51 protein-coding genes (1 of these 51 running past the window's edge) are annotated in these 57,317 nt (G+C 74.6%); 19 read left to right on the top strand and 32 right to left on the bottom strand.

Annotation, left to right across the window (positions count from 1 at the left end; genetic code table 11):
* Together IE329_RS08505 and IE329_RS08500 are read right to left on the bottom strand one after the other, a co-directional pair.
* On the bottom strand, positions 1-59 hold the 5' portion of the coding sequence (locus IE329_RS08505; protein WP_373311113.1) for a SigB/SigF/SigG family RNA polymerase sigma factor. It extends 823 nt beyond the left edge of the window; the window shows 59 of its 882 coding nt (coding positions 1-59); its start codon is at positions 57-59; the stop codon falls past the left edge of the window.
* A gap of 373 nt (positions 60-432) precedes the next feature.
* A complete protein-coding gene (locus tag IE329_RS08500) occupies positions 433-885 on the bottom strand; it encodes an ATP-binding protein (protein ID WP_190210205.1) in 453 nt (150 codons plus the stop codon).
* Between the two features lie 402 nt (positions 886-1,287).
* On the opposite strand from IE329_RS08500, the gene IE329_RS08495 reads away from it, so the two are divergent.
* A complete protein-coding gene (locus IE329_RS08495; protein ID WP_190210204.1) occupies positions 1,288-2,241 on the top strand; it encodes an SMP-30/gluconolactonase/LRE family protein in 954 nt (317 codons plus the stop codon).
* Positions 2,242-2,410: 169 nt separating this feature from the next.
* On the opposite strand, the gene IE329_RS08490 is transcribed toward IE329_RS08495, so the two are convergent.
* The 3 genes from IE329_RS08490 to sigJ form a co-directional block, all read right to left on the bottom strand.
* Positions 2,411-2,926 carry a hypothetical protein gene (locus IE329_RS08490; RefSeq protein ID WP_229927270.1) on the bottom strand — a complete coding sequence of 172 codons (516 nt, stop codon included), beginning with the start codon at positions 2,924-2,926 and terminating at the stop codon, positions 2,411-2,413.
* Positions 2,927-3,217: 291 nt separating this feature from the next.
* Complete coding sequence (locus IE329_RS08485; RefSeq protein ID WP_190210324.1) at positions 3,218-3,763, bottom strand: GNAT family N-acetyltransferase; 546 nt, start codon at positions 3,761-3,763, stop codon at positions 3,218-3,220.
* Between the two features lie 140 nt (positions 3,764-3,903).
* Complete coding sequence (gene sigJ, locus IE329_RS08480; RefSeq protein ID WP_190210202.1) at positions 3,904-4,857, bottom strand: RNA polymerase sigma factor SigJ; 954 nt, start codon at positions 4,855-4,857, stop codon at positions 3,904-3,906.
* Positions 4,858-5,025: 168 nt separating this feature from the next.
* On the opposite strand from sigJ, the gene IE329_RS08475 reads away from it, so the two are divergent.
* A complete protein-coding gene (locus tag IE329_RS08475; RefSeq protein ID WP_229927269.1) occupies positions 5,026-5,490 on the top strand; it encodes a hypothetical protein in 465 nt (154 codons plus the stop codon).
* A 138-nt stretch (positions 5,491-5,628) separates the two neighbouring features.
* Here the strand turns inward: IE329_RS08475 and IE329_RS08470 are convergent, their stop codons facing one another.
* Positions 5,629-6,717, bottom strand: coding sequence for an ABC transporter substrate-binding protein (locus IE329_RS08470; RefSeq protein WP_190210323.1), 1,089 nt, complete (start codon positions 6,715-6,717; stop codon positions 5,629-5,631).
* A gap of 480 nt (positions 6,718-7,197) precedes the next feature.
* On the opposite strand from IE329_RS08470, the gene IE329_RS08465 reads away from it, so the two are divergent.
* The 3 genes from IE329_RS08465 to IE329_RS08455 all read left to right on the top strand — a co-directional run bounded on the left by IE329_RS08465 (position 7,198) and on the right by IE329_RS08455 (position 9,770).
* Positions 7,198-7,902, top strand: a complete 705-nt coding sequence (locus IE329_RS08465; RefSeq protein ID WP_190210201.1) for a VanZ family protein — start codon at positions 7,198-7,200, stop codon at positions 7,900-7,902.
* Between the two features lie 70 nt (positions 7,903-7,972).
* A complete protein-coding gene (locus IE329_RS08460; RefSeq protein ID WP_190210200.1) occupies positions 7,973-8,668 on the top strand; it encodes a response regulator transcription factor in 696 nt (231 codons plus the stop codon).
* The gene (locus IE329_RS08455) at positions 8,661-9,770 is read left to right on the top strand and encodes a sensor histidine kinase (protein ID WP_190210199.1); all 1,110 of its coding nucleotides are present in this window, start codon (positions 8,661-8,663) and stop codon (positions 9,768-9,770) included. Before IE329_RS08460 ends, IE329_RS08455 begins: the two co-directional genes overlap by 8 nt.
* 160 nt (positions 9,771-9,930) lie before the next feature.
* Here the strand turns inward: IE329_RS08455 and IE329_RS08450 are convergent, their stop codons facing one another.
* Positions 9,931-12,831, bottom strand: coding sequence for a glycosyl hydrolase family 95 catalytic domain-containing protein (locus IE329_RS08450; RefSeq protein ID WP_190210198.1), 2,901 nt, complete (start codon positions 12,829-12,831; stop codon positions 9,931-9,933).
* A gap of 491 nt (positions 12,832-13,322) precedes the next feature.
* On the opposite strand from IE329_RS08450, the gene IE329_RS08445 reads away from it, so the two are divergent.
* Both IE329_RS08445 and IE329_RS08440 read left to right on the top strand, forming a co-directional pair.
* Positions 13,323-14,294: a hypothetical protein gene (locus IE329_RS08445; protein WP_190210197.1), complete on the top strand. Its 972-nt coding sequence runs from the start codon at positions 13,323-13,325 to the stop codon at positions 14,292-14,294.
* Between the two features lie 20 nt (positions 14,295-14,314).
* Positions 14,315-15,292 carry a hypothetical protein gene (locus IE329_RS08440; protein ID WP_190210196.1) on the top strand — a complete coding sequence of 326 codons (978 nt, stop codon included), beginning with the start codon at positions 14,315-14,317 and terminating at the stop codon, positions 15,290-15,292.
* 66 nt (positions 15,293-15,358) lie between these two features.
* Here the strand turns inward: IE329_RS08440 and IE329_RS08435 are convergent, their stop codons facing one another.
* Both IE329_RS08435 and IE329_RS08430 read right to left on the bottom strand, forming a co-directional pair.
* A complete protein-coding gene (locus tag IE329_RS08435) occupies positions 15,359-16,723 on the bottom strand; it encodes a hypothetical protein (protein ID WP_190210195.1) in 1,365 nt (454 codons plus the stop codon).
* Positions 16,711-17,625, bottom strand: coding sequence for a hypothetical protein (locus tag IE329_RS08430; RefSeq protein WP_190210194.1), 915 nt, complete (start codon positions 17,623-17,625; stop codon positions 16,711-16,713). The genes IE329_RS08435 and IE329_RS08430 overlap by 13 nt, the downstream gene beginning before the upstream one ends.
* Before the next feature lie 278 nt (positions 17,626-17,903).
* On the opposite strand from IE329_RS08430, the gene IE329_RS08425 reads away from it, so the two are divergent.
* The 3 genes from IE329_RS08425 (at position 17,904) to IE329_RS08415 (ending at position 20,799) form a co-directional block, all read left to right on the top strand.
* Complete coding sequence (locus IE329_RS08425; protein ID WP_190210193.1) at positions 17,904-18,140, top strand: hypothetical protein; 237 nt, start codon at positions 17,904-17,906, stop codon at positions 18,138-18,140.
* A gap of 146 nt (positions 18,141-18,286) precedes the next feature.
* A complete protein-coding gene (locus tag IE329_RS08420) occupies positions 18,287-19,534 on the top strand; it encodes an RCC1 domain-containing protein (protein ID WP_190210192.1) in 1,248 nt (415 codons plus the stop codon).
* A 29-nt stretch (positions 19,535-19,563) separates the two neighbouring features.
* Positions 19,564-20,799: an RCC1 domain-containing protein gene (locus tag IE329_RS08415; RefSeq protein WP_229927268.1), complete on the top strand. Its 1,236-nt coding sequence runs from the start codon at positions 19,564-19,566 to the stop codon at positions 20,797-20,799.
* 231 nt (positions 20,800-21,030) lie between these two features.
* Here the strand turns inward: IE329_RS08415 and IE329_RS08410 are convergent, their stop codons facing one another.
* Complete coding sequence (locus IE329_RS08410) at positions 21,031-21,627, bottom strand: TetR/AcrR family transcriptional regulator (RefSeq protein ID WP_190210191.1); 597 nt, start codon at positions 21,625-21,627, stop codon at positions 21,031-21,033.
* A gap of 71 nt (positions 21,628-21,698) precedes the next feature.
* Here IE329_RS08410 and IE329_RS08405 point away from each other — a divergent pair, with 71 nt between their 5' ends.
* Positions 21,699-22,229, top strand: coding sequence for a GNAT family N-acetyltransferase (locus IE329_RS08405; protein WP_229927267.1), 531 nt, complete (start codon positions 21,699-21,701; stop codon positions 22,227-22,229).
* Between the two features lie 76 nt (positions 22,230-22,305).
* On the opposite strand, the gene IE329_RS08400 is transcribed toward IE329_RS08405, so the two are convergent.
* Positions 22,306-23,274, bottom strand: a complete 969-nt coding sequence (locus IE329_RS08400; protein ID WP_190210190.1) for an NADP-dependent oxidoreductase — start codon at positions 23,272-23,274, stop codon at positions 22,306-22,308.
* 132 nt (positions 23,275-23,406) lie between these two features.
* On the opposite strand from IE329_RS08400, the gene IE329_RS08395 reads away from it, so the two are divergent.
* Positions 23,407-24,483 carry a GlxA family transcriptional regulator gene (locus IE329_RS08395; RefSeq protein ID WP_190210189.1) on the top strand — a complete coding sequence of 359 codons (1,077 nt, stop codon included), beginning with the start codon at positions 23,407-23,409 and terminating at the stop codon, positions 24,481-24,483.
* A gap of 114 nt (positions 24,484-24,597) precedes the next feature.
* Here IE329_RS08395 and IE329_RS08390 read toward each other — a convergent pair whose 3' ends face one another.
* Positions 24,598-25,119, bottom strand: a complete 522-nt coding sequence (locus IE329_RS08390; RefSeq protein ID WP_190210188.1) for a hypothetical protein — start codon at positions 25,117-25,119, stop codon at positions 24,598-24,600.
* A gap of 233 nt (positions 25,120-25,352) precedes the next feature.
* Here IE329_RS08390 and IE329_RS08385 point away from each other — a divergent pair, with 233 nt between their 5' ends.
* The 5 genes from IE329_RS08385 to IE329_RS08365 all read left to right on the top strand — a co-directional run bounded on the left by IE329_RS08385 (position 25,353) and on the right by IE329_RS08365 (position 30,025).
* Positions 25,353-26,651 carry a helix-turn-helix domain-containing protein gene (locus IE329_RS08385; protein ID WP_229927266.1) on the top strand — a complete coding sequence of 433 codons (1,299 nt, stop codon included), beginning with the start codon at positions 25,353-25,355 and terminating at the stop codon, positions 26,649-26,651.
* 191 nt (positions 26,652-26,842) lie between these two features.
* A complete protein-coding gene (locus IE329_RS08380; RefSeq protein WP_190210186.1) occupies positions 26,843-27,466 on the top strand; it encodes a helix-turn-helix domain-containing protein in 624 nt (207 codons plus the stop codon).
* Between the two features lie 258 nt (positions 27,467-27,724).
* Entirely contained in the window at positions 27,725-28,213 is a 489-nt protein-coding gene (locus IE329_RS08375; protein ID WP_190210185.1) for a phosphatase domain-containing putative toxin, read from the top strand.
* A gap of 98 nt (positions 28,214-28,311) precedes the next feature.
* Positions 28,312-28,653 (top strand): DUF5713 family protein, encoded by a 342-nt coding sequence (locus IE329_RS08370; RefSeq protein ID WP_190210184.1) that lies wholly within the window; start codon positions 28,312-28,314, stop codon positions 28,651-28,653.
* A gap of 142 nt (positions 28,654-28,795) precedes the next feature.
* On the top strand, positions 28,796-30,025 hold the full coding sequence (locus IE329_RS08365; protein ID WP_190210183.1) for a serine hydrolase domain-containing protein: 1,230 nt from the start codon (positions 28,796-28,798) through the stop codon (positions 30,023-30,025).
* A gap of 109 nt (positions 30,026-30,134) precedes the next feature.
* Here IE329_RS08365 and IE329_RS08360 read toward each other — a convergent pair whose 3' ends face one another.
* The 8 genes from IE329_RS08360 to IE329_RS08325 all read right to left on the bottom strand — a co-directional run bounded on the left by IE329_RS08360 (position 30,135) and on the right by IE329_RS08325 (position 38,722).
* Entirely contained in the window at positions 30,135-30,956 is an 822-nt protein-coding gene (locus IE329_RS08360) for an RNA polymerase sigma factor (RefSeq protein WP_190210182.1), read from the bottom strand.
* Between the two features lie 513 nt (positions 30,957-31,469).
* Positions 31,470-31,952, bottom strand: a complete 483-nt coding sequence (locus tag IE329_RS08355; protein WP_190210181.1) for a hypothetical protein — start codon at positions 31,950-31,952, stop codon at positions 31,470-31,472.
* Entirely contained in the window at positions 31,949-32,977 is a 1,029-nt protein-coding gene (locus IE329_RS08350) for an SCO0930 family lipoprotein (RefSeq protein ID WP_229927265.1), read from the bottom strand. Before IE329_RS08350 ends, IE329_RS08355 begins: the two co-directional genes overlap by 4 nt.
* Positions 32,978-33,152: 175 nt before the next feature.
* Positions 33,153-34,589 carry an NADH-quinone oxidoreductase subunit NuoF family protein gene (locus IE329_RS08345; protein WP_190210180.1) on the bottom strand — a complete coding sequence of 479 codons (1,437 nt, stop codon included), beginning with the start codon at positions 34,587-34,589 and terminating at the stop codon, positions 33,153-33,155.
* On the bottom strand, positions 34,586-35,335 hold the full coding sequence (locus IE329_RS08340; RefSeq protein WP_229927264.1) for a hypothetical protein: 750 nt from the start codon (positions 35,333-35,335) through the stop codon (positions 34,586-34,588). Before IE329_RS08340 ends, IE329_RS08345 begins: the two co-directional genes overlap by 4 nt.
* Positions 35,336-35,546: 211 nt before the next feature.
* Complete coding sequence (locus tag IE329_RS08335) at positions 35,547-36,941, bottom strand: DUF1996 domain-containing protein (RefSeq protein WP_229927263.1); 1,395 nt, start codon at positions 36,939-36,941, stop codon at positions 35,547-35,549.
* Between the two features lie 65 nt (positions 36,942-37,006).
* Positions 37,007-37,630, bottom strand: coding sequence for a DUF4142 domain-containing protein (locus IE329_RS08330; protein WP_229927280.1), 624 nt, complete (start codon positions 37,628-37,630; stop codon positions 37,007-37,009).
* A gap of 315 nt (positions 37,631-37,945) precedes the next feature.
* Positions 37,946-38,722, bottom strand: coding sequence for a helix-turn-helix domain-containing protein (locus IE329_RS08325; RefSeq protein WP_190210177.1), 777 nt, complete (start codon positions 38,720-38,722; stop codon positions 37,946-37,948).
* A 484-nt stretch (positions 38,723-39,206) separates the two neighbouring features.
* Here IE329_RS08325 and IE329_RS08320 point away from each other — a divergent pair, with 484 nt between their 5' ends.
* Together IE329_RS08320 and IE329_RS08315 are read left to right on the top strand one after the other, a co-directional pair.
* On the top strand, positions 39,207-40,136 hold the full coding sequence (locus tag IE329_RS08320) for a LysR family transcriptional regulator (RefSeq protein ID WP_190210176.1): 930 nt from the start codon (positions 39,207-39,209) through the stop codon (positions 40,134-40,136).
* Between the two features lie 304 nt (positions 40,137-40,440).
* Positions 40,441-41,703 (top strand): glycoside hydrolase family 16 protein, encoded by a 1,263-nt coding sequence (locus IE329_RS08315; RefSeq protein WP_190210175.1) that lies wholly within the window; start codon positions 40,441-40,443, stop codon positions 41,701-41,703.
* Positions 41,704-42,078: 375 nt separating this feature from the next.
* Here the strand turns inward: IE329_RS08315 and IE329_RS08310 are convergent, their stop codons facing one another.
* The 12 genes from IE329_RS08310 to IE329_RS41430 form a co-directional block, all read right to left on the bottom strand.
* Positions 42,079-42,480 (bottom strand): Imm32 family immunity protein, encoded by a 402-nt coding sequence (locus IE329_RS08310; protein WP_190210174.1) that lies wholly within the window; start codon positions 42,478-42,480, stop codon positions 42,079-42,081.
* A gap of 111 nt (positions 42,481-42,591) precedes the next feature.
* Positions 42,592-43,878 (bottom strand): MFS transporter, encoded by a 1,287-nt coding sequence (locus tag IE329_RS08305; RefSeq protein WP_190210173.1) that lies wholly within the window; start codon positions 43,876-43,878, stop codon positions 42,592-42,594.
* Positions 43,879-43,904: 26 nt separating this feature from the next.
* A complete protein-coding gene (locus IE329_RS08300) occupies positions 43,905-44,489 on the bottom strand; it encodes a winged helix-turn-helix domain-containing protein (protein ID WP_190210172.1) in 585 nt (194 codons plus the stop codon).
* A gap of 148 nt (positions 44,490-44,637) precedes the next feature.
* On the bottom strand, positions 44,638-44,988 hold the full coding sequence (locus IE329_RS08295) for a VOC family protein (RefSeq protein ID WP_190210171.1): 351 nt from the start codon (positions 44,986-44,988) through the stop codon (positions 44,638-44,640).
* 258 nt (positions 44,989-45,246) lie between these two features.
* A complete protein-coding gene (locus IE329_RS08290; protein WP_229927262.1) occupies positions 45,247-45,987 on the bottom strand; it encodes a DUF4232 domain-containing protein in 741 nt (246 codons plus the stop codon).
* 390 nt (positions 45,988-46,377) lie between these two features.
* Entirely contained in the window at positions 46,378-46,977 is a 600-nt protein-coding gene (locus IE329_RS08285; protein ID WP_190210170.1) for an NADPH-dependent FMN reductase, read from the bottom strand.
* A 19-nt stretch (positions 46,978-46,996) separates the two neighbouring features.
* Positions 46,997-47,878 carry a 4'-phosphopantetheinyl transferase family protein gene (locus IE329_RS08280; protein WP_190210169.1) on the bottom strand — a complete coding sequence of 294 codons (882 nt, stop codon included), beginning with the start codon at positions 47,876-47,878 and terminating at the stop codon, positions 46,997-46,999.
* Positions 47,879-47,924: 46 nt separating this feature from the next.
* Positions 47,925-48,848 carry a thioesterase II family protein gene (locus IE329_RS08275; RefSeq protein ID WP_229927261.1) on the bottom strand — a complete coding sequence of 308 codons (924 nt, stop codon included), beginning with the start codon at positions 48,846-48,848 and terminating at the stop codon, positions 47,925-47,927.
* Positions 48,849-48,996: 148 nt separating this feature from the next.
* Entirely contained in the window at positions 48,997-49,596 is a 600-nt protein-coding gene (locus IE329_RS08270) for an NADPH-dependent FMN reductase (RefSeq protein ID WP_190210168.1), read from the bottom strand.
* A complete protein-coding gene (locus IE329_RS08265) occupies positions 49,593-51,197 on the bottom strand; it encodes an MFS transporter (RefSeq protein WP_229927260.1) in 1,605 nt (534 codons plus the stop codon). The genes IE329_RS08270 and IE329_RS08265 overlap by 4 nt, the downstream gene beginning before the upstream one ends.
* 75 nt (positions 51,198-51,272) lie before the next feature.
* On the bottom strand, positions 51,273-56,828 hold the full coding sequence (locus tag IE329_RS08260; RefSeq protein ID WP_190210167.1) for an SDR family oxidoreductase: 5,556 nt from the start codon (positions 56,826-56,828) through the stop codon (positions 51,273-51,275).
* Positions 56,829-56,852: 24 nt separating this feature from the next.
* On the bottom strand, positions 56,853-57,317 hold a 465-nt coding region (locus IE329_RS41430; RefSeq protein ID WP_308438356.1), incomplete at its 5' end, for an acyl carrier protein.

Here is a 57,317-nt window from a genome sequence, read left to right as displayed (position 1 = left end):
GCGGCCGTCGGGGCGGCCACGGGCCGCAGGGGTGTGCTGGGGACGGACACGGAGGTCATCTCCCTGGTTCGTCCCCGCGATGCCTCCGCGCAGAAAGGCGGGCAGGCGGGGATCGGGGTGGGAGGCCTTGGTGCCCGGCTTCTTCAGGCAGCGGCGTCCCGGTGTGATGGACGTGCCATCGGCCCGGCGGGTGCGCCGGGCGGGAGCGCGGGCTGTCGGCCCGAACGCTCCGCTCGTCCTCGTACCCCGCTGTCGCCCGGGTAACCCCCCTGGTCCACGGGTTGGCATCCCGTCCCACCGGCCGGACGCCTGACGGTGCGAGCCGGCGCGCCCCGGCAACGGACAGGCGGCCGGCCCTGCGCGGCCCCGGCAGCGTCCCGGGCAAGGCGGGGGTGCGGGGGACCGGCCCCGCGGAAGGCCATGCGGCCGGCACTACCCGCCGGACCCGGTGGCCTCCGCGTTCCGGTGGCCGGGGCGGCCGGGCGGGTGGAAGCAGGCGGTCACCGTCTTGCCGCGGTCACCGGTCCGGGTCTGCCAGTGGTCGGCGAGGGCGTCCACCAGCGCCATCCCGCGGCCGGAGACGGCGTCCGAGCCGGCCGTACGGGGGCGGGGCGCCTCCGACGAGGAGTCGTGGACGCTGACGTACAGGCAGGTGCCGTCCCAGGTCAGCACCAGGTCGGCGCTGCTGCCGGCGTGCACGTGAGCGTTGGTGACCAGCTCGGAGACGATCAGCACCACCGCGTCGGCGGTGTCGGGGGCCGACGACGTCCAGCCCAGCTCGTCGAGATGGCGCCGGGCCCACTGCCGCCCGGCCCGCACCCCACTGGCGATCGGCAGCGTCCGGGCCCAGCCCGTCGCCCTGATCGAATGACCCTGTCCGTCCACCCTCGCCACCTCCACCGTCGGTCCCTCCCCACGACTGCCCCCGTCCCGCCGAAGCACGCGTCCACGCCCACCGGCGGTCCGGACCGCCGGGCAACCCGGCCGCCGGCGCGCTCAGGAACGGCCTGCCCGGCGACCGGCCCGGCGAAGCCCCCGGCCCCGCTGAGCCCCCGCAGCGGCCGGCGACCCGCTCCGGCGGCAGCCCGGACTGCTCCGCCCCGGTGCCGTCCGCCCGGGCGAACCCGGGGCGCCGCCGCCCGGGCCCGCGCCGCCGTCCCACGGCACCGGCCGGGGCGTCCGCCGCGCTCCGCCCGCGCCGCCGGGCCGACCCGGCCCGCCGTGCTCTGCTGGAAGCACCGCCGGACCACACACCGTCAGCCGGCGCCCCCTCAACCAGGAGACCCCGTGCCCCGCACTCCCCGTCCGGCCGGCGCCGCAGGCATCGCGGCCGCCGTGCTGGCGCTGCTCGCCGCCTCGCCCGCCACCGCGGCCGCCCCGCCGCTGTCCGACGCCAGGATTCTGGTCCATCTGGATCTGGCGGCCGGTCAGATGCCGGAGAACAGCACGCCGGAGCCGGACGGCTCCCTGGACGTGACCTTCCTCTCGGCCCACCAGATCGCCCGGATCGCCCCCGACGGCGGAGTGCGGATCCTGGCGACCATGCCGGCCGAGGAGCACCCGAACACGCCACTGGTCGGCTTCGCGGCGGCCACCGGCATCGCCCGCGCCCACGACGGCACCCTCTACGCTACCTATGCCACCGGAACCGCACTCACCGGCGTCTACCGTCTCGACTGCGACGGCACGCTGCGGCGGATCGCCCAGCTGCCGCCGGAAGGCCTGCCCAACGGACTCGCCCTCGACGAGCAGGCCGGCGTCCTCTACTCCGCCGACTCCGTGCTGGGCGTGGTCCGGCGCATTCCGGTGGACGGCGGCGAGCCGACCGTCTGGGCCGGCGGATCCCCGCTGCAGCCGACCGGATTCCTCGGCGCCAACGGCATCAAGGTCCACCGGGGCGCGGTCTGGGTCAGCAACACCGACACCGGCGCCCTGCTGCGGATCCCGGTCCGCCAGGACGGCACCGCGGGCCCGGTCGGGACGCGGGCGGACGGGCTCGCCGGCATCGACGACTTCACCTTCACCGACGCTCACGAGGACACCGTCCTGGCCGCGCTGAACAGCGCCGACCAGGTGGTGCGGCTGGCCCCGGACGGCTCCCGGTCGGTCGTGCTGACCGCCGAGGACGGGCTGACCAGCCCCACCTCCGTGGCCGTCCACCGGCGCACCGTCCTCGTCACCAGCGCCGCCTTCGCCCCGCCGCCGGATCCCAACGTGCTGACCGCCCGTCTCCACCGCTGAGCCGGGCCGGCGGCCGGTCCCGTCGGAGCCCCGGCACGCGGGCGACCGACGGGACGGGGCGGCGGCCGACGCCGGGACGGTGCCGCTGTCGGACGTGCCCTCAGGCACCAGCCGTTCCCGCGGACGGCCGCCCGGGGAGCACGGGTGCAGGCCCGGCCACGGCGTCGGCTCAGCCGGATCCGGCGGCCGCCCTGCGGACCCGCGCCCGCCCCCACACCCAGGAGCCCGCACCCACCAGCAGCGCCGTGCCCAGCGCGTACACCGGCAGCCAGCGCGTCGTCGTCGCCGCGAGGCAGTCGACGACGACCTGGTGACCCTGCTCCTGCTGCGTGTGCGCCAGTGCCTCGGCGTCCTGCCCGGCCAGGTCCCCCAGGGCGGCCTGCGTCCGCAGGCTCTCGTACCGGCCCGACTCCACGCACCCCTGCCGGGTGGCCGGCATCGGGAACAGCCAGTCCCAGCGCTGCAGCGCGGGTGCCAGCGCCAGTGCCACGCAGAGACCGACCACCAGCGAGTACGCCGCGAGACTCCACCCGTAGGCGGTGCCCCGGCCCGGTGTCCGCGCCGGCACCCGGCCGAAGGACAGGATCACGGCGAGCAGCGTCAGCCCGAGATAGGTGGAGAACCACTCCCACGAGCCCTCGGCGAGCGAGAACGCCAGCACCACGGCCAGGGCCGTCCCCAGCACACCCGGATCCCCCGCCACCCGCGCGGCGTCCCCGTTACCGGGACCGGGAAGGGCACCCGTCCCAGGCCCGGTGCCGCCCAGCGCCGTGGGGTCCCGGGGATCTCGACGGCTGTGCCCGCTCACGCGCTCTCTCCTGCCTGCCTCCGGAGCACCAGCCTCCCGCCATCACCTCGCCGCCCTCCGGCACCACACCGGTGCGTCCCCGATCACCCCCTGACCCCACCCGCCCGGCCCAGCCACGGACCCACCGGCACCGCCCGGTCCGGCGGTCGGACCCGGCACCGGGAGGTTTCAGCCCGCCACCGGGCGGGGCGTCGGCAGCTCCCAGGCCTTCGGACGGGACCGGGCCTCCCGTTCGGGGCGCAGCAGGGAGAGCAGGGCCACGTCGTGGCGGCGCCCGTGGTGGAGGCAGACGGAGCGGCGGACGCCTTCGCGGGTGAAACGGGCGGCGGCGAGCGTGGCGAGGGCGGGCTCGTTGCCGGCGTGGGTGTCCGCCTGCAGGCGGTACAGGGGAAGCTCGCCGAACACGAGGTCGGTCAGGGCGTTCAGCGCGTCGAGGGCGAGGCCCCGGCCGCGGTGCCCGGGGGCGAGCAGCAGTTCGAGTTCGGCGGTGGCGTCGGCGAAGTCCTGGTTGAAGACCGCGGTATGCCCGACGGGGGTGCCGTCGGGCAGCAGGACGAGGAAGTCGTCGCGGTCGTTGTTCCCGATGTCGCGTTCGACGCGCTCACGCAGGGCGGTGAGCGGGCGCGGCCAGTTGCCCAGCGCGTGCGCGGCGACCGGGTCCGCCCGCCACTGCTGGAGGAGTTCGGCGTCGTCGACGTCCAGCGGGGCGAGCAGGACGCTCCGCCCTCGTCCGTCGTCGGTCGGATGCTACGAGGGCGGAGCCGCCCCGGCCGGCGGTTTTCCGCCGGTCCGGGCACGGACGGGACGCGGGCCGGCCCGGACGACCGACCGGCAGGAGCGGGGTGCCGGCCCGGTCAGTTCGGCCCGGCCCCGGTCCAGGGGCGGAGCTTCTCCGGGTTGCGGACCGCCCAGATGCGGGAGATCCGGCCGTCCGTCAGGTCGAAGGCCGCCACGGTCACGGTGACGCCCGTGTGCTGGGCCACCAGGCCCGGCCGGCCGTTCACCGTCCGCTCCAGGAGCGTCAGCCCGGGGGCCAGGTCGGCGATGTGGAGCAGGTACTGGGCGATGCGCTCGCTGCCCACGACCGGGCGCAGGACGGCGCCGACCAGTCCGCCGCCGTCGGCGACCATCGTCGCGTCCGGGTCCAGGAGGCCGACCAGGGCCCTGATGTCCCCCGCCTCCCAGGCCTCCTTGAAGTGCCGGACCAGACCGGCCTGCCCGGCCTTCGGAGCGGCCTGGGCCCGCGCGGCGCGGGTGCGCCGCCGGGCCGAGGACGCCAGCTGCCGGCAGGCCGCCGGTGACCGGCCGACGATCTCGGCGATCTCGGCGAAGGGGTACCGGAAGACGTCATGCAGGACGAACGCCACGCGCTCGGCCGGTGTCATCGACTCCAGGACGACGAGGAAGGCCATGTTCACCGACTCGTCCAGGGTGACCCGGTCCGCGGGGTCGGCCGGCGCCGCCCGGCCGCCGCCCGCCGGCCCGCCGATCCACTCCGTCCGGTCGGGCAGCGGCTCGGGTATCCACTCCCCGACGTAGCGTTCGCGCCGGGCCCGCGCCGAGCCGAGCAGGTCGAGGCAGATCCGGCTCGCCACCGTCGTCAGCCAGGCACCGGGCGACTCCACGGCCTGCTGCCGCTCCCGTGGCATCGCGTACCAGCGGGCGTAGGCCTCCTGGACGGCGTCCTCGGCCTCGGCCAGTGAACCGAGCAGCCGGTAGGCGATGTTGACCAGCCGGCGGCGCTCGTCGGTGATCGCGCCCGGGCCCGGCCCGGGACGGTCCTGACCTGCCGTCGGCGGGGTGTTCATGCTGGTGACCGCTCCCTGGTTCGTCTCGTCCGCCTCCGCCCCCGCCACCTCGGCGGGCACCGCACCGGACCGGCGATCGGCGACCCGCCTCACATTTCGCGGGCCTGCGTCGTCGATCGGTCGAGACACTACCGATCCACCGCCGCGAGGCAGAACAGGGGACCCACCATGGCCACCCGGACCACGTCAGAACCCAGCGGTCGCACCTTCCTGCGGATCGCGATCGCACTGCAGACCCTGGCCATCTTCTTCCAGGCGACCACCGCCGGGCTGCTGCTCTCCACCTCCTACGGCGAGGTGCTGCACAGCGTCGGGGCGCGCGTGATGTACGGCGCGACGATGCTGTACCTGCTGGCCGCGATCCTGGCCTGGCGGCCCGGCGGCGGCAGCCCCCGTCCCGTCCTGCACTCCACCGGGTTCCTGCTGCTCGCCTCGGTGCAGGTGGTGCTGGGCGTCGCGCACCGTCCGGCGCTCCACGTCCCGCTGGGTGTCCTGATGTTCGGCCTGAGCGTGCTGGCGCTCGGCCGGCTGCTGCCGGTCCGGACGCGGCCCGGCCGGGCACCGGCGGACCAGGGACGGACGGACCGGGGGCAGGCGGGCCTGCCGGCGGTGCCCTCGGGCGAGCGGTCGTAGCGGGCCCGGCGCGACCGGCCGTCGCACTCGCCACGGCCACCGCCCGACGACCGACCGGCGGTCCCCGGCGTTCCCCGGGGCTCCCCGGGGCCCGCGGGCGGGCGGGCGGGCGGTCGGGCGGTCGGCCGGTCAGGCCGGTCAGCCGGGCACGGCCGTGGGCCAGTTGGTCCGGACGGTCTCGTGCGCCTTGGCCAGTTGGGCCTCCGTCGGGAAGGCGGGTGTGCCCTCGACGGTCGGCAGCCGGGCCGCGAGCGTGGTGTCGAGGGTGCCGTTCTTCGCCATCGCGTCCATCAGCACCGGGCGGGCGAAGTCGACGAGCCGCAGGTTCTGGCCCTCCGGGCTCGCCAGGTACTCCTCCCAGAGGCGGGCCGCGGCGGGGTGCGGGGCGTACTTGTTGACGGCCTGCGCGTAGTACTGGGAGAAGCTGCCGTCGAACGGGATGGACACCTTCCACTGCACGCCCGCCCCCTTGAGCTCGTCGGCGTGCTGGAGGTTGAGGAAGTCCCACTCGATGGCGATCGGGGTCTGGCCGGCGGCGATCGCGGTCACCGAGGCGTTGGCACGGTTGTAGTTGCCGGCCTTGTCGAGCTGGGCGAAGTAGTCGATCCCCGGCTGGATGTCGTCGAACGATCCGCCGTTCGCGAGGGCCGCCGCGTACACGGCCGCGAAGGCCGAGCCGGCCGTCACCGGCTCGCCGGTCAGCGCGACCATGCCCTTGTACTCCGGCTTGAGCAGGTCGTTGAAGGAGACGGGGCAGGTCTTGACGCGGTTGGCGTCGCAGCCGATGGAGACGTAGCCGCCGTAACTGTTGACCCAGCGGGCCTTGCTGTCCTTCTGCACGGCGGGGATCTGGTCGTACCCGACGGTCCGGTACGGGGCCAGCAGGTCGTCCCGTGCCGCGGCCTGGGCGAAGGAGTCACCGAGGTCGAGCACGTCGGGTGCCTGCGGCTGCCCCCGGAAGCGCTTGATGTCGTCGATCTCCTGCTGGCTGGAGCCGTCCGGATTGTCGTTGACGACCTCGATGCCGTACTTCTTGGCGAACCCGTCCATCAGGGCCCCGTAGCTCGCCCAGTGCGGCAGCAGGGTGCTCGTGTTCAGTCGGCCCTCGGCCTGGGCCTGACGGACGAGCGCGTCCATCCCGCCGACGGCCTGGGCGGACGCGGCCTGGGCCGGAGCCGCCGGTTTCGCGGCGCTGTCCGAGCCGCAGCCGCCGAGCCCCAGGGCCATGGCGCAGAGACACGCGGCGAGGGCGTACGCCCCGCGCCGGCGGGAACAAGCCACGATGCCTGCCTTCGGACGGGTGCCTTCGGAAGGGTTCGGGAGCCTCTCGGAACGCTCCGCCCTTCCAGGCTGTGACGGAGGCGTCCCCGGTGGCCGCGGCGGCGCCGCGTGGCCCTGAGCGCCATGGGTCCGTCGTCACAGCGCGCGCGACCCTTGACGAACCGGCGCCTGCGTCGCCCGGGCGGGACGCCGGCCGGTCTCCGGACCCGGTCACGGTGAGTCCCAGCATACTCGGCCGACCTGCGCTTCTACCGCTCGACAGTCGCGGACCGTGACCCCCGGCGGTCACCGGCGGCCAGGTTCCCCTCCCGGCTCGCGCCCCTGTCCGGCCGCGGGCAGTCGCTTGAATCGCGTGAATCGCTTGTATCGCGGGCCTATCGAAAACCGCATACGCGGTCGCAACGGCCCGCCGTCTCCCATGGGGGTATGAACGACTACGCTTCCCGGCCGGCGGCGCCGCGCCGTACGCGCCGGACCTTGCTGCCCGGCCTCGCGGTCCTCGGCCTGGCGGGCGCCCTGTTCGCCGTGCGGCGGCCGCTGGCGATGTCCGCCCCGAGGTGCCTGGCCGGGCGGTGGCACGGCTGCTACGACACGTTCAACGGTGTGGTGCTCATGACCTTGGTCGCGCTGCCGTTGGCCCTGCTGGTGGTGTGGGCCCTGGCGCACCGCCGGCGTCGGGCCGGCGTCACACCGGCGTGGCGGCTGTCGCTGGCCGAGGTGGGCCTGGTGCACGGGACGGTGCCGTTCCTCTGGCTGACCATGATGCCGGGCGCCGCCCCCGGCACCGCGCCCGCCCGGGTGAGCCTGGTACCGCTGCGGGACCTGGTCACCATGGGGCCGCTCGGGATCGCCGGCAACCTGCTGGTCCTCGCCGCGCTCGGGTTCTTCGCCCCGATGCGGTTCACGGCCCTGGCGTCCGTGCCGCGGGTCCTGGCGCTGGGGGCGGGCTGCTCGGTCCTGGTCGAGACGGCCCAGTACGTCCTGCGGCTGGACCGGGTCTCCTCGGTGGACGACGTCCTGGTCAACACGGCCGGCGCGGTGCTGGCCGCGCTGGCCTCGCGCCGCTGGTGGCGCACCACCGGGAACCCGGCGTCGGACCTGCCTCGCCCCGTCCCGGCGCCGGCGGGCTGAGCCGCGTGCCCGGCGGGTACGGACGCCCCGGCAGGCTTCGGCGGCCGGTGGGGCTGCATAGGCTTCGGACATGCGTGTACTGATCGTGGAGGACGAGCCCTACCTGGCCGAGGCCGTGCGGGACGGTCTGCGGCTGGAGGCGATCGCCGCCGACATCGCCGGCGACGGCGACTCCGCCCTGGAACTGCTCAGCGTCAACTCCTACGACCTCGCGGTCCTGGACCGCGACATCCCCGGCCCCTCCGGCGACGAGGTGGCCCGGCGGATCGTCGCCTCCGGCAGCGGCATCCCGATCCTGATGCTCACCGCCGCCGACCGGATCGACGACAAGGCCTCCGGGTTCGGGCTCGGCGCGGACGACTACCTCACCAAGCCGTTCGACCTGCGGGAGCTCGTCCTGCGGCTGCGGGCGCTCGACCGCAGGCGGGGGCAGGCCCGCCCGCCGGTCCGGGAGATCGCCGGCCTGCGGCTCGACCCCTTCCGCCGGGAGGTCTTCCGCGACGGACGCTACGTCGCGCTCACCCGGAAGCAGTTCGCCGTGCTGGAGGTCCTGGTGGCCGCCGAGGGCGGGGTCGTCAGCGCCGAGGACCTGCTGGAACGGGCCTGGGACGCGAACGCCGACCCCCTCACCAACGCCGTCCGCATCACCGTCTCCGCGCTGCGCAAACGGCTCGGCGAACCGTGGGTCATCGCCACCGTGCCCGGCGTCGGCTACCGGATCGACGCACCGCCGCCGGCCGGGGCCGCAGGAGGGGAGCGTGGCTAGGGCACCCGGCTTGAGCATCCGCCTCAAGCTCACCCTCAGCTACGCCGGATTCCTCATGCTGGCCGGCGTGCTGCTGCTGGCGGCGGTCTGGGTCTTCCTGCTGCGGTACGTCCCCGATCGCGCGCTCATCGTCCCCGGCTCCACCGGCGGCCTCACCCCCGGTGTCTTTCCCATCCGGTCCAACCTCCTGCACGTCTTCGCGCCCAGGGCGGCCGCGGTGATGGCGTTCCTGCTGCTGCTCGGCCTGGTGGGCGGGTGGGTCCTCGCCGGCCGGATGCTCGCACCGCTCAGACAGATCACGGAGGCGGCCCGGACGGCCGCGACGGGCTCGCTGTCCCACCGGATCCGCATGACGGGCCGCCGGGACGAGTTCCGCGAACTCTCCGACGCGTTCGACTCGATGCTCCAGCAGCTCGATTCCCAGGTCGCCGAGCAGCAGCGGTTCGCCGCGAACGCCTCCCACGAGCTGCGCACCCCGCTGGCGATCTCGCGGGCGCTGCTCGACGTCGCCCGCAAGGACCCCGCCCGCGGCCGGGACGAACTCGTCGAGCGCCTGTACGTCGTCAACACGCGCGCGATCGACCTCACCGAGGCCCTCCTGCTGCTCGGCCGCGGCGACCGCGGCACCTTCACCCGCGGACCCGTCGACCTCTCCCTGCTCGCCGAGGAGGCCGCCGAGACGCTGCTCCCGCTCGCCGAACAGCGCGGCACGTCGCTCGACGTCACCGGCGGGCCGGCCCCGACCAGCGGCTCGGCGGAACTCCTGCTGCGGATGGTGACCAACCTCGTCCAGAACGCCGTCGTGCACAACCTCCCCGCAGGCGGCAGCGTGACGGTGCACACCGAGGCGGACGGCGGCACCAGCGTGCTGCGGGTCGGGAACACCGGCCGCCGGCTCCCGGCGGACCTGGTACCGACCCTCACCGAACCCTTCCGGCGCGGACGGGGAACGGAACGCGTACGGACGGACGAGCACGCCGGCGCCGGCCTCGGCCTGGCCATCGTGCACAGCATCGTCCGGGCCCACGACGGGACCCTCGACCTCGCGCCCCGCCCGGACGGCGGGCTCCTCGTCACCGTCCGGCTCCCCGGCCCGCCGTAGGCGCCGGGGCCCGGCGGGGACCAGGTCCGCCGGACGGTCCGCGCAGGTCAGGGCCCGGACGGCGGGCCGGGGGCGCGACGGCACCCGGCCGCGCCCGCCGCACCTCACCGGACAGGCCCCCCGCGCCGGCGCGGGACGCCCGCTCCCCGGTGGTCACCGGTCAGACGGCTTCGAGCTTCCACTCCTGACTCGTCGCGCTGCCCGCGGCCAGCTGCACGACCTGGGCCCCGTCGGCGGTGGACGCCCCGGCCACGTCGAGACACAGGCCGCTGGAGACGTTGGCCAGCCGGTAGTAGCCGGCGGTGGCGCTGGGGACGAGCTTCCACCACTGGTTGGGGGCCTTGGTGTCCGTCCACTGGTCCAGGGCCTGACCGGGGGTGGTGGAGGCACCGGGGTTGTCGAGGATCTTGCCGCTGTTGACGTTGGACAGGCGGAAGGAGCCGTCGTAGCCGGGCACCAGCTGCCACTTCTGGTTGGCGCCGGCGGTCCAGTACCACTGGATGACGGGGGCGCCGTCGGACTGCGAGGTCCCCGAGACGTCCAGGACCTTGCCGCTGTTGCGGTTGGTCAGGCGGTAGGTCCCGGCGAGCGTCTTCAGGGTGATGGTGGTGCGGGTGCCCGCGGTCAGGGCCACGTTCCTGGCGTGCGCGCCGAGCGGGGAGGGGGTGACGGTCGCCGCGGTGGTGACCGAGGTGATGCCGCGGCGGCAGATCAGCGAGACGGTCTGGGTGATGTCCGAGGTGAGGATGACGGTGGCGGTGCGGGCGGCGGTGTCCCAGGCGAGGCTCTCGATCCGGAGGCGGCCCCGGCCCTGCACGCCCTTGATGCTGCCCTTGGCGAGCTGGTCGGGCAGCGCGGGCAGGAGCTCCAGGACGCCCGGGCGGGTGTAGAGGAGGGCCTCGGCGAGGACGGCCGGCAGGGTGTTGGCGGCGTCGCAGTTGTAGATGTCCAGGTTGGGATTGTGGGAGGTCATCAGCGAGCGCCACACCATGTTGCTGCCGAGGATCTTGCGGACGTTGTCGTAGACGCCGGCGCCGTCCTTCAGCCGGGCCCGGGCCAGCGCCCGGTGCAGGCTGCCGTGGGCCGAGTAGTTCTCGTCGCCGCGCAGGTCCAGCGCCCGGCCGGCGGAGCGGACCAGGTCGGGCCGGTCCTCGGGGTTGATCTCGTGCAGGGGCCAGGCGCCGTACATGTGGTGGGCGTGGCGGTGGTTGTAGCGGTCGGTGAGGCCGGGCCAGGACCACTCGGCCAGTGCGCCGTCGCCGTTGACCGCGTAGTCGGGCAGCTGGGCGAGCAGGGCGGTCCAGCGGGCGACGCCCTGCCCGGCGCCCTGTTCGGTGTTGAGGGTGTTGGCGGCGTCGACGGCGGCCTGCAGGGCGTGCCGGCCGGCCATGATGTCGCCCGTGGCGTTGACCGAGAGCATCTGCCCGGTGCTGGAAGGGGAGTTCTCCATCGAGAAGGACGGGACGAAGGCCTTCTTCCCGGCGGCGTCGGTGCGGGTGAGGAAGTCCTCGTAGAAGAGCGCGAGCTCCATCAGGGCCGGGCCGAGCTTGTCCCGCAGGAAGGCGGCGTCGCCGGTGACCTGGTAGTACTCCAGCAGCGGGTAGAGCAGCCAGTCGGCGCCGCCGGTCCAGCACTGGCCGGGGAACGAGCCGTCGTTGAAGTGGAGCATGTGGCCGTGCTCGCCGTCGGTGCGGGTCGGGGCGAGGAAGCCACGGGCCCCGTAGATCTTGCCGGCGTTGTCGCGCCAGTCGGCGAGCTGGCCGAGGACCAGGTCGAAGTAGCCCTGCATGGCCGTGCCGTGGCTGAGGATGTTGCCGCCGGCGACCTGGAAGTTGACGTTGGCGTCGGTGGTGAAGTCGTCGGCCCACGCCCCGCCCCAGCTGCCGGACCAGATGCCCGTCAGGCGCGGCGGCAGGACCCCGCTGGAGCTCACGAACAGGTACCGGCCGGAGTCGTACATCCGCTCCAGCAGCGCCAGGTCGACCACCGACCGGTTGCCGTTCTGGCGCGCGGTCAGCTCGGCGGTGGACAGCTTGCGGTCGGCGGCGGAGACGTTGAGGTCCAGGCTGGAGCCGTCGAACATCGCCTGGTGCAGCGGCTTGTGCCGGCCGAGCAGGGTGGTGTAGTCCGGGCTCAGGGCCCCCAGCGCGCTCTGCAGCGGGTTGGCGCTCCACCCGCTGGAGGTGTCGTAGCGGTCCAGCTTGGTCAGCAGCAGCACCTTGGCGGCCTTGGCCACGACCAGGGTGGAGCCGCTGACGGTGACGGTGGCCTTGGTGCCGGTGGCGACGAGCCGGGTGAGGCCCTCGTAGCCGTAGGCGCCCTGTCCGGCGGGGTAGGTGCCGCGCAGGCTGAGGTAGCCTTCCCGGCCGCTCGCGGTGGCGGTGGTGGCGTAGGAGACGCTGCCCGGTACACCGTCGAGGGCGGTGTTGACGCTGAGCGTGGTGTCGACGGTGCGGCCGGTGGCGGGGAGCAGCTCGTGGACGACGACCCTGTCGGCCCGGGAGGTGAAGACCCTCCGCTTCCAGGTGCCGGCGCTGTCCGTCCAGGTGTGGGTGACCTCCCCGGTGCGGAAGTCGGTGATCCGGGCGTAGTTGTCGGCGGTGGTGGCGCCCGGGGTGCTGAGCTGCAGTTCGTAGCCGGGGTGGAAGGTCTGGGTCCACTGGAGCTCCCACCCGGCGGCGAAGGTGGCCGCCGCGCCGCCGTAGTCGCCGGCGAGGGCCATGCTCTGCGCCTGGGACAGCTGGGTGGAGGTCCTGGGCGGATCCATGTCGCGGGTGCCGTTGGGCATCACGAAGCGGTGGTGGTTGACGATCACCTTCTCCAGCGTCGGCGACCCGTGGTACACCGCGCCGTACTCGCCGTTGCCGGTGAGGAAGCCGTCGGTCCACGCCGGCGCGGCCGTGGTGTCGTAGATGCCGCGGGCGGGCAGGGTGACCTGCGGCGGCACGACCGCCGCGGCCCGGGAGGGGACGAGACAGCCGTTCAGCACGACGGCACCGGCGGTCAGAGCGGCCCCGCCGAGAAAGCGTCTGCGGCCCAGGGGCAGGTCGGGCATGGTCATGGCGTTGGCTCCGTTCGCCGGGAAATGTCGGGGCAGCGGTCCCGGGTGCGAGGCGTGGACCGGGCGGTGGGCGTGGCCACGGCGTCCCGGCCGGACCGGCTCACCACTGACGCGTCGTCACCCGAGGGACAGATGTTTGCGCTGCCATCGCCGCATAGTGCAGCATTCGAGCCAGAGAGTGTCAATATCTGTGGACAAAAGTAGGTATTTGTTTGCTGCCTCGCCGAATCGGGCCGGGAAGCCGCCCGCCGGTGCGGCCGGGCGGCCACGAGGGGGGCGATCCCACCCGGCGGAGCTGACGATTCATCGAATGGCGCACGATCACCGGCGGATGGTTCGCTCACGACTGGATCCTCGCCGAGGATGGGAGCGGGCCGGGGCGAACGTCCGTCGGACGCCCCCGTGACCGACGCGACGTCCGCCCGTGCCGGTCGGCCGGCCTTCCGCGGGGCCGGCCCGGAAGCACGTACCCACGAGTGAGGAGAGCGCCTGTGGCAGGTTCCGCATGCCCGCACGCCAGGAGGTGGGCCGCCCGGTTGGCCGTGGCGGCACCCGGGGCCGCACTGGCCGTCCTGGTGCCGTTCGCCGCACCGGGCGGCGCCGTCACGGACACCGGCCCGCCGCCCTTCCCGGTGGCGCAGGCCCTGGACGGGGCGCAGCCGCTGGCCTCCCCGGGGGAGGTCACCGGCCTGTGCGGCAAGGCCTCCGACTGCAGCTTCCGGATGTACGACCGGGCCCCGCGCGAGTTCGTGAGCGGCGTGCTGTCGGTCGGGAACGCGGCGATCAACTGCACGGACAGCGACATGGAGATCGACCGCACCGTCACCTTCGTGACCAGCAGTACGGACAACATCGGCGGCGAGATCTCCGGCCGGGCGGCGATCGAGGGCGGGGTGGACACCACGGTGACCGTCTCGGGGTCGGCCACCGCGACACCGGGCATCGTGAACGGCGTCACCCAGTACGGCCCGAACAAGGACAAGGGCCCCTCCACCAAGGACGACGCCAAGAACACCGCCGAGGTCACCGGCACGGTGGCGGGCTCGAACGCGCTGCACCTGGGCGCGAAGGCGAGCTTCGAGTCGGCGTTCCGGGCGTCCTTCTCCCGGCAGTGGCAGGCCGTGAACACCGAGTCGACCAGGGTGGTGTTCAAGGTGAGCGCCGGTGACGAGATCCAGTTCGGGATGGTGAACGCCATGTCCCGCACGGCCGGCGAGCTGAAGGTGAACAGCACCGGCAAGCTGATCAAGAACATCACCGTCGACAGCCCGTCGAGTGTCACGGTCAGCTCGATCGTCGCCCAGACCTTCGCCGTCCCGGGCAAGTGCCTGTCGCTGCGCCCGCCGGGCCGTTCCGGCGGCGGTGGCCTGATCGAGGTCGCCCCCGAGCGGGCCGAGAGCGCCCGGCGGACGCCGGACGCCGTGTACGTGCGCGGGACCGAGGGCACCTGGAGGCCGCGATGACCACCCGGAGGACACGGGCCGTGCCCCGCACGCTGCCGGCCGCCCTGACCGTGCTGGCACTGTGCGCCGGCCCGGCGGCACCCGCCTTCGCCGAGAACGGCGCCGCGCCCGCAGCCGAGGCGCCGGCACCGGCACCGGCACCGGCAGCAGCACCCGCCCCGGCCACGGGCCAGGCGGCACAGGCTCCGGGCGGTGACGCGCCGTCCGACGAGGCGGCGGCGATCGCGCACGGGTGCGGTCAGGCGTACGACTGCTCGTTCCGGATCATCCCCGGGATCTCGCGCGAACTCACCTCCGCGGTGGCCTCGGTGGGCAACGCGGCGGTCAACTGCACCAACAAGGACATCGACATCTTCCGCACGGTGGTGCTGGAGTCGAGCACGACGGACAACATCGGCGGTGAGATCTCCGGCCGGGCCACGCTGACGGGCACGATCGACAACACCACGGACGTCTCGGCCGGTGTCACCGGCAGCAACAAGACGGAGATCACCCACACCGACGTCACCGCGCCGAGCGACAAGGGCCCGAACGCGGAGATCTCCAACGGCGCCACCCTCGCCGTCGGCGGCACCGTGACGGGCGCCGCCCAGCTGAAGCTCAGCGCGACGGCCACCTTCGAGCTGGCGTTCAGGGCGACGTACTCGCACGAGTGGAAGCGGACCAACACCGAGACCACCCAGGTGAAGTTCACCGTGAAGGCCGGCGACGAGCTGCAGTTCGGCACGCTGAACGCGATGACGCGCACCGTGGGCGAGCTGCGGGTGGACGGCATCGGCAAGCTGATCAAGAACATCATCGTCGACAGCCCCTCCAGCGTGAACGTCAGCACGGTGGTGGCACAGACCTTCAGCGCCTCGGACCGCTGCCTGTCGATGCGCCCGCCCGGCCGCTCGCTCGACGGCGGGCTGGTCGAGGCCCCACCGCGGACGGACGGGGCGCGGCCGGCCGCCCGGTACCGGCTGGGCGCGGCCGGCGGCTGGACGCCGCTGGACTGACCGCCCGGTGACCTCGGCCGGCCGCCCTCCCGCTAGCCGGGAGGGCGGCCGACTCCGGTGCGGTGGCTACGGGTTGAGGAGCACGGACCGGGTGACGACCCCAGCGGGCGGGGCGTCGACGGTGATCAGACGCCGGTCCGGCCCGGCCCCGTTGTCCGGGGTGCCGGCGGTCGGCCGGGCGGAGCCGCAGCGCTGCAGCTCGGTCTCGGTGAGCGGGCCGGTGCGCTGGATCCAGCGGTCCGGGAGCGAGGTCGCGGGGACGTCGAAGGTGGCGTCCAGGCGGTACTTGTTGCGGGCGTTGGTGAAGCTGCCGACGACCCGCTCGCGGGCCGACTGGACCTCGATCCAACTCGTCTCGCCCGGCTGGATGGTGGGGTTGAGGGCCTTGCTGGTGGTCCGGGACCAGGTGAGCGGGTTGCTGGTGGAGACGGCCGCGGTGTTCCCCCCGGCCGCGCTGAAACCGGCGGCGGCCTGGGCGGCCAGGTTGGGGCGGCTCAGCGAGATGTCCGAGCGGCTGGGGATCAGCGGGGCACCCTTGAGCGCGTAGTACTGGGTGAGGTTGTCGTACGGGGGCTCGGTGGTCTCCGTCCGGTGGTCGTCGACCACCGGGTTGCGGGTGCAGTTGATGTAGACCTCGCCGACGATCCTGGTCTGGCCGTAGTACTGGTAGGAGTACCGCTTGTCCACGGTGAAGACGCAGTTGGTGGCCGAGCCCTCGCAGTCGTCGACGGCCACGCCGGGCTCCAGCCAGTCGTTGCCGCGATAGGCCTTGGGGCCGGGGAGCTGCTCCTTGCGGATCTTCTGGTCGACCGGGGCGGGCGTCTGCCGGGCGGTGACGTTGGTGATCAGCGGGCCGCAGGAGAGCGAATCGCGCTTCTCGGCGGAGTCGAAGGACACCATCGGGTTGTCCTCCGGCGCGGTGAACTCGAAGACCCGTCCGGTGGTCCAGTTGGCCGTGCCGACGCTGTCGGTGCCCTTGGTGGTGACCTGCGGGTCGACCGGGTCGCCGGGGGCGACCAGGGAGACGTTGTAGGTCTGGCCGTCCTTGAGCTGTTCGGCCTTGCAACGGCGGTCCACGCCCGGGCTGTCGTCCCAGTTCAAGGTCACCTGCGAGCCGGCCTTCACGCCCCACAGCCGGGTCCGCAGCGCGAGGGCGGCGTTGTTCCAGTTCAGCGCGGCGGCCTGGTGGCCGAGCGGGTGCTGGGCGAGGGCCTTGCCGAAGACCACGCCGGTGTTGTCCGGCGACCAGTCGGTGTGGCCGGCCATGGTGCCGTTGTCCGGTGCCACGGGCTGGGCGAAGGTGCCGTTGGGCACCTGGACGTCCACCGAGTCGGCGGCCCCGGCGGGCGGGGCGGCGGCGAGCGCCAGGCCCGCCGCCGCCACCGACGTTCCGATGCGGTGCAGCAGCCGGCGCCCCATCAGCAGAACCACCAGTCGCTCGGCGGGACGACCGCGTCACCGGGTTGCACCGCGGAGGTCAGCGCGTTCGGCAGGGTGCACAGGTCGCTCGCCGCGGTGTTCGGGTCCTGGTCGCGGGGGACCTTGCCGAAGTCCTCCACGGCCTGGGTCTCCTTGTCGATACCGGCGTTCTCCTTGTCCCCCTTGCCGGCCACGCCGGCGAGGCAGTCCCGGTCGGTGGGCGGGCACTTGGAGATCTGGTCCTTGCCGGCGGCGACGTCCTTGCACTGCGGGCTGCTCGCCCCGTCGCCCGCGCAGGGGTCGCTGGACGCCGAACTCTGCGGGGAGCCGAGCGGCGGGGCGGTCTGCTTGGCGGCCACGTTGGTGATCAGCGCGCCGCAGGAGGGCTTGTCGGTGTCCGCCGAGGTGAAGGTGACCTGCGGGGCGTCCTCGGCGGCGGTGAAGGAGTACGTCCGGCCGAGGAACCAGTTCGCCTTGCCGGTGGGGGTGTTGGTGGTGAAGCTGCCCGGCGTGTTGGTGTCGCCGGACACCGTCGTGGTGTACGCCCGTTTGGCGTTGCCCGACGTCACGCAGATGTCGGGGTTGTCGTCCCAGCTGAGGGTGACCGTGGCACCCTTGCGGACCCCGCGCAGCCGGGTGCTGAGCGAGATCCCCCCGCCGTTCCAGCCGAGCGTGGCGGCCTGGAAGCCCTGCGGGTGCGCGGCACGGGTCGTCGAGGCGACACCGCCGGTGCTGGTCCAGCCGTCCACGCCCGCGGAGAAGGTCTTCTCCGCGGGCACCGTCGGTGAGGAGAACGTCCCGTTCACCACCACCGCCGGCTCGGTGTCCTCCGCCCCCGCCGGTACGGGGGCCGCCACGGCGACGGCGCCGCCGAGGGCTGCGATGAGGAGTCTGGCTCGTTGTGTCCGTAGCACGGTCTCTCCCACTGAAGTCGCGGAAATGTCGGTCACTGGCGTCTCGGTCGACTGACGGTCGTTCAGACCCCAGGCGTCATGCTTCGGGCGTCGACTACGGACCGCAACCGGTGACAGACCGTTAGAGCGATGACGAACCATCGGACTGGGCCGTCGGCATGGAAAGTCCTCCGCATCCGCACGACCCGCCGCCCACTGGGCAAGGATCCATGTGATCCGATAATCACTTCCATCTGACCGCCTGGCACGGCCACGCGGCTTGGATCACCGAGGACGCCATGCCACCCCCTTCCGGACCGGCCCGACACCTTCGGGCCCGCACCGTTCTGCTCGCCCTCGCCCTCCCCCTGCTGGGCGCGACCCCGGCCGCGGCCGCCGATCTGCCCCGGACCGGCGCCCACGGCGACCCCGTCGTCACACCGTCGGACGGCCTCACCCGGGCCCGCCCCGCTCCCCGGCCGCACCCCTCGCTGCCCAGGGGTGGCCCCGTCCGCCGCCAGGCGCGGACCCTCTGACGAACCGTCCCCGGGGCCGGGCCCGGAAGACCGGCCCCGGCACCGCACCGGCTGACGACTCGGCCGGCGGCCCCCGGCACCCGCCGGGGCCCCGGCCACCGACCGTGCACCGAACCCCTCCCGCCCCCTTCGAACCCGAGGAAGAGATGCATCCGCTGCACCGCGAACTCCGCCGCCTGCCCGCGACCGCCGTACCCGCCCTGGTCGCGAGCCTGACCCTGATGGGCTCGCTGGCGCTGCCCACCTCCGCCGCCTCCGCCTACGACCTGCGGCTGCGCGCCTGGGGGCTGAACACCAGCGGTCAGCTGGGCGACGGCACCAAGACCCAGCGGCTCACCCCGACCTCCGTGGTGGGGCTGTCCGGGGCCGAGCTCAACGCCGTCGCGGCCGGTGGCACCGGCGGCTCCACCGGCTCCGGCTTCGGCCTCGCCCTGCTCGCCAACGGCACCGTCGAGGCGTGGGGCAAGAACGACAAGGGCCAGCTCGGCAACGGCGCCGTCAGCACCACCGACGAGTGGGCCGTGCCCGGCCTGGTCGCCGGGCTGGGCGGCATCGACGCGATCGCCGCGGGCGGCTCGCACGCCCTCGCCCTGCTCAAGGACGGCACCGTCAAGGCCTGGGGCCTCAACGACAAGGGCCAGCTCGGCGACGGCACCACGACCAACGCGACCCTCCCGGTGACGGTGGCGGGGCTGGAGGACGTCCGGGCGATCGCGGCCGGCGACACCTTCAGCATGGCCCTGCTGAAGGACGGCACGGTGAAGACCTGGGGCAACAACGACAAGGGCCAGCTCGGCATCACCCCGAAGCCCGCCAGCTCGGCCACCGCACCGCCCAAGCCCGCCCCCGCCACCCGCACCACCGCGGTCGCCGTGCCCGAACTGACCACCGTCAAGGGCATCACCGCCGGGGTCTCGCACGCGCTGGCGCTCCTGGCGGACGGCACGGTGATGTCCTGGGGCCTCAACGACAAGGGCCAGCTGGGCGACGACACCATCGTCGACAAGCCGTACCCGGTGCCGGTCCTGGAGCTGAGGAACGTCACCGACCTGTCCGCCGGCGCCTCGCACAGCATCGCCCTCCTCCAGGACCGCACCCTGCGCGGCTGGGGGCTGAACGACAAGGGCCAGGTCGGCGACGGCACCACCACCCAGCGGAACACCAGCGTGCCGGTCCCCGGTGTGAGCGGGGTGACCGGCATCGCCTCCGGCGCCGCCCACAACCTGGCGGTGCTCTCCGACGGCACGGTGCAGGCCTGGGGTCTGAACGACAAGGGCCAGCTGGGCGACGGCACCACCACCCAGCGGAACACCCCGGTGCAGGTCCTCGCCAAATCCGGCAGCGTCTCCATGGTCGCGGCTCCCTCCAACGGCAGCTTCAGCCTGGCGCGCTGACCCTCCCTCCCCGATCAGGAAGGCAGCACATGACGAATTCCCGCACCGCACCGCGAGGCCGGCTGCGGCCGGCCCTCGCCGCGACCGTGACCGCGCTGACCGTGCTCGGCCTGGCCTCGGTGCCCGTCGGCACGGCGCACGCCCAGGAGAAGCGCCTCAAGTCCTGGGGCAACAACCGGGCCGGCCAGCTCGGTGACGGCACCTGGACGGACTTCCGCACGACCGCCACCACGGTGCTCGGACTGACCAGCGCCGAGGTGGTGAAGATCGCCGCCGGCGGCGCCGGTCCGGCCAACGGCCACGGGCTGGCCCTGCTGACGGACCGTACGGTGCAGTCCTGGGGCTCCAACGGTTCGGGCCAGTTGGGCGACGGCTCGGTGTTCAGCCACAACGCACCCGGGCAGGTCGTGAACCTCTCCAACGCGACCGACGTCGCGGCCGGCGGTGCGCACAGCCTGGCCCTGCTCGCCGACCAGACGGTGGTCTCGTGGGGGCGCAACAACTACGGCCAGCTCGGCAACGGCACCAACGCCGACAGCAGCGTCCCGGTCCGGGTCGAGGGCCTCAACAAGGTGATCGCGATCGCCGCCGGTCTCAACCACAGCCTGGCGCTGCGTGAGGACGGCACCGTCTGGGCCTGGGGCTACAACATCAACGGCCAGCTCGGGGACGGCACTTCGGCCAGCCGTACGGTGCCCTCCCCGGTCAGCAACCTGACCGGCGTCACCCGGATCGCGGCCGGCTGCAACCACAACCTCGCGCTGGTCGGCCCGCCGAGCAGCGCCACCAAGCCCACCAGCGGCAACGCGGTGAAGGCCTGGGGCTACAACGCCACGGGCCAGCTCGGGGACAACAGCACGATCAGCCGCTACAGCCCGGTCGACACCCAGGGCATCTGGCTGGGCGGCGTCTCGCAGATCGCGGCGGGCTGCAACCACAGCCTCGCCGTCACCGACAGTGACAACAGGCTCAAGGCGTGGGGCCAGAACACCTCCGGCCAGGTCGGCGACGGCACCACCGACTACCGGATCACCCCTGTCCAGGTGCCGGGCCTGTCCGGCATCCAGCTGGTGTCCGGCGGCCGCGAGCACACCATCGCCCTGCTCGGTGACAACACCGTGCGCTCCTGGGGCAACAACGGCTCCGGGCAGCTCGGCAACGGCACCACCACCGACAGCAGCACCCCGGTGACCACGCTGACCGCGCTGACCGGTGTCGACAAGATCGCCGCCCCGGTGGGCGGTGACTTCAGCCTGGCCAACTGACCCCCGGCACCCTCCCCCGCCGGCCGGGGTGCGCCCGGCCCCGCCACCCGCGCGGGGCCGGCCGCACCCGTCCGGCCGCCACCGGCCGGCGGCGGGGACGGGCGAGGACCCGGCCGGCGGGGACGGGCGAGGACCCGGTCCGCGGGAGCGGCCCCGGCCGGGACCGCTCCCCGCCGGGACCGGAGGACCGGCCGGTCCCGGGCCGGTGCTCCGGGTGCACCGGGCCGCCGGTCAGGCGCCGTCCCGCCCGGCGCCGCGCAGCAGGGCCAGGTGCTGGTGGACGGCGGCGGTCACCCGGCCTTCGTCGTCGGTGGCGAGGAGGTCCAGGAGCGCGCCGCGCAGGGTCGCCAGCGTCAGGGTGCGGCGGACCGCGCCCGCCTCGGAGTCCCGTTCGGCCCGCGGCTGGCAGTCGGCGAGGACGCCGAGCCAGTCGTCCACGGTGTTCCTGGCGAATCCCGCCCAGGGGCCGTCCGGTTCGACGAGCGAGCGGGCGTAGGCCTCGGCCCACAGGCGCAGCAGCGGGCGGTGGCGCTCCGCGGCGAGCCAGGCCCACACCTGCTCGGCTGCGTCGGTCAGGCCGACGGGCTGCTCGGGCTCGCGGAGCCCGGCCAGGAGCACCAGTTCCTCGGCCCGGGCCCGCTCCAGCAGGGCCCGCACGAGGCCGTCCTTGTTGCCGAAGAGGAACATCAGGACCCGGGTGCTGGAGCCGACGGCCTCGGCCAGGGGGCGCAGCGACAGGTCGGTCAGGCCGTGGACGAGTACGTACTCGTAGGCGGCTTCCAGCAGCTCGGTCTGGCGTGCGGAGGGGTTTGCGGTTCTCGGCGGCATGGGCCTAGCCTAAGGCGACTGACACAGTCGTGTCAGTAACGGAAAGTCGTCGACACCTCGGAGCGTGCACCGTGCCGGAAGCAGCCCAGCAGCGGCAGGTCGTCCTCCGCCGCGCCGACCTGCCTGGTGACCTGGGCTGGATCGTGATGGCCCACGGCGAGCTGTACGACCGGCAGTTCGGCTGGAACACGGAGTTCGAGGCGCTGGTCGCCGGGATCGTCGCCGGGTACGCGGCCAGGCGCTCCCCGACGCCCGAGGCCGCCTGGATCGCCGAGGTCGACGGCGAGCGCGCGGGCTGCGTGATGCTGGCCGCCGGCGACCGGCCGGACGTCGCCAAGCTGCGTGTCCTGCTGGTCACCCCCGCGGCCCGTGGCCTGGGCCTGGGCAGCCGCCTGGTCGAAGAGGCGCTGGCCTTCGCCCGTACGGCCGGCTACCGGCGGGTGACGCTGTGGACCACGGACAACCTGGTGTCCGCCCGCAGGATCTACCAGCACTTCGGTTTCACCCTGGCCGAGGAGGAACCCCGTCGGGGCTTCGGCCATGACCTGGTCGGCCAGACCTGGACCCTCGACATCGGCGAGGGCGACGGCCCGGAGCACTGAGGGCGGACGCCGGTCGCCATGCCCCGCCCGGGGCCCGTGGGCGGAGCCCTGCCCACGGGCCCCGGGCGGGGGCGGGTCACGGGGTGACGGAGAGGACGATCTTTCCGGTGGTGCGGCCGCGCTCGCCCAGCCTGTGGGCCCGGGCGACGTCCGCGAGCGGGAAGACCGCCTCCACGATCACGCGCAGCCGGCCGTCCTCGACCAGGGCGGCGATCTCGCGCAGGGCCTGCCGGTCCGGCTCGACGAGCATGAACACCGCGCGCACGCGGGCCGCTTCGGCCGCCCCGGCGGGGAAGCTCTCGTCCAGCGGCAGGATCGACACCAGGGTGCCGCCGGGGCGCAGCGTCCGCACCGAACCCGCCCAGGTGGAGCCCCCGACCGCGTCGAGGACGACGTCGACGTCCCGGACCGCCCGCGCGAAGTCCCCGGTGCGGTGGTCGACGAGCTCGTCGGCGCCCAGGGAGCGGAGCAGGTCGTGCTTGCCGGCGCTCGCGGTGCCGATGACGTACGCGCCGCGTGCCTTGGCGATCTGGACGGCCAGGTGCCCGACGCCGCCGGCGGCGGCATGGACCAGGACCCGCTGGCCGGGCCGGACCTCGGCGGTGTCCACCAGGGCCTGCCAGGCGGTCAGCCCTGCCAGCGGCAGGGCGGCGGCCCGGATGTGGTCGATGCCCTTCGGGCGCGGGGCGAAGTGCCGGGCCGGGGCGGTGACGTACTCGGCGTAGGCGCCGCCCGGGTGCGGGAAGCGCGGCATGCCGAAGACCTCGTCGCCCGGCCGGAAGACCGTCACCCCGCGGCCGACCGCCTCGACCACTCCGGAGACGTCGTGGCCCAGGGTGAACGGCGGGCGGGTCCCGTCGGCGAACCGGCCGCGGGAGCGGGTCTTCCAGTCGGACGGGTTCACGCCGGCCGCGTGGACCCGCACCAGGATCTCGCCCGCGACGGGCTCCGGGCGCCCGGTCCGGACGAGTGCGAGGACCTCCGGGCCCCCGGCGGCGCTCTGGCTGACGGCGTGCATGGTCGGGCGGGTCTCGGCCTGGGTCATGGTGCTCTCTTCCGCGAAGGCGCGGCTCCCGCACGGTGTGCGGGAGCCGCTCGGCTGGGGACGTCCTCAGCCTGCCGGGGCCGGTCCGCTCCCCGTAGTGGCCTGATGGCCATGTCATGAAAGGATCGGGCCATGCAGCTTGTCGGCGTCCTTGCCCTGGACGGGGTCCTGCCCTTCGAACTCAGCATCCCCTCGCGGATCTTCGGCGCCGCCCGGGACGGCGCGGGCAACCCCCTCTACCGCGTGACGACCTGCAGCCTGGACGGCGGCCCGGTCCGCGCCGAGGGCGACTACGGCCTGACCGTCGCCCACGACGCCTCGTTGCTCGCCACCGTCGACATGGTCGTCGTCCCGCCGTCCAACGCGCTCGGCCCCGTCCGGGAGGAGGGCCGGCTGCCCGAGGCCCTGCGCGCCGCCCTGGCCGGCATCCGCCCCGGGACCCGGATCGTCGGGCTCTGCACCGGCGCCTGGGTGCTGGCCGCGGCCGGCCTCCTCGCCGGGCGCCCGGCCACCACGCACTGGGCCGAAGCCGACCGCCTGCAACGGATGTTCACGAACGTCCGGGTCGATCCCGACGTCCTCTTCGTCGACGACGGCGACATCCTCACCTCGGCCGGCGTGGCCGCCGCGATCGACCTGTGCCTGCACCTGGTGCGCCGCGACCACGGCAGCGGGACGGCCAACGCGGTGGCCCGGTCCTGCGTCGTACCGCCCTGGCGGGACGGCGGCCAGGCCCAGTACATCGAGCGCCCCGTCCCCGCTCCCTCCGGCTCCGGCACCGCCCCCACCCGGGACTGGGCGATGGAGCGACTGGCCGAACCCCTCGGCCTGGCCGACCTGGCCGCCCACGCCGGGATGAGCGTGCGCACCTTCACCCGCCGCTTCCGGGACGAGGTCGGCACCAGTCCCGGCCAGTGGCTCACCCGCCAACGCGTGGACCTGGCGCGTCACTTGCTGGAGACCACCCCGTGGCCGGTGGACACCGTCGCCCACCGGGCCGGGTTCGGCACCGGCGTCTCCCTGCGGCAGCACCTCCAGGCGGCGATCGGCGTCACCCCGCAGTCCTACCGGCGCACCTTCCGCCCGGCCGACGCGCCCGGGCGGCGATCGGGGGCCCGGGGCCCGTCGTCGGCCGGCTCCGGCCCCGGAAGCCCCGGTACCGGCCGCGGACCCGGAAGCCCCGGTGCCGGACCCGGGAGCGGAGCCTGACCGCCACCGCACCGTCACCGTGGTCACCGTGGAGCCGGGCCCGCGGCGCGCGGGCCCGGCCGTCGGAGAGCGCTGGACGGAGAGCAGCGGAAGGCGGACGGAGGGCGGAGGCGGTCAGTTGCCGCCGGTGCCCGGGGTCCCGATGTGGGTGATCTTGTGGTCGCGGTCCAGGTCGACGACGAGCCTGGTGGTCGCCGACTGGCCCCAGGTGAGGGTGACGCCGACCTGGCCGGCCGTACCGGTGCCCTTCACCGTCCACTTCAGCGGGACGTTCTGGGCGCGCAGGATGCCGTCCGCCTGGTTGAGCTCCTCCCACCTCGCGATCTCGGCGAGGTGGTCGGCCCGCACGTAGAAGCCGCGCAGTTCGGTGGCCAGCCTGCCGTTCTCGGCGTCGAGCCGGGCGTCGATGTAGGCGCCGTAGAAGTCGGCGACCCGGGTCACGTCGTCCGAGGACCGGCCGCTGACCGTCCGCTGCGCGACGGCGCCCGCCGTCGCCCCGCCCGCCGTCCCGTCCGTGGTCGCCTGCGCCGGAGCGGTGAGTCCCAGCGGCAGGGTCACGGCGACGGCGACGGCGAGGCCGGCGATCAGCGTGCTGCGGCGGACGTGCTTGCGGGTGGTCGTGTCGTTGCTGTTCATCAGTGTGCTTCCCCGATGTCGATGGTACGGACGTGCGTCGCCTGGTCCGGGCCGGCCCCTCGGCCCTCGTGGTGCCGGGCCGGTTCCGGCGACACCGAGAGCATCGGCGGGCCCGCGGTCCGGGCACAACGGCCGCCGCCCCGTCCGCAACGGTGGAACCGTCCCAGGCCTGCTGACCTCTCCTTATGGGAGTGCCTGGGATGCCGTCCCGGGACGCGAGACGGGGGGAACGGGTGTCGTCCCAGGACGAGGTGGAGGAGTTCGCGGCGCAGCTGCGGCGTCTGAAGGACCGGACGGACCGCAGCTACGCGGCGCTCGCGCGCCGCCTGCACATGAACGCCTCGACGCTGCACCGGTACTGCACGGGGGAGGCCGTGCCGCTCGGCTTCGCACCCGTGGAGCGGTTCGCCGCGATGTGCGGGGCCGGTCCGGCCGAGCGGACCGACCTGTACCGGCAGTGGGTCCTGGCGGTGGCGGCCCGTCAACGGGCCAGGACGGCCCCCGGGTCCGCACCGGAGGCCGCCGGCCCCCGCCCGGAGGGCAGCGGGGACCTGCCGGCGGACGGGACGGCCGCGCCGCCGTCCTCGGTGGCCGCCGGCTCCGTGCCCACGGCAACGGCCGGCCCGTCGCCGGACCTCGGGGAGCCCCCTGCCGAAGACCTCCCCGGCCGGTCGCCCGAGCACCGCGCGCCCGGGCACCCCGCCGTGGGCAAGCCCTGGTACCGGCATCGCGCGGCGGCCACCGCCACCGTCATGACCGTCCTGGTCGCCACCGCCCTGGGCGTCCTGTCCGCCCTTCCGTCCGGGGTTTCCCCGGCCGGCGGCGGCAGCCCGGAGTCCGGCGCGAGGACCGCTCGGACGGCGGCCGCACCGCCCGGCTCCCCGGCGCCGTCCGCGCCCGCCGGGACCGTCCCCGCCGTCCCGCCCCTCACCTGGACGGTGAACTCCCAGCTCTGGGGAGCCGGTTGCGATCACGACTACGTCATCGACAAGGCGCCCCAGCAGGTGCCACCGCCTCCGGTCCCGCAGGACGCCGCGTCCTGGGCGCACTCCCAGGGCGCGGTGCACGGCGGCCGGACCCTCATGGAGATCTCCGTCCAGGGGCGGACGGAAACGGCCGTCGTCGTGGAGGCGCTGCGGGTCCGCGTGGTGGGGCGGTCCGACCCGGTGCGGGGCACCGTCTACTCCACGGGTCAGGGCTGCGGCGGCGACCTCGATCCCCGCACGTTCGCCGTGGACCTCGACATCGACCGGCCGGTCGCCCGGCCGGTCCAGGGCGGTGAGGCCGGAACGAACGCCCCGGCGGGGCGCATGCCCTACCGGGTGTCCTCGAAGGATCCCGAGATCCTGCTGGTCGACGCCCGGGCGGTGGGCTGCGACTGCCTGTGGTACCTGGAACTCGACTGGTCCTCGCTGGGCCGTACCGGCACCGAGCGCATCGACGACGACGGCCTCCCGTTCCGCACCAGCGGCGTCGACGGCCTGCCGCACTACTGGTACGCGGGCCACGGCTGGACCCCGCTCACCGGTTGAGCGGGGACGACGGCACGTCAGGCCCGTCCGGCCCCGGGCCCGCCCGGCATCGGCGTCGGCGTCGGCACGGCTGGCCGAGGTCCGTCCCCGCCGCGCCGCCGTCGGTGCACCACGGCCGTACCGGCGCCGCATCGGACGACGTTCGCCTGCTCACGGGAGACTGCTCGGTCGACCGGTGGGAGAGTGTGGCCATGGAGACTACCGACCGCGCGCTGACGGCGGACGTGATCGCGGCACTGAGGTACTGGCCTGACGTCCTGTGGGCAGGTCAGAAGAATCCTCCGGACCCGGTGGACATGACTGTCCTGCCGCCCTTCTTCAACGAGGTGCTGCAGGACCTTCCGTGGTGGAACCGCGACTGGAAGGTCGACCGCGTCCGGCCGGGAATTCCCGACGAGACCGGGGATCACCACTGCGATCCCGCTGTGAGGTTCACCGAGGTGTCGATCCCTGGGACGGTCGCCTCCGGCAACGGTGAGAGCCTGCCGTTCGTCGCGAAGGTCGGGTTCACGGGCGACCGGCTGATCCGCTTCCAGGCCAAGATCGGTGACGTTGTCGTCGGCCCGTCCGTTGCCCCGGCCGGGCTGTCGGAGCCGCATCCGTTCGGACGGATGCTCACCGGGTTGATGGATCTGCGCGGGATCCCGGTCAGGGAGATGGCCAGGGCTGTCGGACTGGCAGCTTCCACCATCCACATGCTCCGCAACGGGCACAACCCGGATCTGCGGCAGGCCCGCCTGATCGCCGGGGTCCTGAACATGTCCGAAGCGGACGTCAGAGTCATCGCCGGACTCGACGACGGCAGCACGCGGTAGCCGACGGGTGGCGGCGTCACGATGCGGCGTCGGCGCTGCGCCGGGCGACGTCCGCCCTGGTGACCACTTCGCGCGGGCGATCTGGGCGATGCCCGCCGCCGCCCACGTCCCGACCCGCCGGCACCGCTTCGGCGATTGGCAGTCCTGAAGGTCCTCGGCGGGCCGCCCCCGTGTTTCGGGTACACCTGCCCCCCGAGCGTCCGGCCATCACCTGAACCTGAACCTGAACCTGAACCCACCGACCGGAAAGCAGCTGACATGAGACCCGCCCTGTTCACCGTCGACCACCCCGGCCCGGGACGCCTGAGCACCATGGCCAGACCCCGCGGGAACGACTGGCTGGACGACGAGATGGCCGCGCTGAGGGACTGCGGCGTCGACATCCTCGTCTGTGCACTGACCGGGCCGGAACTCGACGAGCTCGGTCTCGCGGACGAACCCCGGGCGGCCGCGGCCGCCGGGCTGCGGTTCGTCGCGACGCCCGTCCCCGACCGCACCGTCCCCGACCTCGCCGCGATCCTGCCCACCCTGCACGCACTCGCCGCGCAACTCCGCGACGGCGCCCACGTGGTCACCCACTGCCGGGCCGGCATCGGGCGCTCGTCGCTCCTCGCGGCCGCACTGCTCGTCCTGGGCGGTGTCGATCCCGACACCGCCTGGCAGCGGATCGAACGGGCCCGCGGGCTGGCCGTCCCGGACACCGCCGAGCAGCGGGAGTGGACGACGGCGCTGCTGAAGCGGGCATGACGCCGGCCCCGGACCGTCCCGCGCACCTGGGCGGCGCCGTTGTCAGTGCTGCGGTGCATGATCGGCGTGTCAGTTCCACCACGGGGACGGGAAGCACCATGCCGATCACCAACCAGCGGACGGCGGAGCACGAGTTTCTGCGACACATGTACCAGGACCCGTACTTCCCCGACCAGGTCGTCGACCAGGGCCGGGCGATCCTGCTGCGCCTGTGCGAGCGGATCGAGGCCGAGCAGCCGTCGGGCCTGGAGGCCCTGTACGCGCTCACCCGGGCCGCGACGGAGGAGTTCAACGTTCTCCAGGCGGAGTTCGAGGCGGCCGGGAGCGAGATCGAGACGACTGCGCGTGAGTGGATCGCCGAGGACTTCGGGTTCGTCGCGTCGGCGTACGGGTTCACGGACCACGATGTGGAGGAGCTGATCGCCGGCCGGGACTGGTGAGCGAGGGCCGCAGGGGCCGGCTGCCGGCCGGGCCCCCGGACGACCGCCCGCAGCGGCCCCGCGCGGGCCCGACGGGTGATGTTCGCGCGGGTCGTCGGCCGTGGCGCCGTTCCCAGGACGCTCCCGGCCGATACTGCCGGGCATGAGACCCACTCGCCCGACATCCCTGCGCTGCCTCGCCGCGGTCACCGCGCTCGTCGCCCTCAGCGCCCCGGTCACGACCGCCACCGGTTCGACGGGCGAGGGCGGCCACCGCCGGCCCTGCGTCAGCTCCCCGCCGCCCCAGGGCGGCCCGGCCCGCGACGTCCTGCGGATCGCCGAGCAGGCCAAGGCGGAGATGGACCTCAAGTCCGTGATCCTGCGGGTCACCGTCGACGGCCGCGAGCTCGTCACGGCCGCGCTCGGCGAGTCGATGACCGGGGTCCCGGCCGAGCCCGCCATGCACTTCCGGAACGGCAACATCGCGATCAGCTACCTGGGCACGGCGCTGCTGCGGCTGGTCGACGAGGGGCGGGCCGGCCTCGACGACCCGGTGGGGCGCTGGCTGCCGGACCTCCCCGACCACCTGGGCGACCGGATCACCCTGCGGATGCTCGCCGACTCCACCTCCGGCCTCGTCGACTACGTCACCTCCCCCGGCTTCGGCGACACCGTCTACGCGGACCCCTTCCGCGCCTGGACGGCCGAGGAGCTGGTGGCCGTCTCGACCGGCCGGCCGCTCTGGTACGACCCGGGGACCAACTGGAGCTACTCGCACGCCAATTTCGTCCTGCTGGGCGCCGCCCTGGAGAAGATCACCGGCACCCGGCTGGACGTCCTGCTCCAGCAGAAGATCATGGGTCCGCTCGGACTGGACGAGACCCGCAACAGCTTCACCCCCGACATCCCGACGCCCGTGCTGCACGCCTTCACCTCCGACCGCGGGACGTACGAGGAGTCCACCTTCTGGAACCCCTCCTGGACCACCGCCCCCGGCGCCGTGCAGACCACCGACATCTGCGACCTGGCCCGCTCCGCCGTCGGCATCGGTTCGGGCGAGCTGCTCTCGCCCTCCGGCCGCCGGGAGTTGCTGAACCCGGGGACGGTGGGCCTGGGCCGGCCGACGTCCGTCTGCCCGGAGACGGTCTGCCTCGCCAACACCGAGGCCACCCACTACGGCATGGGTCTGCTGGTGCTGAACGAGTGGGTGGTCCAGCACCCGTTGTTCTTCGGCTACTCCGCCGCCCAGGCCTACCTGCCGTGCGAGCACCTGGCCATCGCGGTCTCGACCACCACCGGCCCCGGCGCCCCGGGCGGGCACAGCGCCCAGCTGCTCAGCCAGCGGATCGCGGCAGCCCTCACGCCGGACCACCCGATCCCCGACTTCGGCTGAGCCCCTCCCGGCGGCCGGCCAGGCCCTGGCCGGCCGCCGAGTGGCCATCGGGAGCGGCGGCCCTACGGGCCCGGGCCGCGCGGTGCCCCCGCTCCCCCGCCGCGACGGCTCAGCAGGACCGCCCCGCCCCGGCGCCGGCGGGCTCCGGCGCCCCGGCCTCCAGGTGGTGGCTGGCCCGGCGGAAGTCCTCGGCCACCCGGCCGCAGCGCGGGCACTCCCCCAGGTGGCGGGCCAGCTCCCGGCCCCGGCGCCGGCCCGGGCGGCGGGCGGTGCCGGTCAGCAGCGAGGTGAACCAGCGGCACTCCGGGGCGATGTCCTCGTCCACGTCCGCGCGCAGGTACGCCTCGCGCAGCCCCGCGCGGGCACGGGCCGCCAGGGAGCGCACGCCGCTCGGCGTCATGCTCATCCGCTGGGCGACGGTGGCGGCCGACTCGCCCTCCACCACGAAGAACCAGAGCAGCACCTGCCACCGCTCGGGGAGGGCGCGGTAGGCCCTGGCCACCAGCTCCGTCTCCTCGGCCGCGAGCAGCGCGCCGTCGGTCTCCGCCTCGTCCGCCAGGCGCTCGGCCCATTCGGTGAAGTCCTCCGGCAGCAGGACGCGGTCCCTGGTCTGGGCGCTCCACTCCATGGCGGTCCGGCGCACGACGGCCATCAGGTAGGGGCGCCATGCGTGCCGGGGGCCGCAGCCGCGGGCGACGGACGAGTAGGTGCTGGCGTAGGCCTCGGCGGCGAGGTCCTGGGCGGTCTGCGGGTCGCGGCAGTAGCCGCGGGCGTAGGCGAGCACGGCGCCGTGGTGGCGGGTGAACACCTCCGCCATCACCTCCCGGATGCGGGAGCCGCCGGTCGCGGTCGGGCCGGCGAGTGCCGCCGAGAGTTCGGCGTCGCTCAGCGCGCTCAAACCCGGTTCACGGGTGCTGGAACGAAGGGTCAACTTGTTCCTCCTCAGCTCTGGCCTTCTCACGGTGGGGAGTTCGCGGGCCTGACCGGCGTGACGGCCGCACGGGCCGGAACGGGAACTGCCCGGACGAAGGGCATCGACGGCGGTCTGCTGCTGCGGCCGTCGGGACGGTGTGGCAGGAAGGGCCACAGCACACCAGTCCCACGGGTTTCAGGGCAACAGGCCGGGGAAGAGGCGCCCGCCCGGTGATTCCGGATCCGAATGTGAGGAATCTGCGTGCAGGGCGGCGCGGTGGCGCGCAGGTCCCGCCGCAGGCCCGGTGGTGGGACCGGTGCGCTCGCGCCGACACCCTGGCGAAGCTCCGTCAAGTGCGGCGGCCCCTCGATAACAGAAAAGTGCATACGGCATTCGCATGGTTGGACGCCCTTGCCGGGCCGCGTCCATGACGCCGTGACGGATCGCCGGGCGGGCTCCCGGGACAACGAGGAGGGCGAGGGCCCCCGCCGGCGCGTGCCGGTGGGAACCCTCGCCCTGTCGTCGCTCTCGTCACTGTTGTCGCTGCTCACCCCCGTCGCCGGGCGGGTGCGCGCCGGCGTGGCCCGCGCCGCCGACGACGACCCCGCCGAGCAGCCCCTGCAGGACGCCCGTCGTGGCGTCGGACAGCACCACCACCCATCCGTCGCCCACCAGGTAGGACCCTCCGTAGGCCTGCGCCTCCGAGGTCCAGGCGTCCTGGGCGCGCGTCGTCGGGAAGCTGGCGATCCAGATCTCCTCCCCGCCCGAGGTGCACATGCCCTGCCGGAGGTCGGCCGCGTCGGTGGTGATCTCGGCCGTGCAGCCGATCCGGCGGGCCAGCTCCTCCACCGAGCCCGGGCCGGGCCGCCGGGCCGCCTCCGAGGCGCCGGCCAACCCGCCCGGGCCCCAGAGGAGTTCAACGATCCCGAGGAGGAAGGACAGGATCAGCGCGGCCCACCGGACGGCGGTGCGGTCGATGCGGGGCGGCGCGAGGCCGGCGCCCGGGGTCCTCACTTGCCGGCCGGCTTGCCCTGCGGGTTGATGGCCGACCACTGGTTGTCGATCCCGTTCCCGAGCGCGTCACCGTAGCCCTGGTCGCCCGAGTAAAGGTACGCGGGAAGGCAGTTGATGCTCAGCTGCCAGGTGCCGTCCGGCCGCTGGAGCTTGCCGATCAGCTTCGGGTCCACGCCCTTCACCTTGTCGGCGTCCACCGGCGGGGCGGGCGGCCAGGTCTTCAGGCACTGCCCCTCGCAGTTCGAGCGCATCGGCCAGGCGGTGTCCTTGCCGAAGTGGTACAGGGTCCGGCCGTGGCCGTCCACCATGATCTGGCCGAGCTGGGGGTTCATGACCACGGAGATCTGCACCTTCACCTGGGGCTGCTGGGACGGCTGCGGCATCGTGCCGGCCGGGGCCGGGGCCGTCGGCGCGGCGGAGGCCGAGGCGTCGGCGCCGGCGGCCTTCGCCTTCGTCCCGTCGGGTGCCAGGGCGAACCAGGTGCCGCCCACCCCCTGGCCCTTGGTGTCGCCGGGTGCGGTGTCCTGCGCGTAGCGGTAGGCCGGCCAGCCGCCCACCGTCAGCTGGCGCGTTCCGTCGGCCCGGGCGACCTCGCCGAGCTTGGCCTGGTCGATGCCGGTGCCCGGCGAGGTGGTGGCGTCGTTGACGGCCGGCGGCCAGGTGGTGGCGCAGGCGCCGGAGCAGTTGGACGCCGGCGGCTTGCTGGTGTCCTTGTCGAAGCGGTACAGGGTGAAGCCCTGACCGTCCGTCAGGACCGGGCCGAGCTGGTCGTCCACCCGGATGGCCAGCGCCCCGGCGGGCCGGCCGGCGGCGGCCCCCGCCGAGGGCGAGGACGAGGCGTCGCCGTAGGAGCCGTACGCGCCGTAGGCGCCGGCCGGGGAGGGCGTCGAGCCGGCCAGCTGGGTGGAGTCGGACGCCCCGGAGGACGGACTGGCGCTGCTGCTGACGCTCCCGAGGGCCGCCATGAACACGAGGCCGGCCAGCAGGAGGCAGACCGCCACGAGTCCGTATCGTTTCGTTGTCAAGATCTTCCTTGCCTTTCCATCGGTGGAGCCTGGGCCCACGAGGGATCGCGGGTCGAGGCCTGACGATCGGTGGGGTGAGGGGTGGAACGAGTGGTGAGGTGGCAGGAGGGGCGCAGCGGTGGTGGTCACCGCCGAACGGGTGCGCCCCCGGCGCTCGCGGCGGGCCGGGCGGCCCTCACCGGATGCGCAGCGCCAGCGCGGGGCACCGGTCGACCGCCCGGGCCGCCTGCTGGAGCAGCCGCGGCGGGACCGGCATGACGCCGGCGGCGGGGAATCCGTCCGCCCCCAGCCCGATGACCTCGGGCAGGACGCTGGTGCAGAGCCCGTGGGCCTCGCAGAGCGTCCAGTCCACCACGATGCTCCCGGCGCTCTCCACCACCGGCATCGGGAGGACGCCCTGCACGGACCGGCCGCAGCCGTACTGGTAGGAGTGCAGTTGCAGGTCCTCGTCGAAGACCTCCAGCGCCGAGGCCACGAACCGGGAGGCGGCGTCGGGGTGGCTGCAGGCACCCCGTCCGGTGACGGCCCTCATCCGGGTCTCGACGGCGTCCAGCGCGGCCCGGCCGCCGCCCCGCACCACCTCCTCCAGCGCTTTGACCAGGGCGGGCAGTCCGAGGTAGCACGGGCCGCACTGGCCGGCCGTCTCGTCCGCCATCCAGCGGGCGACCCGGAGCGCCTCGCCGAGCGGGCAGGTGGTGTCCGGCAGCGGCAGGACCGCGCCGGCGCCGAGCGCCCCGCCGAGGCTCCGGAAGGACTCGCGGGACACCACCGCCCTGGCGGCCGCCGCGGGGGTCAGCCACGTGCCGTGGTAGCCGCCGGCCAGCACGCCCTGCCCGATCTCCAGGCCGAACATCGCCAGCAGTTCGGCGAGCGGCACACCCGTGGGCGTCTCCACCACCTGGGAGCCGGCCAGGGTCAGCAGGACCGTCCCGGGCTCCGACGGCAGGCCGACCTCGCGGTAGGGCAGCGCCCCCAGCCGGGCGGCGACGGCGAGCTGCGCGTACGTCTCGGCGTTGGACAGCAGGGTGGGCATCCCCCCGACCCCGCTGTCGCTGGTCCGCACGCCCCCGCCGCGCGGGAGGGCGATCCCGCTGGTGATGCCCCGGGCCAGCGCGCTGCTCTCGCCGGAGACGAAGCGCTCGGGCAGCCGGGTGACGGTGACCGCCGGCCTGGTGGACCTGCGTTCGGCCAGGGCCCGGCGCAGGGACTGCTCGACGTCGGCCCGGGTGACCCCGAGCACCACCTGCTCCGCGTCCAGCGCGGCGGCCGCCAGCAGCGCACCGTCCAGCACCAGGTGCGGGGTGCGCAGCAGCAGCGCGGCGTCCTTGAGGCAACTGGGTTCTCCTTCCGTACCGTTGACCACCACGACCGGGCGGCCCTTGCGCCGGGCGGCCGCCTTGACGACGGACCGGACCTTCCGCGCGAACGGGAAGCCGGCCCCGCCCCGGCCGCGCAGGTTGACGTTCTCGGCCAGGTCGGCCAGCTCGTCGGCCGGCATCGCCGCCGGCCGGTCGTGGACGAGCAGGTGCGAGCGGTAGTCGAGCCGCTCCTCGTGCTCCAGGCCCGCGAACAGGACCGGCCGGCCGAGCCAGGCGATGGGTGCGCCGTTCATCCGTCCAGCCACCGCCGAGCGGTTCCGGCGCCGGCCGGCGGCCGGCCGGCCGGCTCGGGCGGCACCTGGACCGGCCGGACCGGGACGCCGCTGCGGCGCGGCGATCCGCGGTCCTGGAGGGCCAGCCGCAGCCCGAGCGCGACGATCACGCCCGCCACCGCGACCGTGTACAGGACGGACACCCAAGGCGCTGGAAGCCGGCCCGCGTTGAGGCCGTGCACCAGGGCGGCGCCCCACGCCGGGTAGGCGCAGATGTGGACGATCCGCCACCGGGTCGCCTCGCCCGTCCTGGCCAGCGCCCCGCGGGCGGCCCCGGCGAGGGCCACGGCCAGCAGCAGGTAGCCGGCCAGGACCCCGAGGCCCAGCACGACCGGCCGGTGCGGGTCGGCGAACGGCACGAAGGCCGGCAGCGCGCCGATCCGGTCCTGGATCAGGTTCGTCCAGATGTGCAGGACGAGGAAGACCACCCCCGCGACGCCCATCGTCCGGTGGACCGCCTGTGCGGCCAGCCGGTGCACCGGGTGCAGCAGCAGCCGGTCGGTCGCCGCGAGGCCCCACAGGACGGCCGCGGAGAAGGACACCAGGGCGAGGACCCCGGCGGCCACCCCGAGGAAGGCCTGCAGCGCGCCGTTGACGGCCACGGCCGTCAGGCCCAGCGCCACCGCCAGCAGCGGCAGGAGCGACCACGCGGTGGGTGCGGTCCGGCCGCCGGCCTCGGGCCGGTCGCCCGTGGCCCGGTCCGGCACGCCCTGGTCACCGCGGGCCCGGGGCGGCCCCTCGGCCGAACGCCGGGACCGGCGTCCTTGCCCTGTCGACATGCTTGTGCCCTCCGGCCTCGTCGTCCGTACTGCGGTCTGGGTGGGGGCGCCGCCCTGGTCGGGCCGGGCGCCGGGGCGGGCCGCGCGGGGAGTCGCGGCCCGGGCCGCCGGGGTCCGTCCCGGCGGCGGCCCGTGCGGGTCATCCGCAGCGGCGCCCCTCGTTGACGCAACTCGCCACCTGGTCCAGCAGGTTCTGGTTCATCACGTTGACGAAGTCCCCGTGGTCGGTGATCGGGTTGTGGAGCTGCTCGGGGAAGCTGTCGACGGCGAACCGGACCCCGGACGGCACCTCGTAGGTGACGCGCTCGACCAATTGGGCGATCGCCCGGAAGTTCTTGGGGCAGCCGCCGCGCGCGTCGGAGAAGGCCGTGTGGGAGCGGTGGTTGGCGCTGTCGATGTTCTTGCCGTCCCAGCAGTCCGGGAACGTGAGGGTCCGCACCACCCGGCTGCCGCCCGGGCAGACCGGGTACTTGTCGGCGAGCTGGCGGTCCTCGAACCCGGTGCAGCTCCACGAGGCGTGCGCGTTGGCCGGCCCGTTGGTGAGGGCCTTGGCGTCGCCGGTGATGATCCGCAGGAAGCGCTTCATCGGCTGGACCTTGGTCCCGGTGGGCGAGCTGTACGTGATCCCGGCCTCGGCCGGCTGCAGGATCCGGCCCACGTTGCGGTCCTTTCCGCCGCCGGGGGCCTTGAAGTCGCTCTCGTCGGCGCCGTCGAGGAGCCGCAGCACCGGCCAGTAGTAGGCCGACTGGTCCCCGTTGGAGCAGGTGGTGCCGGCCGCGGCGAGCTTGCCGTTGGCGGAGAACGCGCTGGTGACGAGGTTGCCGACGTAGTCGTGCATGTGGTGGGCGCCGTTGCTCACGCCGGGGGCCACGATCACGTTGTCGGGGTTGAGGTGGCGGTTCTCGTTGCGCCCGCAGCGCGAGGTGAAGGTGCCGGTGGCCGGACCGGTCCGGGCGGGCTTGACGACGTTCGGGGAGACGGACCTGATGTCGACGAAGCCGCGGCCCAGGGCGGACCTGCCGCCGCCGGACCCCTTGTTCCGGTCGGCCGTTCCGCTCCGGGCCGGCGGGGCGTAGTCCTGGGCGGAGGCGTCGACCACGAGGTCGCGCCGGATCGAGCAGTTCGCCAGGCCGGAGAGGTCCTTGGGCAGCCCCGAGTCGGCTCCGGCGTTCGCGGCGAGCTTGCGCAGGGTGGTCGAGCGCTTCTCGGCCAGCGCGCCCATGACGTTCTGCTCGCCGCCCCCGGAGCCGGGCTCGGAGAGGGTCCGGTAGGCGTCGGCCACCTGGACGTCGAGGTCGGCGAGGTCCTGGTCGACCTCCGCCTGGGCGGCCTCCGGCACCGAGGCCAGGCTCGCGCCGACGTCGCCGCAGGCGACCGTACCGGTCCGGGCGGCGGCCGGCTGCGACCGCCAGGGCCGCTGCCCGGCGAACGCCGCGGCGGCGAGCACGGACGCGCCGCTGACGGCCAGCACCCCCGCCAGCAGCAGGGCCAGCAGTCTGCGCCGTGACCTGCCGCGTTTGTGAACCTTCATCATCGCACCCTCGAAACGGGATCGGGCCTGTCGGACAGGCCGTGGACAGCCTCTTCTGCTGCAGGTGTCTAACGCTGGGTCCCACCGGGCGCCGGGACCGGGGCCGCGGTCGGCGAGGAGGTGCCGGCCGGCGGGCCGGAGAGGTCGCCGAATCTCACCAGCCGGGTGGCCTCCAGGACCGTCATGTGGTCCAGCACCGTGGAGTTGGCCAGGGTCGCCAGGTCACGGACGGTGGAGTTCTGGGTACCGGCGCGCACCTGGGCGACCACGGCGAAGACCTGGCCGTGGGCGTTGCGCACGATGTTCGCGAACAGCCGGTCGAATTCCGCGCCCTGGGCGTCGTCCAGCTGTTTCAGCCAGGCCTTCTGCTGGACGGAGGGCTCGCCGGGCACCTCCAGGCCGAGCGTCTGGGCGGTGTCCAGGACGGCCCGGTCCAGCTCCGTGTGCCCGTCCACCAGGTGCTGGCCGGCGGTCCTGACCTCGGTGCTCCCGCCCTTGGCGAGGGCCATCCGGCCGGCCGGGATCTCCCACAGCCCGGCCAGTCTGACCCGTTTGACGAAGTCCCGGTCGAGTGGTGTCAGCGGCCCGGTCGGCGTCTGCACCGTGCCCGGCGTCTCGTCCGCCCGCGGACTGCGGTACGCGCCCGCCGAGCGCACGACGGGGACGATCAGGGCCCCCGCCGTGGAAATCATGGCCACGATCACGAGAAGAGTGGCGAACGATCGCGGAAGGCGGCTCACCTTGGGAATGCCGAAGGGAGTCTTTCCGGGTCCGCGCTTCTTCCTCGAAGATGACATCGGTTTCCTCATCATGCCGGGACGAGCGAGCACGCCGGACCGCCACCGGAGCCGGTGGAGGACGGCCGGTGGCCGCGGTGAACACTCGATGGAGCGCGGGCCCGTCCGTGGGGGGAACTCATCGAGGACGGACAGGTCTCCGCGATCGCAGGTCCCGGTCGAACGTCACGGAATCTGGAAGGTCAGGAGCGGGTCAGGAGCGGGTGCGGCTCAGCGGCCGCCGGGCCGGGCGTCCTGTCCGGGCCGGGGGGTACCGGGAGCGGGCAGTTCGTCGGCTCTGCGGCGCAGCCGGGCGCACTCGGCGGCCATGCCGTGGATCTTCAGCGCGAGCAGGAGCTCGAACCTGGCCTGCGCGGTGTGCAGGCTGCTGCCGAAGAGCCGCTCCAGCATCCGGAGCCGGTAGCGGACGGTCCGCGGGTGGACGCGCAGCAGCAGGGCCGCCCTGGCCGCGCCGCCGCCCTCCAGCCAGGCGAGCAGGGTCCGCTCGGTGCGCTCGCGCTGACCGGGCGTCATGTCCCGCAGTCTGCCCAGCCATTTGACCGACAGGTGGCCGGCCAGCAGAGGGTCCTGGAAGAGCATCACCTTGGCCAGGTGGTCCTCCACGAAGAGGAGCTCCCCCGGGCCTCCGGGCCGCTGCGGCGCCATCGCCAGCAGCGTGCGGGCCCAGCGGAGGGAGGCCCCGGCCTCGGCGCGCGCCACCACCGGGCCGACCGCCGCCGACCGGCCCTGCAACCAGCGGACGAGGGTCCGGTGCATCCCCGGGGCCGGGTCGGGGATGAGCAGGTAGGGCTCGGGTCCGTGCAGGTAGGCGACCACCTTCAGGGCGGACAGTCCGGGCGGGGGCGGTCCCGGCGCCACGGTCAGCGCCACCGCCTGGACGGTCGCCGGGTCGTCCCGGGGCCGGGCGCCCGCGGCGGCCTCCGGCTCGGGCGGCCGGTGGCGTACCGGTTCGCCGTGGTCGTCACCGGGCAGGGCCGGCGCATGCATGGCGGCTCCTTCCGTTGTGTGCCCGGCCGGCGCCGCCGGGGACGGGCGCCGGGCCGCGCCGCGTCGGCGGCCGGGCGGGGCGGGTGTCCGCCGCGGGTGAGCGGCGGACGGAGAGTGTGCTGCCGGTCGACCACTGGGGCTCGGGTGCACCGGATCTCCTCCCGGGAACTGCCGGCCACAGGCGGGCCGGTCATCAGGGAAAGAGGCCCGAATCGAGGTTTCGTCCCGCCGCTTTGCCTATTCTTTACCGACCGGTAGCTGCCTGCCCCGCTCTCGCGGACGCCGGGCGGCCCCCATCCGGCCGGGCGTCGGCGCAGCTCAGGGCGGACCGGAGGGGTGAGCACCCGGCCCCGGCCCGGCGCCACCGAAGGCGGATCTCCGCTGTGGCACGGGCCCGGCGCACGGTACATTGCCCTACCGGCCAGGCCCGCGAGGCGCCGCGCCGCCCCTGTGTCCCTACCCTCCGGACGCGAGCGAGGCCACCATGCGACTCAATCTCAATCAACTGGCGATCTTCGTACAGGTCATCGAGTGCGAGGGGTTCTCGGCCGCGAGCCAGGTCCTGTTCCTGAGCCAGTCGTCCGTCTCGAAACAGGTGCAGAACCTGGAGATGGCCCTGCGGACCCAGCTGGTCGACCGCTCGGGCCCGAAGATCCGCCCCACCCTGGCGGGCAAGGTCCTGCTGGCGCAGACCAAGGAGGTACTGGCGCTGGCGGACCAGGCCGTGAAGGCCGTCCACGCGGCGGCGCTCCTGGGCGAGGAACCGCTGACGGTCGGCAGCACGAGCACCGTCGGCGGGCACTTCCTGCCGTCGGTGCTGCTGGAACTGCGCCGCCGCGAGCCCGCGGTCCGGTTCAGCGTCGCGGTCAGTACCGCCGAGCAGCTCGCCGAGGCCCTGGAGGAGGGCCGGACCGGCATCGGCGTGACCGGCAGCCCGCTGCCGCCCGGCCGGTACCGCTCGGAGCGGCTCCTCACCGAGGACATGCTGCTGATCGGCCCGGCCGGCCATCCGCTGGCGGGGCGGGACCTCGCCCCCGCCGACCTGGCCGACGAGACCTTCCTGCTCCGCGAGTGCGGGTCGCAGACGCGCCGTCAGCTCACCGACCTCCTGCAGAGCTGGGAGCTGGCCGGCGCCCGGACCCTCGACCTGTGGGGCACCGACGGCATCAAGGAGGGGGTGCGGATCGGCCTGGGGGTGGGGCTGGTGCCGCGCCGGTCGGTCCGGCTGGAACTGCGGCACGGACTGCTGGCCGAGCTGGCGGTCCGCCCGGCACCCGAAGGCCGTACGGTGACGGTCAACTGGACCCTGGCCCGGCCGCTGACGGCGTACGAGCAGATGCTGCTGCCGCTGCTGCGGGAGGCCACCCGGGCACCGGCGGGGGACATCCCGGCGCCGCGCCGGCCACCGGCGTAGGACGGCGGGTCCGGGAGGGAGGCCGGGCCCTGCCACGCCCCGCCGCGCCCTGCCGTGAGATCCCTTTCCGCGCATCAACCCAGGCTTAACGGAACGTTAAGCACCGACCGCCGCCGCGAACCCGCAGGTCAGGGCCGTACGAGGCGGGCCGCCTGACATTGCCACGACGACCTCCCCTCCGTAGCATTCAGGGCCACGGGCGACGCCGCGTCAGATGTGAGAGCGCTCTCACTGCACCCACCCTCGTGGCGGCCCGCCCGGCCCGGACACCCCCACCCCTCCTCCCAGACAAGGGAGCATGCCCATGGCTGCTGCCCATCGCGTGCGCCGTCGGTCCTTCGGCAAGCTCGTCCTCACCGTCACCACCGCGCTCGTAGCGGCGGTGATCATGTCGACGTCCGGCTCCGGTGCCGCGCCGGCGGACGCCGCCGTCCTCGCCCAGACCTGGAACGACGACTTCGACGGCGCCGCCGGCGCCGCCGCCGACCCCGCCAGGTGGACCCAGGAGACCGGCGGTTCGGGGTACGGCAACCACGAGTTGCAGTACTACACCGGCGGGACGGGCAACGCCGCCCTCGACGGCCAGGGCCACCTGGTGATCACCGCCCGGAAGAACACCGACCCCGGTCTGAGCTGCTGGTACGGCCAGTGCCAGTACACCTCGGCCCGGCTGAACACCGCGCGGACCTTCACCCAGGCCTACGGGCACTTCGAGTCCCGCATCAAGGTCCCGCGCGGCCAGGGTGTCTGGCCCGCGTTCTGGATGCTCGGCAACGACCTCGGCACCGTCGGCTGGCCGACCAGCGGCGAGATCGACGTCATGGAGAACGTCGGCGCCGAACCCGGCACCGTGCACGGCACCGTTCACGGCCCCGGCTACTCCGGCGGCGGCGGGATCGGCGCCGGGTACACCCTGCCGAACGGCCAGGCCTTCGCGGACGACTTCCACGTCTTCGCCGTCGACTGGAGCCCGGCCGCCATCACCTGGTCGGTGGACGGCCACGCCTACCAGACCCGCACCCCGGCCGACGTCGGCGGCAACCGGTGGGTCTTCGACCACCCGTTCTTCGTCATCCTCAACCTGGCCGTCGGCGGTGACTGGCCCGGCAGCCCGAACGGTGCCACCGCCTTCCCGCAGACCATGACCGTCGACTACGTGCACACCACCGCCTGGGACAGCACCGGCCACAGCGGCCGGATCACCGGCATCGGCGGCATGTGCGTCGACGTCGCCGGCGGCACCGACGCCGACCGCACCCCCGTCCAGCTGCACAACTGCACCGGCGGCCCGGCCCAGCAGTGGACCGTCGGCGGCGACGGCACCGTCCGCGCGCTCGGCAAGTGCCTGGACGTCGCGGCCGGCTCCACCGCGGACGGCGCGGCCGTCCAGCTCTACACCTGCAACGGCACCAAGGCGCAGCAGTGGACGTACACCGCGGCCCACGACCTGACCAACACCGGTGCCGGCAAGTGCCTGGACGCCAAGGGCAATTCCTCCGCCGACGGCACCAGGCTCCAGATCTGGACCTGCGGCGGCGGCGCCAACCAGAAGTGGACGGTCGGCTGATCCACCGCACCGGCCGATCCGGGGCCGCGTCCTGTCCGGTCCCCCTCCCGGGCAGGACGCGGCCCCGGATCGGCCGGGTGGGTGCCCGACCGCCGGGATCACGGCCCACGGGCCGCGATCCCGGCGAGAGAAGCGGGATGGCGGACAACACTTCCGGGCGCGGCGATCGGCCGGGTGGAATCACCACCGCCCGACCGGGCGGCCGCACCCCAGCAGGGCGAAGGGGGCCGGGACGCCTGGCTCGTCCTCGACCCGGTGGTGGCCCGGGCCTGCGGGACCTGACGGCGGGACAGGACGTCCTGCTGCCGACCCGACTCCACCGCGCCGACCGCGAGGCGCTCCCCGTCCACCCGCGCGGGGACCTTCTCCCGGACGTCAGCCGAGAGAGCGACCACCGGCCCGCCCGGCCGGCATGCCCCCGTGCGGACTGTTGACCACCAACGGCACCGAACCCTCCGCGAGGTAGCCGTGCCCGGGGTACTCGACGTGGAGATGGCCGCCGTCCTCGGCGGAGGCCATGTCGCGCAGATTGTCCGCGAGCACCGCCCGGCCGGCGGAGTCACCGCTGATCACGAGGTACTGCCGCGCGGAGTCGAGGCGGACAAGGACCCCGGGGCCGGGAGTGCTCCTGACCTCGATCCCCGCCAGGGCGTCACTGTCCGGCGAGGAGGCGAGCAGCCCCTCACCCCGGGCCACCGCGTCGGCCAAGCGGTTCAGCTCCTCCGCCGACGCGGAGAGGTCCACTTCGTCGTGCACGGGGTCGGAGACCAGTCTCACCGGCGTCACTCCTTCAAGGTCGGACCCCCATGATGCCCGCAGGACCGGTCGAGCCGAGGCTGACGTCGCCACGCGATCGTTCCGGGCCTCCGGTGCTGCCCGGCGCGGCACTCACGCACGGGCATCGGGGCCGCGTGGTCCGTCCAGCAGGCGCCAGGCCGGGAGGACCAGCGGGCAGAGCGTGACGAGGAGGTAGGCCCCGCCGAGAAGGACCAGGGTGGCCGTCAGCCCGGCGTGGTCCACCAGGTAGCCGCAGGCGATGCTGCCGAGCGGCGTGGCCGTCAGCACGCCCGCGGCCAGCACACCGGTCACCCGGCTGCGCAGGGCGTCGGGCACGAGCTCGTACAGCACCGTCGAGACGATCGGGTTGCAGATCCCGGCGGCGAGGCCGGCCAGGGCCAGCACCGCGCCCAGCGGCAGCAGGCCGGGCGCGAACGCCGCGACCAGCATCCGTGGGCATCCGCTGACGAGCAGGCAGCAGGCGTAGAGCGGCCGGCGGGGGAGCCGGTGGGACAGCGTCGCGTGCAGCAGCGCGCCCGCGAGCGCGCCGCCGGCGAAGAGGCCCGCGAGCAGGCCGAGGTCGACCGGTCCGCCGAGGTCGCGCTCGGCGTGCACGGGCAGCAGGACGGCGCTCCAGGCCTGGTCGAGGCCGTTGGTCGCCATCAGCAGCAAGGTGACGGCGAGCAGCAGCCGCTGACGGAGCAGGAAGACCAGGCCTTCGCGCAGTTCGGCGCGGTAGGACGCCGGGCCTGTCGGGAGCGTGTCCCGGCGGCGGACGGCGGCGGGCACGCGCCGGACGCCGACGGCGATCAGCAGCGCGGAGAGCCCGAAGGTCGCAGCGTCCAGCAGCAGCACGGACCCCGCTCCGAAGAGCGCGATCAGCAGCCCGGCGCCCGACGCCCCGAGCAGCCGGGCCCCTCGGGAGGCACCGGTGTACAGGCTCATGGCCCGGGCGAGCGGGACGCCCGCGCGCTCGGCGAGGTCGGGGGTGAGGACCTGGCGTGCGGTCTCCCCGGGGGCCTGGCAGAGCCCGTTGACCGCCATGATCAGGCAGAGTTCCCAGAACCGCAGCACGCCCGCCCGGTGCAGGAGCGGGATCAGCCCGATGGCCGTCCCGCAGGCCAGGTCGGACACCACCGATGCGCGCAGCCGGCCGATCCGGTCGATCACCGGCCCGCCGGCGAGTGCCGACACCGCCAGCGGCAGCATTCCGCAGAAGGCCACCAGCCCCGCCCTGGAGGCGCTGCCGGTGGTCTGCAGGACGAACCACGGCACACCGATGCCGGCGAAGGCGTTGCCGGTGATCGAGATCAGGTTCGCGGCCAGCAGGACACCCAGCGGCCGGCGGTCCCGGGCGTCCTGCGCCGGGCCGGCCCGGCCGGGGGCGGCGACGGTCATGGGCGTGCCTCCGGGGTGTCGGGATGTCAGCTCTTCGGCAGCGGAAAGGCGTGCAGGTGGATCCGGACCGGGACGGCCTGCGGGTCGTCGGCGGCGGCCAGCTCGCGGTAGCCCTGCACCAGCTCGTGCGCCCGCCCGACCAGCTCCCGCGCGAGGTCGGGCGTCAGCCGGATGTTGAAGTCGCTCATGTCCCAGCTGCGACGCCACTCCTCGGACCACTCCCCGGTGCCGGCCAGCCAGCCGCTCAGCTCCCGCGCGTGGACGGCGGCCACCTCGGTGAGGAACACCTCCATGGCGCCGCGCACTTCGGGGTCCGGGTTCTCCAGGAAGTCCTCAAGTCTGTCGAACCGCTGGCCGCGGTGTTCGGCCCGCCACCACCGCTCCCGGGTGGTGCCGCGATCCGGGTCCTCCGCGATGAAGCCGTGCGCGCCGAGTTGCCGCAGGTGGTAGCTGACCGACGCGGTCGACTCCCCGAGCCGGGCCGCCAGCTTCGTCGCCGTGGCCGGGCCGTGCTCCCGCAGGGCGGCGAGCAGGCGCATCCGCAGGGGGTGCGCCAGGCCGCGCAGGGAGCGGGCGTCGAGGCTGCGTACGGCGGGTCGGGGTTCCGTCATGACCGGCAGCGTAGTGGGTGCCACCATTTCTTTGCCAAGGAACCTTTGCATCCGTCGGCCGCCGAGCGGCCCGCCCCTGGCGGGTCCCGCCCGTGGGACGCCGTCCGGCCGCGGCGCCCGGGCCGGAGCCGCCGCCGGCCGAGGGGAGTCAGAGCCCGGTGGCCCGTTCGTGCCGGGGCTCGTACATGCCCACCTCCCCGCCGCCGGGCAGGCGGAGCCTGGTCAGCCGCCCCCAGCGCTGCTCGGTGACCGGCTGGATGAACTCCACGCCCTTCGCCGAGAGCGCCCGCATCGTGGCTTCGACGTCGTCGCACATCAGGAAGAGCTCCTGGCCCTCCCGCCCGCCGGCGGGGTGGACCGCGACCTCGGCCGGCGGGAGCTTGAAGACCAGCCAACCGCCCCCGGCATCGACATGGGGATACTCCAGCACGTCCCGGAAGAACTCGCGGTCCGCCTCCGCGTCGTGGCTGTGGATGACGATGTGAGCACCGTTGATCATGACGCCAGGGTAGGGGCTGACGTCCGCGCCGGCGCGGGACACACGGGACGCGGGACACACGGGACGAGGGACCGCAACGGACGGCGGAGCAGGCGCACGGGCCCGGAGCGCGGAGCTGGGATCAGAAGCTGGAGCGCGGCGCCGGAACACCAGGGCGGCCGGCCCCCGCACGGAGCGGGAGCCGGCCGGGGTACCGACGGCGCGCCGGGTCAGCCGCCTTGGTCCGGTCCGGGCGGGACGGCGCGCCCGCGAGGCCGGTCAGGACGACATGATGAAGCGCAGGGCGAGGCCGGAGGCCGTCATCCAGTAGGTCACGCGGCCGCCGTCGTCGACCGTCAAGGTGTCGATGCCGGGCATCTCGGCGCGGATCGACTCGCCGACGTGACTGCCGGGCCTGGGGCCCTGGAGGCTGAGGGAGACGTACCCCGCCTCGTAGGTGTCCCGGTGGCCGCCGCTGACGAGCAGCGCGGCGTACGCCTTCTCGCCCGGCGCGAGGGTGGCGAGCGCCTTCGGGTCGCTGTCCTCGATCACGGCGACCGGCGCCTGCGCGTCGGCGCCCATCTGGACGTAGGGGTAGTTGTAGACGGTGCACTTCCTGGTGCCGACGTTGGTGAGGGTGAGCAGCAGGTGCCTGACGGGCCGGCCCTTGTCGTCCTCGTTCGTGGTGGCGAGCGAGAGGTCGCCCTTGGCGCAGGCCACCGTGGTCCCGTCCCCGCCGCTCGTACCGCCGGTGCTCCCCGGACCGGCGGTGGGGGTCGCCGGAGCCGTCGTCCCCGGCTTCGTGGCGGTCGGCGACGCCGGGGTCACGGCGGTCGGCGCCGGGGTCGCGGTGGCCGGCTTCGGTGACGCCGTGCTGCTCGGCCGGTCGGACGTCTCGGGGTCGCCCGCGCCCGGCCCGCACGCCGTGGCCGCGAGGAGGGCGGCGCAGGCCGCGGCCCCGAGGGCGTAGGACTTCCAGCTTCTGGGACTCGTACGGTTGGTGCTGTCGGAAGCGTTCATGGTGTCCCCCGTGGACAGGTGCCCGAGGCCGAGTCCGGCCTTCGCTGACCAGCTGAGGCTTCCCTCAACTGGCTTGCGCGATAGGCCTGTTACAGAACGCGTACAGAACGGGGTCAGGACCGGTGCACAAGCGCGACCTCCGGCGTCCGTGCTGCGCCGCCCGACGCCCCTCACCCGGCGTCGCGTGCGGTGACGCCCCCACCGGCGGCGGACACGCTCTGCCTCGGTGCCACCGGGCGAGGGCGGCCGCGGGGCCGCCGGGGAGTCCCCGTGGACGGCGCCGCGGCCGGCCGGACGCGTCGCCACCAGGACGGCGGCAGCGGCCGGAGCGGCGGCCGGCATCACGGGGCCCCGGAGGTCAGCCGCACACCTCGGCCGCGCGGACTTCGCTCAGCTCCCGGCAGCCCGCACGGCGGCGGCCCGGGCCATGGCCGCCAGGACGTCGCGCAGCCCCTGCAGGGTGGCCTCTTCGGTCACGCGCCCGCCGGACATCTTGGCGCCGGCCACCGGGATGCACATGGACTCGGGGAGGATGTCGGCGCCCATCACCTCCAGGGTCTCCCGCAGCCAGGCCTGGGCGCGGTCCCCGCCGGTGGCGGCGGGCGAAGCCGTGACCACCGCGACGGGCTTGTCGACCAGCTCACCTCCGCCGACGATCCACTCCAGGCCGTTCTTCAGCACGCCGGACGTGCCGTGCGCGTACTCCGGACTGGAGATGAACACACCGTCGGAGGCGGCGATGAGCTCCCGAAGCTCCACCACCTCGGGCGGCGGACACGACTCCTCGACGTCCTGGTTGAAGAACGGCAGCGAACCGAGGCCGCCGTAGACCGTCATGGTCACCGGTGCCACGCACAGCTCCGAAACGGTGAGCACCACCCCGGTGTTGAGCGAGTTGGCGCGCAGACTCCCGGAGATGGCGATGAAGTGGAGCGGCGCCCCGCCGGACTGGGCGGGCGGCGCGACCGAGCTGCTGACGGACGATGTCATCGTCGTTCCCTCCGGAGATTCATCGGGCGTGCTTCTCACCCGGCGGCGGTACGGCTCCCCGGCCACCCGCCGGCCGGGCCAGGAGAGTCTCTCCTCCGCCCGGTTCAAACCGCTCCCCATGATGCCAGAGTTCCCTGCCCGCGTGGCCTTCTGACGGATCGTCGACCAGGGTGGGGGGACCGGCCGGGCGGGCCAGCGCGGCGACCGTCCCGGGTCGTACCACCAGGTCGGTCACCGTCCACCGACCGGGTCCGGAGCCCGCCCGGAACGACACCTCCACCGGGCCGGACAGCTCGGGCGAGACGTGGACGGCCCTCAGGTCGGTGGCCACGCCGACGCCGGCCGCCTTCGTCACCGCCTCCTTGCGGGTCCAGGCCCGCAGGAAGGCCCCGGCACGCGCGGCCGGGTCGAGGCCGGCGAGGTGGCGCGCCTCGGCCGGGGACAGGCAACGCGCGCCGAGACCCCCGATGTCGAGTTCACGGACCGCCTCGATGTCGACGCCCACCGGACCGTTCGGCGCCACCGCGACCAGGGCGTGCACCGAGGTGCCGGAAAAGCTGAAACCGAGGGACGTCTCGGGCCAGACCACCACGGGAGGTCCGTGCTGGGGGCTCCCGCAGCCGGGGCACCGCCGCCGCCCGAGCCGCACCGCCGCGGCGGGCACCCCGAGGTGGCGGCCGAGCACCCGCCGGGTGGCCGCCCGGCCGGCCGCGAAGCGGCTGCCGTCGGCGGCCCGGACGTAGCGCCGCATCCGGGCCCGCTCGGCCGCGTCGAGGACGGCGAGGTCCCGGTCGTCCGGCTCGTCGGACAGCGGGACGGACCACACCGCGACGTCCGCCGGCGCCGGCGCTCCCGCCGGCCCGCCCTTGCCCGGCGGCGTCGTCACGGTCCGCCCGGTCACGAGACGGCACCACCCGTCGGGCCACCCGCGTCACCGGGCCGTCCCGTCACGAGCCCGCACCGGGAACGGACACCACGCCGGGGGCCGGGGCCACGCCGGGGGCCGAGGGCGCACCGGGGGCCGAACCCGCGGCCGGGGCCGGCGTGGAGGAGGCCGCCCGCACCGCGCCGCCGATCCGCAGCGCCAGCCGGATCGAGGCGACGATCTGCCGGGTGACAGACCGCTGCTGACCGCTGAGGTAGAAGTGGTCCCCCCGGTAGAGGTGCAGTCCCAGGTAGTACCGGGCGTGGTCGGCCCAGTGGGCCAGCCGGTCCGGGGCGACCAGGTCGTCCTGGTGTCCCCCGAAGACCGACACCGGCACGGTCAGCGGCGGCCGGCCGGGGACCGGCTCCCAGGTGTCGACCACCGCGAAGTCGCTGCGGAAGATCGGCCCGAACAGCCGCCAGAGGTCGTCGTCCTCCAGCAGGTTGGGCGGCGTTCCCCCCACCTGCTTTATCCGGTCCCGCAGTTCGGCGTCCGGCAGCAGGTGCCGGCGCTGGTCCCGCGGCAGGTCCCTGCTGCCGGCCGGACCGCAGGCGGACAGGCCCAGCCAGGACGGAGCCGGTGCGCCGCCCCCGGCGGGCAGGCGTCTGGTGAGCTCGTACGCCACCAGGGCGCCCATGCTGTGCCCGAAGAACGCGTAGGGCCGGTCCAGCCAGGGCTGCAGGTCCCGGCGGAGGTAGCCGACCAGTTCCTCGCTGGTGTCCAGCGGGCGCTCGCCGAGCAGGTGGGCCCGGCCGGGCGCGTCGACCAGCATGACCTCCCAGTCCGCCGGGAAGTCGGTCTCCCACCCCCGGTAGAGGAGGTGCGAGCCGCCGGCGTGGTGGAAGAGGAAGAGCCGGAACGTCGCTCCCGGGACCGGTCGGGGGCAGGTCACCGCGCCCGCGACCAGGGGACGCCGGCCGGCGGGGGCGGTGCGGAGCTGGGACATGGACTCGGTTCTCTCTGCGTCGGCCGGGCGCCCGGGCGGCGGATCGTGCCGACCGGGCGCCCGGCGTGGTCGTTCCGGCGGGGGCCCGGCCGGCGGCGCCGGGCCGGCGCGGCCGCCCGCCGTCCGGGGACGTCCGGCCCGGCGCCGGTCAGGAATGGACCGGCAGGCCGACCGGTCTCGGCGCGTCCCGCCACATCCGGGCGAACGTGACGACCTGCTCCCCCACCGTCCGCAACTGCTCCTGGACACGCGGGTCGAGGCACTCGCCGTCCGGTCCGAACCCGGTGGTCTCGGTGTTCACCGCGACACCGAGCGGGGTCGGCCAGCCCCGCAGGGCGTGCACCACGCTGCGCAGCGCCCCGAGGGTGGAGACGGCGCCGTGCCACCCCTGGGCGACCGCGAGGCAGCCGACGGCCCGTCCGGTGAAGTACGGCCGGGTGTCGTCGCGCAGTTCCTCGGCGTAGTCGAGGGCGTTCTTGACCAGGCCGGAGACCGAGCCGTGGTAGGCGGGGCTGGCGAGCACGATGCCGTCCGCCTCCGCCAGCGCGGTCACCAGCCGCCGCGCCGCCGGGGAGCGGTTCTCGGTGCGCGGGTCGTAGAGCGGGATGAGCAGGTCCGCACCGCCGATCAGCCGGACCTCGGCGCCCTGCCGCTCGGCCTCGCGCAGGGTCACCCGCAGGGCCAGTTCGGCCGTCGAGCCCGCGCGGGGCGATCCGCCGACCGCCACCACCTTCAGCGGCCCGCTCACAGCGCGGCGACCGTCTCCTCGGCGGGACTGGCGGCATCACCCAGCGCGCTCTCGTGCAGGTCGCGGCGGCGGATGAAGACGAACGCGATCACCGCGCCGACCGCGGCCACCACCGCGCAGACCACCATCACATCGGTGAGACCGTGCACGAACGCGGCCTCGGCCGCCGCGGAGACCTGGTCCGCCAGGGCGGCGGGAGCCGCCTGGGCGGCCCCGGCATCGCCCTGGGTGGCGGCGAGCCTGCCGACCTCGGCCGCCGAGGAGCCGAGCTCGGCACCCGTCGGCGAGCCGACGAAGGAGTCCACCACCCGGTGGTGGAACAGCGCGCCGAAGGCCGCGATGCCGACGGCGACGCCGACCTGCTGGAAGGTCTCGCCCATGCCGGAGGCCATCCCGGCCTTCTCGGGCTCCACCACGCCGATGGTGACGGCCGCGCGCGGCGGGTTGAACAGGCCCATCCCGATCCCGGTGACGATCATGCTCGGCAGCAGGGCCGTCCAGGAACTGCCCGGCTCCACCAGCGTGACCAGGCCCATGCCCGCCGCGATGAACGCGATGGACAGGCCCACCAGGAGCCCGGGGGCCACGCTGTTGAGCATCCCGCCGGTGATCGCGGCGACCACGAACAGCGTGAGCATCATCGGCATGAACCGCAGGCCGGTCTCCCAGGGCGAGTAGCCGAGGACGTTCTGCACGTACGAGATCTGCAGGAAGACCGCGGCCAGGCTGGTCGCGTTCGAGAGCAGGGTGGCCAGCGAGATGCCGGTGAAGGTGGGGATCCGCAGGAGCGAGAGGTCCAGCATCGCGGCCTCGCCCCGGCCGCGCTCGACGAGGACGAACACCACGAACAGCACCAGGCTGCCGGCGAAGGCACCGATGATCGGCGCACTGCCCCAACCGGCCGACTCGCCGCGCAGGAAGCCCAGGACGAGCAGGGCCAGGGCCGCGCCGAAGGTCACCATGCCCGGCCAGTCGATGCCGTGGGCCCGCGGGTCCCGGGACTCCCGCAGCCGCAGCGCGCCGACCACCAGGGCGGCCAGCCCGATCGGGACGTTCACCAGGAAGATCCAGCGCCAGCTGAACGAGTTGGTGAGGAACCCGCCGACCAGGGGGCCGAAGGCCAGGGCCAGGCCGGCGATGCCGCCGAACACGCCGAAGGCCTTGCCCCGGTCCTTGCCGCGGAACTCGTTGCCGATCAGCGCCGGGCCCACCGAGAACAGCACGGCGGCGCCGACCCCCTGCACCCCGCGCGCGAGGTTCAGCTGCAGGACGTCCTGCGCCAGGCCGGCGGCGAGCGAGGACAGCGTGAAGATCAGCAGGCCGATGTTGAACACCCGCTTGCGGCCCAGCCGGTCGGCCAGGGTCCCCCCGGTGAGCAGGAACGCCGCGAGGGTGAGCGTGTAGGAGTCGATGACCCACTGCAGATCGGAGAAGTCCGCGCCCAATGAGGTGCGCAGGTCCTGCAGGGCGACGTTGACCACCGTCACGTCGAGCATCAGCATGAACATCGCGGCACAGACCAGCGCCAGGGTCCACCCCTGGGCACCCCCGCCCGACGTCTCCTGCGGCCCGCGGGCCTCGGCTGCCGACTCGGCTGACATCACGTACTCCTTGCTGCTGACGGCACCCGGGTGCCGTGTGGTTGACGATGCTGGGCCGCCCTGGGGCGGCGGCGCTCAGTGCCCTGAGCCGGTCCGGACCGGCGTGGGCCCGGCGGGGCGCCAGGCGCCCGTGCGGGTGTCGTACGTGCCCTTGGTGGCACCGGTGATCCCCCGCACCCGGATCAGTGCGCGGCCGTCGTGGGTCAACGCCGCGCACCGCCCCTCCCCTGACGATGTGTCATGCCAGTGTCGCAGAGTGACCGCCTCCCCGGCGGCCGCGAGTTCGATGTCGTTCGCGGCCGTGAAGAACTCCACCGACGCCAGGCGGGTCGGGACCATCACGTCCACCTCGTGCGCCCGGCGGCCGTCCAGCACCGAGGTGCGGAGCAGGCAGTCCAGCGCGACGCTCGGCAGCACGAAGCGGTCGAACGGCCCGGCCCCGGCCGGCACGGCGAGCCGGAGCAGCGCCGAGCCGCCGTCGGCCGCCAGCCGCGGCTCGCGCAACGCCTCGAACACACCGCCGAGTTCGACGGTCGTCCCGGGCAGCCGGTAGGTGTCGGGTGCGGCGGGGCCGGTGGCCGCGCCGACCGCGTACCGGGGCGCCGGTGGCAGGGCGGACGCCAGGTGCACCACCATCCTGGTGTGCTCCCGCTCGGGCACCGGGCCGGCGGCGGGGCTGGTGATCCGCACCCGCACCCGGTCGCCGGTGCGGACGGCGGCGACCTCCAGCTGCCGGGGCCAGCGGTGCCGGGCGGCCCGGATGAACTGCGACAGCACGACGTCGGTGATCCGCACCGGCAGCAGCCCGGGGGCCAGCCCGGCCGCGGCCTCGGCCGCCATCTCCAGGATGAAGGTGCCGGGGACGGTCGGCCTGCCGTCCACCAGGTGGTCGAGCAGGTAGGGGTGCTCGTCGAGCCCGAGTTCGATCCGCCAGACGCTCTCCTCGCCCCGCTGCTCCGGCGGAGCGGTGAGGAAGGCCTGCGGGCCGCGCCTCGGCGGCACGGTCAGCAGGGGCTCGGGGGCGGCCCCGGCGGTCTCCAGGCAGGCGGCCCGGAAGTCCGGGGCCAGGCGCTGGAGGGTGGACCAGTCGGCGTCGCCGATCCAGGTGGTGGCGAGTCCGTGGCTGCCCCGCCCGGCCAGTTCGCGGCGGAAGAACTCGCGGCCCTGCCGGTCCGTCAGCTGGCCGATCTCGCCCTGGCTCGCCAGGAACGCCCCGCTCGGGGTGTCCGCGGAGGCCATGCCGGACTCGACCCAGAGCCCGGAGACCAGCGCGACCTCGTCCCGGCCCTCGACGGCACGGGCGTGCGCGGCCGCCAGCAGCAGGAACTCGTTGCCCGCGCCGTAGTCGTGCTCGCCGCGGAGCCCGGTGAAGGCCGACACCGAACTGACGCTGCACCACAGGGCGGTGGGGTGTCCCGTGAGCGCGGCCCGCAGGTTGGCGTACCCGCGCACCTTCACGTCCCGGACGGTACGGAAGTCCGCCAGCTTCTTGCGGGCGAGCACCGCGCTGCGGGCGAGGCCGGCCCCGTGCAGCAGCACGTCGACCCGCCCCTCGGCGGCCAGGATCTCGTCCATCACCTTCCGGACGGCACCCTCGTCCAGCACGTCGCACTGCCGGTAGTGCACCCGGCCCGGGCCGCACTGCTCCTCCAGGCTCCGCAGGGTGGCGTCCCGTTCGGCCCGCTGCAGGGCGCGGTCGTAGCGGCGGCTCAGGCTCACCGGCTTCTCGCCGGGGTACCGGGCCATCAGCACGCGCAGCGCCTCCGCGCGCGGGAGCGGCGCGACGTCGTCCGGCTCGTCCTGACCGGCCGCGCTGGTGCCCAGCAGCCAGACGGCACGCGGACGGCAGCCCGCCACGACCTCGCCGACGAGGTGCGCGGTCAGGCCCCGGGCCCCGCCGGTGGCCACCACCACCGGGTCCTCGGGCAGCCGGGGGCCGGCGTCCGCGGGGGCCGCCGGCACCGGCAGCAGCATCAGCTCCAGGCGCTGACCGGCCGGGCGGTGGACCAGCGGGACGAACCGGCGCATCGCCGACTCCTCGGCGAGTTCCGCGAGGCCCGTCGCCAGGTCCGTGCAGGCGGTCGCGAGGCCGTAGACCTGGCCGCCGGTGAGTTCCTGGGCGAGGCTGCGCAGCAGGCCGCCGAAGACGCCCACGTAGGGCAGCGGGACGGTGTCGTCGTACGCGTCCAGCATCAGGACGGCGTAGCAGCCTCCGGCGTCCAGCCGCTCGGCGCAGGCCTGGGCGGCCACGAAGGCCAGGTCGTTCAGGTCGAGCACGGGCTGCGGGACGAGCTGCCCCGGGCCGTCCGCCCGCCGGCTGCCGACCAGCACCCGGACCTGGTCGAACCGCCGGCCGTCCGGGCCCAGCAGGCCGGCCAGGCCGGCCGGGTCGTCCAGGTACCGTACGGCGATCCGCGCGTCGGGGTCGCGCGGGGCGCTGCCGGGCGCCACGATCAGGCAGTCGGGCGGGATCGCGGTCCCCGACCGCGCGGCCAGCGCCGCCAGGCCCGGCGGGTCGTCCGTCAGGATCAGGGCTCCGGCGGGCAGCGCGGCGAGGGCGGCCCGGACCGGAACACCTTCGACCGGTCGCAGGGTCAGCGCGTGCCGGGAGAGGACGGATTCGAGTCCGGTGCCGTCCCCGGAGGTGGCCGTGACGCCGGCCGGACCGGCCTCGCCGGCCGCCGCGCCCGCGCCGCGCCCGGGGAACACCAGCAGGGCGGGGGTGTGACCGTCCTCGACCGGGCGCAGCAGGACCTGCTCGCCGCCGGAGTGCAGGGCGCGCAGCAGGGCGACCGCGCCGTCCGCGCCCCGGTAGCCCCGGGTGTCCGGTGCGGGGCCGGTGGCGTCGGCGGTGGTCCCGGTCGTGCTCACGGCTGCGGTCGCGGCCGTGCTCACGGCTGCGGTCGCGACTGTGCTCGCGGCTGTGCCCGCGGCGGCGATGGCGATCCGGCCGAGCACCGGCAGGTCGTGCGCCCGCGCGACGCTCTGCCTGGTCAGCAGGAATCCGACGGCGCCCTCGGCGGGCGGGCGGTCGTCGGCGCCGCCCAGGAAGGGCGCGCCGGCGTTCACGCCGATCACCAGGGCGAGGTCGACCTCGCCGTCGCGCAGGTAGCGGACGGCCGTGGCGAGGGCCGAGTTGACCGAGTCGCGCCCGGCGTCGAGCGTCATGTTGGGGCCGTGCAGGTCCAGCCGCTGGGCGACCCGGGCAGCGATGATGTTGGGCATCAGACCCGGGTACGAGTCCTCGTTGGTGGGTCGGACCATCGCCCGGATCGGGTCGGCCAGCAGCTCCGGCGGGAGCCCGGCCGGTCCGGTCAGCTTCTCGGTGAGGTCGTTGAGGTAGCAGCGGAGGTTGTAGCCGACAGCCGAGCCCGTCGGGCCGGTGTGTCCCACCAGGACGCCGGTGCGGGCGGCGAGTTCGCCGTCCTTGGCCCAGTCGCCGGCCAGCAGGTCGGCGCAGCGCATCGCCATCAGCTGGCTGCGGTCGACGGCCGCGAGGGCGGCGGGCGCCAGCCTGGCCTCGACCGGGGTGGGCGTCGGGTAGGCGTCGCCGAAGGTCGCCGGCCACTGCGGCTCGCCGCCGGCCAGCCACCGCGCCACCTGCTCCTCGTCCGGTGCGCCGGGCAGGTGCAGGCCCTGGGCCACCACGACGACGGGGTCGGGTTCGGGGACGGAGGCCGCCGGGCGGCCGGGGCCGGACGGCCGCGCCGCGGGGTCCGGCAGGCCGGTCGGCTGCGGACCGGCGGGCCGGTCGGCGAGCAGCAGGTGGCCGTTGGTGCCGCCGAAGCCCATCGCCGAGACGCCGACCAGGCGCCGGCGGTCCGGGGAGGGCTCCCAGGCCACGTCCTCGACGGGGATCCCGATGGCGTCGGCGATCCCGGCCGGCAGCGCGTCGAACTGCTGCTGGGCGGGGATCGTCCGGTGCCGCAGCCCGAGCAGGGCGTGGACCGCGGAGACCGCGCCGGCCGCCCAGCCCGAGTGTCCCACCAGGGACTTGTTGGAGGTCATCGTCCAGGAGCCGCCCTCGCCCGCCAGCTCGGACAGCGCGGTCATCTCGGTCCGGTCGCCGGTCGGGGTGCCGGTGGCGTGGGCGACGATCCAGTCCACGTCGGCGGGTACGGCTCCGGCCGAGGACCAGGCCCGTTCGAGGGCGACCCGCTGGCCGGCCGGGTTCGGGGCGTAGATCGCCTTGCCGCGCCCGTCGGAGGACGCGCCGAAGCCGGCCACGAAGCCGAGCACGGTGTCCCCGTCGGCGACCGCCCGGGCGTGCGTCTTCAGGGTGAGGACGGCCGCGCCGTCACTGAACAGCACGCCGTCGGCGGCCTGGTCCAGCGCGCGGACCCGCCCCGAGCGGGACAGTCCGCGCAGCTTCGAGAAGAGCACCACGTTCTGCGCGCTCAGGGCGAAGGCCCCGCCGCACAGGGCGACATCGGCCTCCCCCGCACGCAGGGCCCGGACGCCCAGGTCGATGGTGTAGAGCGAGGAGGAGCAGGCGGTGTCGACCACCACGATCTCGGTGGACTCCGGCAGGTCGGCCACGGCCGTACGGGCGATCCGGTACGGCAGCACGCTCTCCGGTGCGGCGGAGCCGAGCGGGTAGAGCGCGTCCAGCGCGGCGGGCACGGGGGCGCCCGCCCGGGTGAGCAGCTCCCGGACCCCGGCCGTGACCAGGCTCTGCTCCAGGTGATGGCTGCCGTCGGGCGTCAGCCCGACCGCGAACAGCCGGCGGTCCCCCGGGCGGACGGTGACGCCGTCGGTGGCCTGGAGCAGCGAGTGCCGCAGCCACAGCGCGGTGTACTCCTCGGCGTCGAAGGTGCCGGCCGCGAGTTCGGCCTTCAGCCGCGGGTGGGGGTCGAAGCCGTGCATGAAGCCGGAGACGCGGGCGTACGTCCGGTCCTCGGCGGCGGGGTCGGCGGACCAGACGGTGTCCAGGTCCAGCCGGTCCCCGGGCTCGCCGAACACCGCCTCGCCGCCGCGCAGCAGCTCCCAGAACGCCTCCGGGGAGCTGGCGCCGGGCACGGCCAGGCCCATCCCGACCACCACGATCGCGTCCTCGTCGACGACGGCCTCCGGCGCGTCGCCGCCGGCCGGCGCCGCGACAGCGGCCACCGGGACCGCCGGGCCCGCCGCGGCGGACCCGGCGGTGACGTCGAGGGTCAGGCCGTGGAGTGCGGGCGGGCCGGCCGCCGCCAGCAGCCCGACCAGCTCCGCCACGCCGTCCACGGGGGCGCCGTCGGACGAGAGCCTGACCACCGGCACACCGAGGGCGGCGGCCCCGGCCCACGGCGTCCCGCCGGCGTCGGCGGCCCCGGCCGGGGGTCGGTGCGCTCCCGGCCGGTGCACCACCACGTCGACGATCACCCCGCCCGGCGCGGCGGCGAGCGCGGGCAGCGCCGCGGCGCCGAGCGCCTCGGTCCGCCCGGCCGGGGACGGCGCATCCGTCACGTTCACCAGCGCGTCGACGCGGCCGTACCGCTCGACGACGCCCGCGAACAGCTCACGGACCGGCTGGTCGTCGCCGGCGTGGACGACCAGGGCGCCCGCGGCGGTGAGACGGCGGACGACCGCCTCGTCCTCGGGCCGCCGGCTGCCGGTCACCACGATGACGTGGGTGGAAAGGTCGGGGGACATGCTGCTCCCGTGATCGTCGGTCGTTCAGCGAGCGGTGGACAGGGTGGCGACGACGAGCTCGGCGAGTTCGGCGAGGGTCGGCATCGCGATGAAACGGACGTCGTCCGAGGAACCGTGCAGACCGAAGTGCGCGGTGACCTTCCCCAGCATCTCGGCCCGCTTCAACGAATCGATCCCCAGATCCGCCTCCAGATCCGCCTCACCCGTGATCGCCTCCACCGGGTACCCCAGCGTCACCGCGTACAACTCCCGCAACTCCTCCAACACCACACCCACCCCGACCGGCGCCGCCTCCACCACCGGGACAACAGCCACCGGAACGACGGCCGACGGAACAACGGCCGCAGGCACGGCAGGCGACGGAACGGCCGGCGCCGGCGGTGCGGCTGCGACCGGTGCGCCCGGGGCCTGCTCGCGCAGGGTCTCGGCCACCAGCTCGGCGAGTTCGGCGAGGGTCGGCATCGCGATGAAACGGACGTCGTCCGAGGA

It is taken from the genome of Kitasatospora indigofera, from assembly GCF_014655955.1.
Classification (GTDB): Bacteria; Actinomycetota; Actinomycetes; order Streptomycetales; family Streptomycetaceae; genus Kitasatospora; species Kitasatospora indigofera.
This window is presented reverse-complemented; position numbering and strand designations above follow the sequence as displayed.

Bases quoted from the DNA above. Each gene is read 5' to 3' on its own strand.
- sigJ (WP_190210202.1), bottom strand. From the start codon at position 4,857: ATGAACACCCCGCCGACGGCAGGTCAGGACCGTCCCGGGCCGGGCCCG.
- IE329_RS08475 (WP_229927269.1), top strand. From the start codon at position 5,026: ATGGCCACCCGGACCACGTCAGAACCCAGCGGTCGCACCTTCCTGCGG.
- IE329_RS08470 (WP_190210323.1), bottom strand. From the start codon at position 6,717: ATGGCCCTGGGGCTCGGCGGCTGCGGCTCGGACAGCGCCGCGAAACCG.
- IE329_RS08465 (WP_190210201.1), top strand. From the start codon at position 7,198: ATGAACGACTACGCTTCCCGGCCGGCGGCGCCGCGCCGTACGCGCCGG.
- IE329_RS08460 (WP_190210200.1), top strand. From the start codon at position 7,973: ATGCGTGTACTGATCGTGGAGGACGAGCCCTACCTGGCCGAGGCCGTG.
- IE329_RS08450 (WP_190210198.1), bottom strand. From the start codon at position 12,831: ATGACCATGCCCGACCTGCCCCTGGGCCGCAGACGCTTTCTCGGCGGG.
- IE329_RS08425 (WP_190210193.1), top strand. From the start codon at position 17,904: ATGCCACCCCCTTCCGGACCGGCCCGACACCTTCGGGCCCGCACCGTT.
- IE329_RS08420 (WP_190210192.1), top strand. From the start codon at position 18,287: ATGCATCCGCTGCACCGCGAACTCCGCCGCCTGCCCGCGACCGCCGTA.
- IE329_RS08415 (WP_229927268.1), top strand. From the start codon at position 19,564: ATGACGAATTCCCGCACCGCACCGCGAGGCCGGCTGCGGCCGGCCCTC.
- IE329_RS08410 (WP_190210191.1), bottom strand. From the start codon at position 21,627: ATGCCGCCGAGAACCGCAAACCCCTCCGCACGCCAGACCGAGCTGCTG.
- IE329_RS08400 (WP_190210190.1), bottom strand. From the start codon at position 23,274: ATGACCCAGGCCGAGACCCGCCCGACCATGCACGCCGTCAGCCAGAGC.
- IE329_RS08395 (WP_190210189.1), top strand. From the start codon at position 23,407: ATGCAGCTTGTCGGCGTCCTTGCCCTGGACGGGGTCCTGCCCTTCGAA.
- IE329_RS08390 (WP_190210188.1), bottom strand. From the start codon at position 25,119: ATGAACAGCAACGACACGACCACCCGCAAGCACGTCCGCCGCAGCACG.
- IE329_RS08380 (WP_190210186.1), top strand. From the start codon at position 26,843: ATGGAGACTACCGACCGCGCGCTGACGGCGGACGTGATCGCGGCACTG.
- IE329_RS08375 (WP_190210185.1), top strand. From the start codon at position 27,725: ATGAGACCCGCCCTGTTCACCGTCGACCACCCCGGCCCGGGACGCCTG.
- IE329_RS08370 (WP_190210184.1), top strand. From the start codon at position 28,312: ATGCCGATCACCAACCAGCGGACGGCGGAGCACGAGTTTCTGCGACAC.
- IE329_RS08365 (WP_190210183.1), top strand. From the start codon at position 28,796: ATGAGACCCACTCGCCCGACATCCCTGCGCTGCCTCGCCGCGGTCACC.
- IE329_RS08345 (WP_190210180.1), bottom strand. From the start codon at position 34,589: ATGAACGGCGCACCCATCGCCTGGCTCGGCCGGCCGGTCCTGTTCGCG.
- IE329_RS08335 (WP_229927263.1), bottom strand. From the start codon at position 36,941: ATGATGAAGGTTCACAAACGCGGCAGGTCACGGCGCAGACTGCTGGCC.
- IE329_RS08330 (WP_229927280.1), bottom strand. From the start codon at position 37,630: ATGATTTCCACGGCGGGGGCCCTGATCGTCCCCGTCGTGCGCTCGGCG.
- IE329_RS08325 (WP_190210177.1), bottom strand. From the start codon at position 38,722: ATGCATGCGCCGGCCCTGCCCGGTGACGACCACGGCGAACCGGTACGC.
- IE329_RS08320 (WP_190210176.1), top strand. From the start codon at position 39,207: ATGCGACTCAATCTCAATCAACTGGCGATCTTCGTACAGGTCATCGAG.
- IE329_RS08315 (WP_190210175.1), top strand. From the start codon at position 40,441: ATGGCTGCTGCCCATCGCGTGCGCCGTCGGTCCTTCGGCAAGCTCGTC.
- IE329_RS08305 (WP_190210173.1), bottom strand. From the start codon at position 43,878: ATGACCGTCGCCGCCCCCGGCCGGGCCGGCCCGGCGCAGGACGCCCGG.
- IE329_RS08300 (WP_190210172.1), bottom strand. From the start codon at position 44,489: ATGACGGAACCCCGACCCGCCGTACGCAGCCTCGACGCCCGCTCCCTG.
- IE329_RS08295 (WP_190210171.1), bottom strand. From the start codon at position 44,988: ATGATCAACGGTGCTCACATCGTCATCCACAGCCACGACGCGGAGGCG.
- IE329_RS08290 (WP_229927262.1), bottom strand. From the start codon at position 45,987: ATGAACGCTTCCGACAGCACCAACCGTACGAGTCCCAGAAGCTGGAAG.
- IE329_RS08285 (WP_190210170.1), bottom strand. From the start codon at position 46,977: ATGACATCGTCCGTCAGCAGCTCGGTCGCGCCGCCCGCCCAGTCCGGC.
- IE329_RS08275 (WP_229927261.1), bottom strand. From the start codon at position 48,848: ATGTCCCAGCTCCGCACCGCCCCCGCCGGCCGGCGTCCCCTGGTCGCG.
- IE329_RS08265 (WP_229927260.1), bottom strand. From the start codon at position 51,197: ATGTCAGCCGAGTCGGCAGCCGAGGCCCGCGGGCCGCAGGAGACGTCG.
- IE329_RS08260 (WP_190210167.1), bottom strand. From the start codon at position 56,828: ATGTCCCCCGACCTTTCCACCCACGTCATCGTGGTGACCGGCAGCCGG.